Consider the following 55,178-nt stretch of genomic DNA (forward strand, 5'->3'; position numbering starts at 1 on the left):
GGCCACCGGCAAGGTCAGCGTTGTGGCGGAGGGGCCGCCCTCGGCCGGCTTCGAGGGCGAGTCGGCCAAGGTCATGGAACGGGACGGGGTCGTGGTGATCGTGCCCTGGAAGCACGTCGTGGCGGACCGGGCGATCACCGTACTGCGCTGAGGGAGGACGGCCCGGTGGGCCGCCCCTCCCGTCTCACCCGATCAGCCGATCGCAGCGATCAGTTGCGCGTCCCTGAGCGCCGCCGGTTCCGGCTGCTCGGCGACCTTCCGCCCCGTCGCGTCGACCAGCAGCAGCTGGACGCGACCGTCACCGTCCTCGACCCGGACCACCATCGAGCCGTCCGCCTGGAAGAACACCTGCTTGAGGTCACGACCGCCGAGCGGCAGGTCGACCACCTTGCCGGTCGCCGTCTCGAGTACCGCGTTGACCCGCAGGAGGCGGCCGACGTCACCGGCATCCATACCCTTCCTGATGCGGAAGAGAGCGATCCGGGTGGCGTCCGGTGCGAGGCTGGTGACCTGGTGGGACTGCCAGGCGCCGGCCGCGGACAGACCGGGCACGGCGCGCTGCTTCCTGCCGCTGGTGTCGTACAGGGCGACGCCGGCGTCCGTGTTCATCGCGATGGTCCGGCCGTCCGCCGACCAGATCGCGTGGCAGGCCTCCGGACGGCTGCTCCACCACTGCACGGTGTGCCGTTCGCTGAGGGTGTCGAGGACGCCGGCCCTGTCGTAGCCGCCGTTCGCCTGCATCGTCCCGAACAGCAGGTGCCGCGAGTCCGGCGACCAGGTGGGCGTGATGCAGTACTCGTCGACGTCGCTCGCCATCGACTTCTTGTTCGAGCCGTCGATGTCGGAGACGTAGAGCTTCCCGACGTCCTTTCCGTCGAAGCCCCGCTCCACCCAGGCGAGCCGCCGACCGTCCGGGGAGACGCTGGCGTTGCTCAGGGCCCAGATCTCCGGCAGCGCGGCCAGGCTGGTCGGCTGCCCGCCGCCGGGACGCCAGGACCGCAGCCGCACGGTCGGCGAATCGGAGACCTGCGCCGGGCCGTAGATGAGCCGGCCGAACGTCGGGCCACCCGCGGGCGTGCCGCTGTCCGTGCTCGGGCTGCCGCTCGGGGCCGTGGACGGCTCCCGGGAGGCCTGCGGGGTCGGGGTGACCTCGACCGGCGGCCAGGTGCTGGTGACGGACGGACCGGCCGGCGCGGGCGCGGGGCTGTCGCCGTTCGGCCGGATGGCGAACGCGGTCCCGGTCGCGGCGGCCAGCACCACCAGGGCGGCGGCCGAGGTGGCGACGGCCCGCTGGATGCCGAGCCGACGGGACGTACGCAGGGCCCGGTCCCGCAGGTCGACCGGGGTGACCTCCTCGGCCAGCTCGGCCAGGTCGAGGCGGAGTCGGTCCTGGTTCATCGGGCGCTTCCTTCCGTGACGTGGAGCTGGGCGAGTTCCGGGGCGACGGTGCGCAACTTGGCCAGGGCCTTGGAGGTCTGGCTCTTGACGGTGCCGACGGTGACGCCGAGCAGGTCGGCGGCCTCGGCCTCGGTGCGATCCTCGAAGAACCGCAGCACCAGCACGGCCCGCTGCTTGGCGGAGAGCTTCGCCAGCGCGGCCCGGAGGGTCAGCCGGAGCGTGGTCTGCTGGGCGTGGTCGGGAGCCGAGTCGCCTCCGCGGGGCTCGGGCAGGTCGCCCGGCATCGACTCGGGCACCCGGTGGCGCCGCCACCAGGAGACCTGCAGGTGATACATGATCTTGCGGGTGTAGGCCTCGGCGTTGCCGCTGTCGTGCAGCCGGCTCCACGAGCGGTGGGTCCGTGCCAGGGCGGACTGGACGAGGTCCTCGGCGAGGTGCTGGTCGCCGGTCAGCAGGTAGGCCGAGCGCAGCAGAGCGGGGGTACGGGTTCGCACGAACGAGTCGAACTCACTCAGGAGAGGGTCCACACGAGCCGATCCTTGGGGTCAGGTGGTGCGTCATCGTGACGCCTTCCCAGACGCCACCCTGCCGCGCCATGGTTGCCGCAGGGATCACCGATTCTGAACGTTCCCCTCCGGTACGGCCCCGGGCCACGAACCTCGACGCGGGTCAGAGGTACAGGCAGAACGGGTGGCCGGCCGGGTCGAGGTGCACCCGCACGTCGTCCTGGGGCTGGAAGTCCGCCACCGTGGCGCCCACCGACACCGCGTACGCCGACGCCGCGTCGAGGTCGTCGACCCTGATGTCGAGGTGCGCCATCATCTGCGGCTCGCCCGGGCCGGCCGGCCAGATCGGTCGCACGTACGCGGGCTCGGTCTGGAACGAGAGCCCTGCCCCGCCACCGGGCGCGACCAGGGTGACCCAGTCCGGCTCGTCCTCCCCGCGTGACCACCCGAGCAGTCGTTCGTAGAAACCGGCCAGTTCCCGCGCGTCGGGCGCGTCCAGCACGGTCGCCGTCATCGTCAGCCGAGGCCTCTCGTCCATCCCCCTCTCCTACCCACACGACGGCGAATACGATCGCCCGCCGGTGCCGCCCGCCGTACGCTGCCTCAATGCTGCTGCGCATGTCGACACTGCTGCTCCGGACCCTGCGCGAGGACCCGGCGGACGCGGAGGTGCCGAGCCACCGGCTGCTGCTCCGCGCCGGCTACATCCGCCGCGCCGCAGCGGGCGGCTACACCTGGCTGCCGCTGGGCAAGCTCGTGCTGGACCGGATCACCGAGGTCGTCCGGGCCGAGATGGCGGCGATCGGCGACCAGGAGGTGCACTTCCCGGCGCTCCTCCCGGCCGAGCCCTACCGGACCAGTGGGCGGTGGACGGAGTACGGCGACGACATCTTCACCCTGGAGGACCGGAAGGGTGCCGAGCACCTGCTCGCCCCGACCCACGAGGAGATGGCCGCGCTGCTGGTGAAGGATCTGTTCAGCTCGTACCGGGACTTTCCGGTGACGCTGTTCCAGATCCAGACCAAGTTCCGGGACGAGGCCCGGCCGCGGGCCGGCGTGCTGCGCGGGCGCGAGTTCCTCATGAAGGACGCCTACTCCTTCGACCTCGACGAGGCGGGTCTCCAGGCCGCCTACGACCGGCACCGCGACGCGTACCAGCGGATCTTCACCCGGCTCGGGCTGGACTTCACCGTGGTCCACGCGATGTCCGGGGCGATGGGCGGCTCGGCGTCGGAGGAGTTCCTGGCCGCCACGCCGGTCGGCGAGGACACCTACGTGGGCTGCACGACCTGCGACTACGCGGCCAACACCGAGGCCGTGGTGACGCGCGCGCCGGCGGCCGGCGACCCGCACGCGCACCCGGCCACGGAGGTGCACGACACCCCGGAGACGCCGACCATCGCGTCCCTGGTCGAGCTGGCCAACGCCCGCGCGCTGGCCGGACGGACCGACTGGACGGCCGCCGACACGTTGAAGAACGTGGTGCTGGCCGTGCGCCGGCCGGGCGCCGAGCGGGCGGAGCTGCTGGTGATCGGCCTGCCCGGGGACCGCGAGGTGGACCTGAAGCGGGTCGAGGCGGCGCTCGCCCCGGCCACCGTCGCGGTCTTCGACGACTGGTCGGCGCACCCGGAGCTGGTCCGGGGCTACATCGGGCCCCAGATCCTGGCCAAGCACGGCGTCCGCTACCTGGTCGACCCCCGGGTGGTCACCGGCACCACCTGGCTGACCGGGGCCAACGAGCCGGGCCGGCACGCCACCGACGTGGTGTGCGGGCGGGACTTCACGCCGGACGGCACCATCGAGGCCGCCGACGTTCGCCCGGGCGACCTCTGCCCGGCCTGCGGCGACGGCGAGCTGACCATGCGCCGGGGCATCGAGGTGGGGCACATCTTCCAGCTCGGCCGCCGGTACACCGACGCCTTCGCGGTCGACGTGCTCGGCCGGGAGGGCAAGCCCGTCCGGCCCACCATGGGCTGCTACGGCATCGGCGTCTCGCGGGCCGTCGCGTCGGTCGCCGAGCAGCACCACGACGACCGGGGACTGGTCTGGCCGGCCGAGGTCGCGCCGTGCGACGTACACCTGGTGGCGGCCGGCAAGGGGCCGCAGCTCGACGCCGCGCTGGAGCTCGGCGGGCGCCTCTCCGCCGCCGGCCTGCGGGTGCTGGTCGACGACCGCACCCACGTCTCGGCCGGGGTGAAGTTCACCGACGCCGAGCTGATCGGCATCCCGCGCGCCGTCGTGGTCGGCCGCCGGCTGACCGAGGGGTACGTCGAGCTGCGCGACCGGGCCTCCGGCGAGCGGATCGAGTTGCCGGTGGACGGCCTGGTCGAGCGCCTGCTCGACGAGGCGGGTGGGGCGCGCCGCGACGGGGTGTAGCGGACGCGCCACGGGGTACCGCACACGGATCGACCGAGGTGTTTCGGAGGCTCTCATGTACCGGGTCAGTGACGTGATGACCAAGCAGGTGGTCTACCTGCCCGCGGAGACTCCCCTGGACGAGGCGGCCAGGGTGATGAAGGAGTCGGACATCGGCGATGTGGTGGTCACCGACGGCGCCACCCTCGCCGGCATGCTGACCGACCGTGACATCGTGGTGCGCGCCGTGGCCGAGCGGGCCGACCCCTCGACCACCACGATCGGGGCGATCGTCACCCGCGAGGTGGTGATGATCGAGCAGCACTGCACGGCGAACGAGGCGGCCGCGCTGATGCGCGAACGCAACATCCGGCGGGTGCTGGTCTGCGACAACGACCGCAAGCTGGTCGGCATCGTCTCCCTCGGCGACCTGGCCATGCAGCTCGACCCGAACTCCGCGCTGAGCGACATCAGCGAGGCGGCCCCGAACGCGTGATCCGCCCGACCCGGTGCCCTACCGGCCGACCCCGGAGGGCGCCGGGTCACCGGCGGTAGCCTGGCGGTCATGTCCGAGATGCCGAGCAAGCTGGCCGAGATCGTCGACGAGTTCGCCGCCGCCCCCCGCGACGTGGTGCTGGAGATGCTGCTGGAGTTCTCCGACGTGATCCCGCCGCTGCCCGAGGGCGTGGACCGGGAGGACCTGGAGCAGGTCCCGGAGTGCCAGACCGCCTTCTTCCTGCGCGCCGAGGTCAACCCGGACAAGACGGTGACCACCATCTTCGACTGCCCGCCCGAGGCGCCGACCACCCGGGCGTTCGCCGGCATCCTCGCCGAAGGGCTGGCCGGGGCGAGCGCCGAGGACGTGCTGGCCGTTCCGGACGACCTCTACCAGCGGATGGGCCTCGCCCAGGCGATCAGCCCGCTGCGGATCCGCGGTGGCACCGCCATCCTGGCCCGGCTGAAGCGCCAGGTCCGGGAACAGATCTCCTGATCGACGGGTTGTCGCTGGTCATGGAGATCGAGATCTACGCCGACGTCGTCTGCCCCTGGTGCTGGATCGGCAAGCGCCGCCTGGAGCAGGCCCTGGAGCGGTACGACGGCGAGGTGACCGTCCGGTTCCGGCCGTTCCAGCTCGACCCGACGCCGGTGACCGAGCCGAAGCCGCTCATCGAGGCGCTGGGCGACAAGTTCGGCGGCCGGGACAAGGCCGAGGGCATGGCCGCCCACGTCACCCAGGTCGCCAAGGGCGCCGGGATCGACATGAACTTCGACCGCGCGGTGGCCGCGAACACCTTCGAAGCGCACCGGCTGGTCCGGTTCGCCACCGAGCGGGGCCGGGCCGCCGAGCTGGTCGAGCGGCTCTACCGGGCGCACTTCCAGGACGGCGTCGACGTCGGGTCCACCGACGCGCTGGTCAAGCTGGCCGCCGAGGTCGGGCTGGACGAGACCGAGGCCCGCGAGTATCTGGAGTCGAACCTCGGCCGCCGGGAGGTGGCCGCCGACCTGAGCGCCGCGCACCAGCTCGGCGTCTCCAGCGTGCCGACCTTCGTGCTCGCCGGGAAGTACGCCGTGACCGGCGCACAGGAGCCGGAGACCATGCTGGCCGCCCTCCACGAGGTGGCACAGCGCGAAGCATCCGCGTGATGTTTCACGTGGAACAAGATCGGGTCTGACGAAAGGTCCCGCCCCAACGCTCAGGCCGGCGATAAGACGACCTGCCAGGCCCCGGTGACGTATTCGGGCTCGACCTCGATGGTCACCGGGTCCCCGGGACGCAGGTCGAGGCCGAACTCACGCTTCCACCCGCTGCTCAGATCACCGAACCTGCCGACGGTGTTCACCTCGTAATCCCACCACTCGCCGGTCGTGATCTCCACGCCGTTGACGCGAACGTGGAGGAGCCCCGGGGTCTGGGCGAGCATCTCGACGGAGTCGGGCGTCTTCCAGGTCACGGTCCGCTTAGCCGGACGTTTCGGGTCGGACGGATCCGATCGGATGATGACGGCGTCCGGGCAGAGCGCCTCGGTGCAGCCGGCCATGAGCGTTCGGGGCAGCGGGGCGAGTGGTCCTGACGGCCGGGGTGGCAGCGGGTACTGGTCGAACGGGATCCGCACACCGATGGCGAGCCCGAAAGTGCCGCCGTCCGGGATCGCCGCCGGGACCATGTCCGTCCCGTCGTACCGCTTCGCCCCGGTGATCGTCATGACGAACGTGGCGGGCTTGCCGACCGCCATGTCGCGCCCCTCCCAGCTCATCTGCCGGCTGGCACCGCCACACCCGAGGCCGTAGAGGAAGTGGCCGTTGACGCTCACCCGCTCATCGGGCTTGACGTTGTCTCCGGTGCCGTCGCAGCGGGTGAAGATGACGAGATCGAGCGTGGTGGGCACGATGGTCAGTTCGATGCGGCGCGCCGGAAACGCGGCGGACTTCGCAGCCACGACACGCGTGCCCCTGGCGTACTCCGGAAACCCTTCGACCGTGCGGACCGGCGACGGACTGTCCGCCGGAGTGGGGGTGACGTTCGTGCGGAGCCCGGGCATGACGGCGGCCACGGCGATGCCGACCAGGGCGACCACAGCGCAGGTGGCCCAAGCCACGATCCGGCGCCGCCGCCGCGCCACCACCTTGGCCTGTACGCCCCGCAGCCGCAGGTGGTGCACGAGCTGGTCGGCCGGATCGCCGGAACGCTCGTCGAGTACCTCCTTGAGGTCGGTCAGGTTCATCCCAGCACCCCTTCCGGCGCCAGCGTCTCGTCGAGGCGGAGCTTGGCCACCGCCCGGCTGGCCTGGCTCTTGACCGTGCCGACCGAGCAGCCCAGGACCTCGGAGATCTCGGCCTCCGAGAGGTCCTCGAAATACCGCAACACGAGCACGGCGCGCTGCCGGCGGGGCAGTCGGCCCAGCGCCCGCCAGAGGCGGTCCCGGTCGTCGAGGCCGGCGTGCGGATCAGCCTCGGCGGTCGCCTCGGGAAGATCGGCTGTCGGCAGCTCGCCCCACCATCTCCGCCGCCACGACGAGGCGTACGCGTTGACGATGATCCGGCGCACGTACGGCTCGGGGTCACCGTCGATGCGCCGCCACGCCTCCCAGGCCCGGGCCAGCGCCGTCTGCAGCAGGTCCTCGGCCAACGCCCAATCCCGGGTGAGCAGGAACGCGGTACGCAGCAGCCGTGGTGAGCGGGTCACGACGAAGTCGTCGAAGCCCTCCGGTGTGATCACGTGCCCGCCCTCCCGCGCTGCCGGTCACGAGGTAGTACCGGCCGTGAGGCGAAAAGGTTGCACGACCACCGCCGCGCGGCTCAGCCGGGTCGGGCTGGGCGCAGTTCGAGGGCCCAACCGACCGGCGGCACCCATACGAACAAGCCCCGGGCGGCCATGGTTGGCGGGCCGACCCGGGTCTCGAGATGAGACTGACGGACTAGGCCGGGCGGGCCAGGTCCTCCACCACGGTTGCCCCGGGCAGTGCGCCGAGCGCCGGCCCGGGCAACGCGATCTTGCTGTGCCGGACGCCCGAGCCGATGATCACGTGCGGCGTGGCGATCACCCGCGAGTCGACCAGGATGGGCCAGCCCGCGGGGAGCCCGATCGGGGTGATCCCGCCGTACTCCATCCCGGTCAGCTCGACGGCGTCGTCCATCGGGGCGAAGCTCGCCTTGCGGGCGTCGAGCAGCCGGCGGACCACGCCGTTCACGTCGGCCCGGGTGGTGGCGAGCACGATGCAGGCCGCGTACCGGGTCTCGCCGCCCCGCTTGCCGGCGACCACCACGCAGTTGGCCGACTCCTCCAACCCCACCTCGTACGCCGCGCAGAACGCGGCCGTGTCGGCCAGCTCGGCGTCGATCGCGGCGACCAGCACCTCGTCCACGTCCACCGGAGCCTCGTCCGGCCACCGCTCGATCGCGGCGGCCACCGGCGGCGCCAGCAGGTCCAGTCGGGTACGGGCGGGCTCGGTCTTCAGCGTCCCCATCACGGATGCGATCCTCGCACCCGGCGGACGGCTCCGCTGACCGACGTGCCGCGCGGCCCGAATCCTGGACGCCCCGAGGGTCAGCTGCCGGTGAGGAAGGCGTTCTCGCGGGCGAACGTGCGGTCCTGGTGGGCCGCCAGCTCCTCGGCCCGCCGGGCCTGGACGCGGTGGGTCTCCACGTCCTCGATGCCGTGCCGGACCCCGAGCCGGATCACGCCGTAGAGGAAGACGAAGCCGAAGACGTAAAGAATCACGGTGGTGAGGAAGACCAGCATGCGGCCACGGTAGGGCGCCCCGGAACCGCAAGAGGTTTCATCTCCGGCCGGTTCCCCCGTACGTGTCGGCGAGGTGACCGGCTGTGCGGCAGTTCACCCTCGGCGGGTCGACTCCACCAGGTCGAGCACGGTCACCAGCGCGAAGAACGCGATCACCACCTCGCTGACCACCCAGCCGTGCCGGTCGGTCCAGGCTCGGAGCCGGGGCAGCGCCGTCGCGGCCCGCCCGCGGGCCAGCAGCAGGATGAGCAGTGGCACGGCGAGCAGCCCGACAGTCAGCAGGACGAACGGCAGCAGGTGCCACCACGCCAGGTTGTGCCGGGCGACGCTGGCGCCCACGGCCGCCATGGTGAGGTCGTCGGTCGGCGCGGTGGCGACGAGCACCGCCCCGAGCCGCAGGGCGTACCCCGGCTCGGCCCGCCGGAGCCGGCCCATCCAGCGGGGCAGGCCGGTCCGGTGCCGGCGCAGGTAGACGATCACCGCGAGGACGACCAGCAGCGCCAGCACCACCCAGTCGATCCGGCTCGCGGTCCGTTCGAACCGGACGACGTCGGTCTCCGCTCTCGCCTCCGGGCCCCGGAGCAGTCTGGTGAGCAGCCAGCTCAGCGTCACCCCGGCGACGACCACGGCTCCCGCCCCGGTCAGGTAGCCGAGCGAGGCGGCCCGGGGGCGGTCGGCGGAGGCGAGGAGCACCGCCGCGACCACCTGCGTCCCGGCCACCATCACCAGGGCCAGCGGCAGGATGGTCAGGAAGTTCATGGCCCGCCCATCCTCCCGGCCGGTCAGCCGGCCCGGGCCGCTTTGGCCGGGATCACCGGTCGGCGAGCACCACCCGGCCGGCGAGCAGCACGCCGAGCAGCCCGCAGCCGGCGGCCACGGCCAGCGTGGTCGCGTAGCTCGCCGGGCCCGGCGCCGAGCCGGCGGCCAGCACGGCCCCGGTCAGCGCCAGCACCGTGGCGGCGGAGAGCGAGTCGCCCAGTTGCAGCGCCGAGCTGTTCCGGCCCTGCTCGGCGGGGGCGGACAGCGCCAGGGTGAGCACCGACAGGGACGGGTAGAGCAGCCCCATGCCGAGGCCGGCGACCGCCCAGGCCAGCACGGCGAGTGCCACCGGAACGGCCGGCAGGAGGGCCAGGGCGACGCCGGCCGTGCCGACGGCGATGCAGGCCAGCCCGACCCGGGGCAGGGTGGCGGCGGACCGTGGCGCGGCGATCCGGCCCTGGATCCAGGAACCCACCGACCAGGAGAGCGCCCCGACGGTCAGCACCAGCCCGGCCGCGGTCGGCGAGAAGCCCCGCTCCCGGGACAGCATCAGCGGGATCACCACCTCGGCCCCGGCGAACGCCGCGGAGGCCAGACCCCGCAGACCTATCACGGTCGGCAGCCCTCGCGCCGCCCGCAGGAACCCGGCCGGCAGCAACCGGGGTACGCAGGCCAGCAGCCCGGCCAGTGCCACGCCGATCAGCCCGGCGGCGAGCACGCCGCGCTGCTGCCCCCCGTAGTGCAGCAGTGCGGCGCTCGCCCCCGCCCCGCAGGCCCAGCCGATCCGGGCCAGCGCACCGGCCGGCGGCCGGGCCGGCACGGCCGCGCCCAGGGCCCGCAGCCCCGGCTGGACCAGCAGGACGGCCGGCACCGCCACCGCCGGCACCGCGAGGAACACCCAACGCCAGCCCACGTGCTCGACGATCAGCCCCGCCACCGCCGGACCGACCAGCGAGGGGACGACCCAGGCCGCGGCGAACGCAGCGAAGATCCGCCGCCGCAGCTCCTCCGGGTACGCCTGACCGACGATCACGTAGAGCGCGACGGACAGCAGCCCCGAGCCGAAACCCTGCACGACCCGCCCGACGACAAGTACCTCCATGGTGGGCGCGGCGCCCGCCACCACGAGGCCCGCCACGAACCAGGCCACGCCGTGCCACATGGCCGGGCGCGGGCCCCGGGCGTCGCACCAGATGCCGGAGGCGACCATGGCCACCACGCCCGAGGCGAACGGGCCGCCGAAGGCGAGCGCGTAGAGGCCGAGCCCGTCCAGGGTGCGGGCCACCGTGGGCATGGCGGTGCCCACGGCGAGCGCCTCGAAGGCGAGCAGCGACACCAGGGCGACGCTGCCCACGGTCATCGCCCGCAGCCGCGGCGACCAGAGGTGTGCGGGCGGGGCCGCCGGTGCGGCGGTGACGGTCGACATGGGCTCAAGCCTCGTTCCTCAACCGGGATTGAGGTCAACCGTGAGCCCCGTCTCGTTACGCGGACTCCAGCGCCTCGCCGATGCCCTTGACCAGTCCCGAGTAGTGCTGGTCGGCCAGGAGGTGCCCGGCGGTGATGACGAGGGCCAGCGGCCACTCGATGACCTGGAGCGCGGCGAGCACGCCCAGCCCCGCGTAGTAGGTCAGCTTGTCGGGCGGTGGCACGGCCACCTCGCCCAGGATCGGGATCTCCACGCGCCGGCAGTACGTGTTGATCATTTCTCGCGACCCGCTGAGGTTTCGTGTCAGCGTGCTCATCCGCGCCTCCCCGGTTCCGACGACGACACCGATCTCCGGGCGGCATTCCACCGGCCTTCCCGTCCATGCCCCGGGCAGTGCGGAAACTTCCCCCGCCGGAGGGGCATAACGGACGCTACGCCGGGAAGTCGGGCCGCCGGGACCAGGCATGGGAGGCGAGATGGCGGACGGCTACGAACGCGGGAGCACCGGGGAGCGGGGCCGGCAGCCCGGCCGTACGCCTCGATGACCTCGCTGGGCCGCGTCGCCGGCCTCCTGCTGTCGCCGGCCACCGTGCCCGACGTGGTGGCCCGGGTGGCGCGTACGGTCGCCACCGCCGTGCCGGACACCGCTCGTACCGTCGGATCCGCCCTGCCGGAGACGGCCCGGAACGCCGTGCCGGACAGCGTCGCCGACGCGGCGGGAAGCGTGGGCGGGGCGGCGGTCCGGCTGGCCCGCTTCGCGGGGCTGACCCGGCGCCGGGTGTGGTCGCGGGACGGCCGGCACCACATCGAGGTGCACGGCGTCTGCCAGGACGGCGGGGACCGGCTGGCCCGGCAGGTCGAGGCGGCCCTGGAGGCCCTGCCCGGGGTGGCGTGGGCCCGGGTCAACGCGCCGTCGGGCCGGGTGGTCGTGGCGGTCGAGGAGCCGAAACCGAGGCTGCGTGACCTCATCGCCACCGTGGCGCGGACGGAGCGGGTGTGCCCGCACGAGCCGGACCCGGAGATCCCGCCGCCGCATCCGCCCGAGGAGGGGCCGCGCACACCCCGCACCATGGGCGCGCTCGTCTCGGACGCGCTCGGCCTGACCATCTCGGCGGCCACCCGGATCATGCCGTTCGCCCCGGTCCCCGGTGAGGTGGCCGGTTTCCTCGGCGCGGTCGACCTGCACCCGAAGCTGCACGCGTTCGCCGGCCGGGGCCTGCGCGCCGATCCGCGCGCCGACCTGCTCTTCCCGCTCGCCGAGGCGGTGGTCCAGGGGCTCACCGGCGGCTGGGCCGGCATCGTCCTCGACGGCGCGCAGCGGATCGTGCAGTGGGGCGAGGCGCGGGCCCAGCTCGCCGCGTGGGCGAAGGCCGAGCCGAGGCTGACCGGCGAGCCGGACCGCGCGGTCGCCCGGGTGCCGGACGGCGAGCGACCCTGCCCGGTCCCGGACGGCCCGGCCGAGCGCTACGTGAGCCGGTCGCTCGCGGCGGGAGCGGCGGCCGGGGCGGCGGCGCTGCCGGTGGCCGGCGGCAAGCGGGCCGCCGCGCTGGCCCTGTCGTCACTGCCGAAGGCCCCGGGCAGCGGCCGGGAGGGGTACGCCGCGCAGCTCGGCCGGATGCTCGCGCGGCGCGGCGTGATCGCCATGGACCGCAGCGTGCTCCGCGAGCTGGACCGGATCGACACGGTGCTGCTGGACGCCGCGGTGCTGGGCTCCGACCGGGGCGTGCTGGCCGACCTGGCGCCGCTGCCCGGCGCGGACACCGGTCAGGTGGCCGGGCGGGCGTTCGCCCTGTTCGACCCGGCCGCCCCGCAGGCCGTCCGGAACGCCGACGGGTGGCGGATCGGCCCGCTGGACCGGCTGAACGCCGACGACCCCGGCGACACCCCGGACAGCGCGCGGCTGCGCGCGGACGGCGGCCCGCTGCTGGGGCTCGCCGAGGACGGCCGGCTCGCCGCCGTGCTGCGGGTCGAGCCGGAGCCCGTACCGGGGGTGGACGCCCTGGCGACCGCCGCCCGGCACGCCGGCCTGCGGCTGGTGATCGCCGGGGACGACGACGGCCGGTTCGACTTCGCCGACGCCCTCGTGCCGGGCCGCGACCAGCTCGCCGACTCGGTCCGCGACCTGCAACGCGAGGGCGCCGTGGTGATGGTGGTCTCCGGCGACCGGGCCGCGCTGGGCGCCGCCGACTGCGGGCTTGGCGTCGCCGCCCCGGAGGACCTGCCGCCCTGGGGCGCGCACCTCCTGGTCGGCGACGACCTGCGGATCCCCGCCCTGCTCATCGACGCGACCGGGGTGGCCCGGCGGATGACCGGGCAGAACATCCGGATCGCGATGGCCGGCACCGGCCTGGGGGCGCTGGGCGCGTTCACCGCCGACCGCGAGCGGCTGCCCGGCCGGACCCTCGCCGCGGTGAACGGCGCCGCCGCCCTCGCCTTCGCCCACGGCGTCTGGCGGGCCCAGCGGCTGCCGGACCGGACCCGCACGCCGGTGCCCGCGCTCACCGCCTGGCACCTCATGCCGGTGGAGACCGTCCTCGACCAGCTCGGCACCCACGCCGAGGGGTTGACCGACGCGGAGGCGGCCCGCCGCCGGCGGGCGGCGACCGGGGACGGCCACGGGCCGGCCGGGCTGCTCCGCGCCTTCGTGGACGAGCTGTCGAACCCGCTCACCCCGGTGCTCGCCGCCGGGGCGGTGCTCTCCGCCACGTTCGGTTCGCTGGTCGACGCGGCCCTGGTCGGCGGCGTCGTGGGCGGCTCGGCGCTGATCGGCGCGGTGCACCAGCGCAACACCGAACGTTCCCTGGCCGAGCTGCTGTCCCGCTCGGCGGTGACGGCCCGGGTGCTGCGCGACGGCGCCGAACGGGTGGTGGCCGCCGAGGAGCTGGTCGCCGGGGACGTGGTCGTCGTGGAGTCCGGTGACGCCATCCCGGCCGACTGCCGGGTGCTGACCAGCGACGGGCTGGAGACCGACGAGTCGTCCCTGACCGGTGAGTCGCTGCCGGTCGGCAAGAGCGCTGAGCCGGTGGTGGCCGCCGCGGTCGCCGACCGGCACTCGATGCTCTACGAGGGCACCACGGTCGCGGCCGGCCACGGCACCGCCGTGGTGGTGGCCACCGGCGAGGAGACCGAGGCGGGGCGGAGCCTCGCCCTGGCCCGGCAGGCGCCCCCGGCCAGCGGGGTGGAGAGCCGGCTCGGGAAGTTGACCAGCGCGGCAGTGCCGCTGGCCGCCGGCTCGGCCGTCGCGGTGGCCGGGGCGGGGCTGCTCCGGGGCGTACCCCTGGTGGAGACGGCGGCGACCGCCGCGAACCTGGCCGTTGCCTCGGTGCCCGAGGGGCTGCCGTTCCTGGTCAGCGCCGCGCAGCTGGCGGCGGCGCGGCGGCTGGCCGAGCACGGCGCGCTGGTGCGCAACCCGCGGACCATCGAGGCGCTGGGCCGGGTCGACGTGCTCTGCTTCGACAAGACCGGCACCCTCACCGAGGGCAAGCTGCTGCTGGCCGGGGTGGGCGGCGGGGACGACCGGTACGCCCCGCCGGACCACCTGGACCCGCCGCTCCGGATGACGCTGGCCGCGGCGCTGCGGGCCACCCCCGCGGCCGCCGACCCGGACGAACTGCCCCAGCAGACCGACCGCGCGGTACGCCGCGGCGCGGGCACCGCCGGCGTGGTGGAGCAGACCGGCGCGCCGGACTGGACCGTGGTGGGTGGGCTGCCGTTCGAGCCGTCGCGGGGCTACCACGCCACCGTCGGCCGCACCGCCGACGGGCTGCTGCTCAGCGTGAAGGGCGCGCCCGAGTCGGTGCTGCCGCGCTGCGCCGCCCGCCGGACCGACGGGGGCGACACGCCGCTGGACCCGGCCGGCCGGGACGCGCTGCACGCGATGCTCGCCGAGCGGGCCGGTGCCGGGCACCGCATCCTGGCCGTGGCCGAGTGCGCCGTGGGGGCCGAGGCGGTGACCGACGAGCAGGTCACCGGGCTGGTCTTCGTCGGTTTCCTCGCCCTCGCCGACGGGGTCCGGGAGAGCGCCGCGCCCGCCGTGCAACGGATCCGGCAGGCCGGGGTGCACACCGTCATGATCACGGGGGACCATCCGGCCACCGCCGAGGCGATCGCCGACACCATCAGCCCCGACCACGGGGAGCAGCGGGTGGTCACCGCCACCGAGCTGGACCGGCTCGACGACGAGGCCCTCGCGGAGCGGCTCATGGCCACCGACGTGGTGGCCCGCTGCACCCCCGCCCACAAGGTACGGATCATCCAGGCGTTGCAGCACCGAGGCCGGACGGTGGCCATGACCGGTGACGGCGCCAACGACGCTCCGGCGATCCGCCTCGCCGACGTGGGCATCGCCCTCGGCCAGCGGGGCACCCCGGCGGCCCGCGCCGCCGCCGACCTGGTGGTCACCGACGACCGGCTGGAGACGATCATCGCCACCCTCGTGGAGGGACGGGCCATGTGGTCGTCGGTCCGCCACGCGCTGAGCATCCTGGTCGGCGGCAACCTCGGCGAGATCGCGTTCAGTGTGCTGACCGCCGCGGGCACCGGCCGGTCGGCGCTCACCGGCCGGCAACTGCTCCTCGTCAACCTGCTCACCGACCTGGTGCCGGCGCTGGCCATCGCGGTCCGGCCGCCCGCCGCCGACGGCGCCGACCATCTGCTGCGGGAGGGACCGGACACCTCGCTCGGCGAGACGCTGACCCGCGAGATCGCGCTCCGGGCCGCGGCCACCACGCTGGGCGCGACCGCCGGCTGGACGCTCGCCCGCTGGACCGGCCGGGAACGCCGGGCCGCCACGGTCGCGCTCGCCTCGCTGGTCGGCACCCAGCTCGGCCAGACCGTGCTGGCCGGCGGCACCAGCCCCGCCGTGCTGGCCTCCACCGTCGCCTCGGTCGGCGTCCTGATCGGCGTCGTGCAGACGCCCGGGGTCAGCCAGTTCTTCGGCTGCACCCCGCTCGGCCCGGTGGGCTGGAGCATCGCCGCCGGGTCCGCGCTCGGCGCCACCTTCGCCAACGGGGCGCTGACCCGCCTGGTCGACCGCCTGCCCCAACCCGGCACCCGCCCGCATGGCGCGGCCGATCAGGGGTACGGCGAGGAGCATGACGCCTGAGGTGACCTTCGTCGGTACGGCGACGACCCTGTTGCGGATCGGCGGATTCACCCTGCTCACCGACCCGAACTTCCTGCACCGCGGCCAGCGGGCCTACCTGGGCCGGGGGCTGTGGTCGAAGCGGAGCACCGACCCGGCGCTGACCATCCCCGAACTGCCCACGCTGGACGCCGTGGTCCTGTCCCACCTGCACGGCGACCACTTCGACCGGGTGGCCCGGCGCGGGCTGGACCGCGCCCTGCCGATCGTCACCACACCGCAGGCGGAACGGAAGCTGCGCCGCTGGGGGTTCCGGGCGGCGGAAGGGCTGCCCACCTGGCGCTCGTACGAGCTGCGCCGCGGTGACGAGACGCTGCGGCTGACCGCGCTGCCCGGCCAGCACGGGCCCGGCGTGCTGGACCGGCTGCTGCCCGACGTCATGGGCACCCTGGTCGACCTGGAGAGCACCGGCGAGCGGCGGTTCCGGCTCTACGTCACCGGGGACACGCTGCGCCGCCCCCAACTCGGGCAGATCCCCGAACGGTTCCCGGACATCGACGCCATGCTGATCCACCTCGGTGGCACCCGGGTCGCCGGCATCCTGCTCACCATGGACGCGCGGCAGGGCGCCGACGTGGTGGAGCTGATCCGGCCCCGGCTCACCGTGCCGATCCACTACGACGACTACCCGGTGTTCCGCTCGCCGCTGCGGCACTTCGTCGAGGAGGCCCGGCGGCGGGGGTTCGTCCAGCAGGTCCGCACCATCCAGCGGGGCGAGACGGTGCCGCTGACCCCCTGACGCGGCTCGCCGCCCGTTCCGGTGGGCCGGAGGGGCGGCGAGCGGTGTGCGGGTCGTGGTCAGGCGCGCTCGGAGATCGCCTCGATGAGGTCGCCCACCGGGCGTTCCGGCAGCGAGCGGGCCACGTCGGCGACGGCCACGATGCCGACGAGCTTCTGCCCGTCGATCACCGGCAGCCGGCGTACCTTGTGCTCGCCCATGGTTCGCAGGATCTCGGCAGCGTCGTCGTCCGCGCCGATGGTCACGGCCTCGCCCTGGGCCAGCTCACCGGCGGTCACGTCGGCCGGGTCCTTCCCCGTGGCCAGCACCTTCACCACGATGTCGCGGTCGGTCACCATGCCCTTGAGGCGGTCGTCGTCGCCGCAGATCGGCAGCGAGCCCACCCCGAGCTCGGCCATCCGTCGGGCGGCGGTCCGGAGGTCGTCCTGCTCCCGGACACAGCTCACGTCGCTGGTCATGATCTCGCGTGCGGTCGGCATTGGCATGACACCTCACTTTCGGGGGGTTGTTACCCGTACCTCCTACCCCCGCCGGCTGGAGCCATGCGGACGACATGGACGGCGGACCGGTGGGAACACCGCCCGTGGAGGTGAGGGAGATGCCCTTCGTGCAGGTCATCGAGTACGAGACCGACCGACCCGACGAAGTACGCCGACTCAGCGAGGAGTGGACGCGCGAGCACCCGTCTCCCGGGCCCGCCCGGGTGACGCTCGCCGAGGACCGGGACCGGCCGGGCCACTTCGTGATGGTCGCCGAGTTCGACAGCTACGAGCAGGCCATGGCGCACAGCGGCCGCCCGGAGACCGGCGCCTACGCCGAGCGGATGCGCCGGCTCGCCAGCGGCGAACCCCGCTACGTCAACCTTGATGTGGCTCAACAGATGGCGTAATGCAGTCGAGTGGGCACCGGCGCAGTGGCTAGGGTGCCGCCGTGCCGTCACCTCGCCTGGAGCAGATCACGCCGGACAACGTCCTGGCCGCCTGCGCGATCGCCATCCGTCCCGACCAGGAGGGGCTGGTCGCCCCCGTCGCCCGGTCGCTCGCCGAGGCGTACGCCCAGCCGGCGGTCGCCTGGCCCCGGCTCATCGTCGACGACGGCGGGCCGGTGGGCTTCCTGATGGCGTTCCTCGACGTCCAGTGGCGTCCGGACGACCCGGCCGACGTCCGCTCCGGCCTGTGGCGGCTGAACATCACCGCCGACCAGCAGGGCCGGGGCTACGGGCGGTTCGCCGTGGCGGCGGTCGCCGACGAGTTGCGCCGCCGGGGCACGGACCGGTTGTTCGTCACGTGGGCCCCCGGCCCGCACGGCCCGGAACGCTTCTACCACCGCCTCGGCTTCCGGCTCACCGGCGAGACGAGCGGTGACCAGGTGGTCGGCGTGCTGGCCCTCTGACGGCTCAGTGCCAGGTGGCGGCGGCCCGCCGCAGCCGGTCGTTGATCGCCCGGCCCACACCGACCTCAGGCACCGGCTCGGCCACGATCTCGGTGACCCCGGTGGCGTCGAGCCGGTGCAGGGCGTCGAACAGCCGCGCCGCCGCCACGGTGAGGTCACCCTCGGGCGACAACACCTCCACCGCCGCCCAGTCACCCCGCGCCGGCGGCTCCCGGAAGGCCAGGAACCCGCGCCGGCCGCCGTCCCCCTCGGCCGCCGGGCCCAACCGCAACGGGGTACGCGGGGCGTAGTGTGCGGCCAGCGTTCCGGGCGCCACGGGCTGACCCGAGCTGCCCTGGCGTACCTCGACCGGTCCGGCCGCCTCGATCAGCGCCTCCACCGGCAGCGCGCCGAGCCGGAGCACCACCGGCCGCTCGCCCCGGGCGTCCACGATGGTCGACTCGATCCCGCAGCGGGTGGGTCCGCCGTCGAGCACCACGTCCACGGCGGCGCCCAGCCCGGCCACCACGTGCTCGGCGCGGGTGGGACTGAGCTGCCCGAACCGGTTGGCGCTGGGCGCGGCCACCGGCACCCCGGCGGCGGCGATCAACGCCCGCGCCGACGGCTCGTCGGGCACCCGCACGGCCATGGTGTCCAGGCCCGACGTGACGATCGGTGGGATCGCCGCCGGGCGGTCCACGATGAGGGTGAGCGGGCCCGGCCAGAAGCGCTCCACGAGCGCGGCCACTGCGGGCGGCACCGCGCCGACCAGACCGGGCAGGTCGGCGGCGTCGGCCAGGTGGCTGATCAGCGGGTCGAAGCTGGGGCGGGCCTTCGCTTCGAAGATCCGGGCCGCCGCCCGGGCGTCCAGCGCGTTCGCGCCCAGCCCGTAGACCGTCTCCGTGGGGAAGGCGACCAGCCCGCCGGCCCGCAGGACGGCGGCGGCCTCGGCGATGCCGCTCTCGGCCGGCAGGACGCGCGGGGATCCGGTGCTCACGCACCGACGCTAGCCTGCCGGGACGGCCGGCCCGGCACTACCCTGCCCCCATGGGCAGGCGGGTGGCGCTGGCGGTGGCCGGCGTCCTCGTGCTGGTCGGCGGCCTCGGCCTGCTGACCGCCGCGCCGGCCGTCCAGCGGGCCATCTCGCCGGCCGCGGAGCCCACGCCCCTCCCCGTCCGGCTCGCCGGCCAGCGCTACGACGACCTCACCGTCGACCTCCACCCCGGCCGGTACGCCGTCTGGGCCACCCGGCCGACCAGCGCCCCGGACGCCGACCGCTGCCGGGTGACCGGCCCCAACGGGCGGCCGGTCCCGGCGACCGACCCCGGGCACGTGGTCGAGTGGACCGAGGTGGCCACCGACGACACGGTCTGGACCTGGACGTCCACCTTCGCCGCCCCGGCCGCGGGCGGCTACCACCTCACCTGCCGGCTCGACCCCGACGCCCCCGGCCAGCAGTACGCGGTCACCCGCGAACCGGACCGCCGGCTCGCCCTGCGCCTGCGGCTGGCGCTCTGGCGAGGGCTGCTGGTGGCGGCCCTGCCGGCCGGCCTCGTGATCCTCGGCATGACGCTGACCTGGCGCCGCCGCGCGGACTGAACTCGTTTGCGACCCGCGCCGGGCCGAACCAGGATGGTCGCCGTGACCCGGATGAAGATGCACGCCGACGAGGTGCTGACCGACGTCGACCTGGTCCGCCGGCTGCTGGCCGGGCAGTTCCCGCAGTGGGCGGACCGGCCGCTCCGTCTCGTTCCCTCGCACGGGACGGACCACGACGTCTACCGGCTCGGCGACGACCTCGCGGTGCGGATGCCCCGGGTCGGCTGGGCCACGAAGCAGGCCGCGCGCGAGGCCGAGTGGTTGCCCCGGCTCGCCCCGCACCTGCCGCTCGCCCTGCCCGTGCCGCTGGCCGTGGGCCGCCCCGCCGAGGGCTATCCCTTCGACTGGTCGGTCTACGAGTGGCTGCCGGGCGAGAGCGCCAGCACCGCCCGGTACGACCGGGACGCGGCGGCGGTCGACCTGGCCGCCTTCGTCGCCGCGCTGCGGCGGATCGACACCGCCGGCGCGTACCCCCGGCCGCCCCGGGCCCGGGGTGCGGACCTCGCGGAACTGGACGAGGGGGTCCGCGACGCGGTGCGCCGGCTCGGCGACCGGGTCGACGGCGCCGCGGTGCTGCGCGCCTGGCGGGAGTCGCTGGACGCGCCGGCCTGGGACGGGCCGGGCAGGTGGCTGCACGGCGATCTGCTGCCCGGCAACCTGCTGGTGGTCGACGGCCGGCTCGCCGCCGTCATCGACTTCGGCGGGCTCAACGTCGGCGATCCTGCCTGCGACCTGCAACCGGCATGGAACCTCTTCTCCGGCGCCAGCCGCGCCCGGTTCCGCGCCGAGTTGGCCGTGGACGACGCCTCCTGGCTGCGCGGCCGGGGGTGGGCGCTGCTCCAGGCGGTGATCGCCCTGCCCTACTACTGGGACACCAATCCGGGGATCGTCCGGCAGACCTCCCACGCGCTGCGCGAGGTGCTCACCGACGCCGGCAGGTAGAAACGGTGGGTGGTGCTCCGCCGGAACTCGACCAGTTCCTGGCGGCGTGTGCCACCCAGCTCCGCGACCGGGTACGCCTCCAGCGCCGGTCCGGGCGACCCGGACCGGCCCAGCCGTCCTGGCAGCTCGTCGCCGACGTGCTGTACGACGCGGCCCACGGCTACTGGCCGTCGGGCCGGTCGGCCGGGTCCGGCTCGGTGTCCGGCAGGGTGGGCGCGTCGGTGGGGTACAGGCCCGCGGCGAAGCCGTACACCTGGTCGCCGGACCGGGGGATCTGGGCGAAGCGGCGGGCGAGCGCCTGGACCTCCGCCCAGAACGTCCGCACCTCCTCGATCGGGATGCGCGCGTGGACCAGGGTGCACCGCAGCTCGTCGGCGGCATGGGCCGCGGCGGCCTCGGCGGCCGCCTCGGCGAGACCGTTGATGCCTGCCGCGACCTGCTTGTCCTCGGGCCGGTTGAGCACGCCGACGTAGAAGGTACGGGCGACCCGGCCGTAGAAGCGCTCCTCGATCGCGCGGACCCGTCGCGTGCGCACCACCCGGAGCAGGCCGGCGTCGACCAGCAGGTTCACGTGGTAGGCCACGCTGCTCTTCGGACGGTCGACCGCCCGGGCCAGCTCGTTGACGGTGGCGGCCCGCTCCAGCAGCAGCTCCAGCAGGGTGCTGCGCAGCGGGTCGGCCAGGGCGCGCAGCTGCTCGGGCGCGGTGACCACGAGCATCTCGTCGAGGTCGTAGTCCGGGATCTGCTGATTGACCGACATTTCTCGACCGTTCTAGAATTCTGGATCATTCGATCACTCTGGTTCGATGACAGGAGTCTAGAGATGGCCGAGATCGTTCTCTTCCACCACATCCAGGGGCTCACCGACGGCGTCCGCGCCTTCGCGGACGGCCTCCGCGCCGGCGGGCACACCGTGCACACCCCCGACCTGTTCGACGGCGAGCGGCCGGCGACCCTCGAGGAGGGCGCCGCCCTGACGAAGCGCATCGGCGGCGCGGTGCTCGACGAGCGCGCCGACCGGGTCGTGGCCGCCCTGCCGAAGGACCTCGTCTACGCCGGCATCTCCTTCGGGGCCGCCACCGCGCAGCGGCTCGCCCAGACCCGGCCCGGCGCCCGCGGCGCCCTGCTCTACGAGTCCTGCCTGCCGGTCACCGGCGAGTGGGCCGTCGGCCCGTGGCCGGACGGCGTCCCCGTGCAGATCCACGGCATGGACAAGGACCCCTTCTTCGCGCTGGAGGGCGACGTCGACTCCGCCCGCGAGCTGGTCGCGATCGTTGGGCCCGAACTCGGCGAGCTGTTCGTCTACCCCGGCGAGGCGCACCTGTTCACCGACGGCTCGCTGCCGTCCCACGACGCGGACGCGACGGCCCTGGTGCTGCGACGCTCGCGGGAGTTCCTCGACCGGCTGGGCTGACCGGTCAGTGGCACAGCACCACCACGTTGGCGAAGAGGCCGCACGAGGCGACCGTCGCCACCGTGATCGCGCCGGCCGCCCGCAGCGCGACATCGGCGCCACCACGTCCGCGCCGGGTGACCGACAGCGTCTGCTCGCACACGACCAGGAACACCCAGCCGAACAGCAGCAACGTCAGATAGAAGTCCCAGGCCGGGTTCGCGAACGCGCTCGCGTTGCCGTTCCCGCCGTAGTTCGGGCAGTCCTCGAAGCGGGTGATCGGCCGGAGGATCGCCAGCAGCGCCAGGAAGAAGGCGCCGCCGATGAGGCAGACCCGGAAGCCGCTGAGTCGGGACGGCCGCTTCCGGTCCTCGATCATCGGCTCAGCCTAGCGGCGGGCCGGTTCAGGCCACGTAGTCCGGGCGGGCGACGGTCTCGGCGATGCGGGTCAGCCAGTGCAGGTCGTTGGCGTGAGATTCCGGACTGGCGTCGGAGTTGAGGATGCTGCTGAGGAAGACCGCGGCGTCGTCGAGGTGGCGTTCGCTGCGGTAGTAACTCAGCAGGGTCGGGTCCGGTTCCACCGGCCCGTAGCCCCGGCGGAAGAGTTCGGCCCGGCGCGTGTTGACGGGGTGGTCGCCGAAGTCCTGACTGTGGACGAACATCAGGTCCCGCTCGCGCGGCGCGAGGATCGGCCCGTCCCAGTCCACGACGTGCAGGGGACCGTCGCCGTCGGCGATCAGGTTGCCAGGGTGGATGTCGGCGTGGCAGATGACGTGTCGACCGTGCGGCACGCGGGCGGCGAGGTCGTCCACCGTCTCCGACAACCGGTGCAGCGCCGCACCGTAGCGGACCCAGAAGGCGCCGAGCGTTCCGCTCGCCGCGGCCTGCTCACCGAGCAACCGTAGCCGCTCACCCGCGCTCGACCGGTAGGTCTCGACCGGCAGGACCGCCGCGATGTCGGCGCTGGGTCTGACGGCGTGCAGCCGGCCCAGGAACTCGCCGTACTCGATCCACTGGCGGTCGGTGAGGCCGCGACCCCACAGGCTGCCGCCGTCGTGGAACGGGTAGAGCAGCAGCCGGTAGGCCCCGAACGCGCGACCGGCTCCGCCGTCCGGCAGGTCGATCGGGGCCACGACGTGCCGGACGCCCTGCGCGCGGAGAAAGCCGGGCAGCAGGACGGCCGCCGGGGTGAACTCGCCGCGGCGCAGCTTCAGGAAGTAGCGCCCGCCGTCCGACGTGTCCACCCGGTACGCCCAGGCGTGCCCGTCGAGCCCGACCGGCAGGAACACGAGATCGGTGACGTCCACGGCCCAGGCGGCGGCCACCTCGGCCGCCAGCAACCGCTCGTCCACACCGGGCCTGTCGATCACGATCGGAGCGTCGCAGGCCGCCGTCCGCCAGAGCAAGGCGGTTTCGGTCGGCGCCCCTCTGACCCCGCGGATCGCGGGTCTGCCAGGATCGGCGGATGTTGGTGCGGGGACGGCCGGTGGTCGTTGCGGTCTGCGGGTGTCCGGGAGCCGGCAAGACCACTGTCGCCGCTGCGACGGCCGGCCACCTCGGAATTCCGTTCCTCACCCGCGACGAGATCAAGACGGGCCTCGGGCTGTCCACCGCCTCCGTCGCCGGGGATGGGCAGGTCCGGTTCGACCGGGACTTCCACGTTGCCGGTGGTCCCGTCAGCCTCCGGGCCGAGGCCGTGATGGTCGACGCGGCCCGGCTGTTCGCGGCCGCCGGCGTGAGCTTCGTCGTGGAGTCCTCGGTGTTGTCCCAGGAGACGCTCGGCGTGCTGCGGGCGTGTCGCGCCCGGGTCCTGGCCGTCCATGTCGTCGCCGCGGAGGAGGCTGTCGGCCGGCGACTCGGTGCCCGGGCGGCCGAGGGCAGGGCCGTGGACCAGCAACTCCTTGCCCTGTTCCGGCGAGGTGAGATGAAGCGGTCGATCTTCGAACCGCCGGAGGGCGTCGACGCCGTCGTCGAGATCGACACCTCGGCCGGGGGAGCTCCGGCCGTCGAGACGATCACGGCGGCGGTCGTCGCCCTCCTCGATCAGGGAACGGCCGAGCCGGCACCCGTGGGCGCCGGAAACCAGGACGACAGCCCGCGTACGTAGGAATTACGGTCGTCCGCATGTATGAGAAATCCAGCTCCCTCACATGGCGGCCGCTCACCAGTGAGGACGCGAGAGCGGGGGCCGACCTCCTCAACGCCATGGAGACTGTTGACAAGATAGGCGAGAAATACGACGAGGAGGACACCCTCCAGGAGCTGATCGACCCCTACGCGGAGCTGGAGCGCGGGAGCCTCGCCGCCTTCGACGGCGACGTGATGGTCGGCTACATGAAGACCAACTACAAGCCGGGCGCGGAAGAGGTCCACCGGATCTTCATGGACGGCGGGGTCCACCCGGACTACCGGCGCCAAGGCATCGGCACCGTCCTGCTGAAAGCCGGGGTGGCGGCGGCGAAGGAGCTGCACGCGCTGCATCACCCGACGCTGAAGCTGGTGATCGACGCCCGGAGAGGCGAGCACATCGCCGGCGTGGCGGAACTCTTCCGCTCCCAGGGCTTCGCGCCGGCCCGCTACTACCAGCACCTGGAGCACCCGCTCGGGCATGCGATCCCCGAAACGGCCATCCCGGCCGGGATGCGGATCGAACCGTGGTCGAAGAAGAACGACGAGGCATTCCGGATGATCCGGAATGAGGCGTTCGAAGATCACTGGGGTATGGCACCGCTCCCCGCGAACTCCTGGGCGAGCAAGATCACCAACCATACGTTCAAGCCGGAGGTCAGCTTCCTGCTCCGGGACATGACGAGCGGAGCTCCGGCGGGCATGCTGGTGACCAAGTACTGGGAGGCCGACACGGCTGCCACCGGCGTCCGCAACGCGCACTTCATGTTCATCGGAACTCTGCGGGACTACCGGAAACGGGGCGTCGCCAGCGCACTGATCGGACACGCGCTACGGGCCGCCGCCGACCAGGACTACGGCCGCGCGAGCGTGCACGTGGACTCGGCGAACCCCACCGGGGCGTTCAGGATCTACGAGAAGGCCGGGTTCACGTCGAAGAGGCGGTTCGTGTGCTGGGCTCTCGAGGTGTGACGCCCCATGCCGACGGAAAAGATGGTGGAGCCCAGGGGACTTGAACCCCTAACCCCTGCCTTGCAAAGGCAGTGCTCTGCCAGTTGAGCTAGGGCCCCGAGGGCGCGGTCAGCGCAGGTCGGGCGCGGTGGTCGCCTCGTGCCAGAGAGCGCGCTCGTCGTTCGAGGCCTTGATCTTCTTGGCCACGACGGCGGCCACGCCGACGACGCCGGCCAGGATCAGGAGCTTCTTGAACATGGGCTTGACCCCTCGCGCTCGACTATCGTCGGACGATGTGCGGTGGGGCTAGCTGGAATCGAACCAGCGACCTCAGAGTTATCAGCTCTGCGCTCTAACCGACTGAGCTATAGCCCCGCGTAGCGACGAGCAAGGTTAACCCATCGCCGCCGTGGCTCCCAAATCGGGGGGCCGTGGCGGCGCGCTCACCCGCGTCACCATGAAACTACCCGGACACGCGACGCCGGGGCGACCGCTTTACGCGGCGCCCCGGCGTCGTCGGGTCAGTCCCGCTCGGCGAGCGTCAGCTCGATCCCGCCGACGAGGTCGGCGCAGACGTTGTAGACGAACGCGCCCAGCGTGGCCAGCGCGGTGAAGAGCACGACGTTCACCAGGCCGATCAGCGCGGAGCTGAGGATCACGCCCTTGGCGGTGATCCGGAAGCCGCCGCCGCCCTGGCCGCCGCCGGCGTTCACCAGGTCGGTCAGGCTGTCGTTGACGCTCTTGAACACGCCCATGGCGTCGAGGGCCAGGTAGAGCACCGAGGTGGCGACGACCACCACGATGAAGAGCACCACGGAGACCGCGAACGCGAACTTCATCACGGACCACGGGTCGATCCGCTTGAGGTTCAGCCGCGCCCGGCGCGGCCCGCGCGACGCGGCCGAGCTGACCGAGGTACGCGCGGCGCGTACCGCCTCACCCACGCGGGCGGCCCCGACGGCGGCCGCACCGCTGATGCCCGGCGGCAGGCCGCCCCCGTTTGCGGGGCGGCCTGTGGCGGCGGGACGGGCGCCGTCGGGCGACGGCTTGGGCGCGGTGCCCAGGCCGGCGCCGACGCGCGGCTGGGTGCCGGTGGTGCCGGTGGACGGCCGGGCGGCCGCCGCGGGCGTGGCCGGCTGCGGTGTCGTGGCGGGCTTCGCCGCGGCCGGGGCGGCCAGGCCGTCGGCCGACGTCGGGGCGTCGACCTTCGTCTCGGCCTGGTCGGAGGACCGCGAGTCCTCGCCGGGCTTCTCCGGCGGCGGGGCCATGCCGGGGGCCCGGGTGAACTTCGGGGCAGGCGCGTCGGCGGGGACGGTGGCCCGGCCCACGGCCGCGCGGCCGGTCGCTGGTGTACCGCCCTGTGCGGCCTCCTCGTCGACCGGGTTGGCCGAGGTCCCCTTGTTCCCCGACTTCGCCTGTGTCTCCGTCATCAACTAGTCCTGTTCGTCAGGCTCGTCGGCATTGCGAGCAATCGCCACGATAGTCACGCCGTCCGGGAGGTCCATCAGCTTGACCCCCATTGTGTTCCGGTCACGCGTACGGCGTACAGGCTTCACCGGAGTCCGGATCACGCCACCGTTGCTGGTGATGGCGAACAGTTCGTCGTCCGGACTGATCACCACGGCACCGACCAGACCACCGCGTCGCTCGGTGATCTTCGCAGTCAGCACGCCCTTACCTCCCCGGCCCTGGACCGGGTATTCCTCGATCGGGGTACGTTTCGCGTATCCCCCGTTCGTCGCGACCAGCACGTCCATTTCCATGCCCTCGCGGACGACCTCCATCGCCAGCAGGACATCCTCCTCGCTGAACCGCATGCCGATCACGCCGGAGGTGGCCCGGCCCATCGGCCGCAGCGCCTCGTCGCTGGCGTTGAAGCGGATGGCCTGCGCGTTCTTGGAGACCAGCAGCAGGTCGTCGGTCGGGGCGACGAGGGCAGCACCGACCAGCTCGTCCTCATCGCGCAGGTTGATCGCGATGACTCCGCCGGAGCGGTTGGAGTCGAACTCCTCGAGCCGCGTCTTCTTCACCAGGCCGTTCTTCGTGGCCAGTACCAGGTAGGGCGCCACCTGGTAGTTCGGGATTTCGATGATCTGCGCGATCTGCTCGTCCGCTTGGAAGGCGAGCAGGTTGGCCACGTGCTGGCCCTTGGCCACCCTACTGGCTTCGGGAAGCTCGTAGGCCTTGGCCCGGTAGACCCGGCCCTTGTTCGTGAAGAACAGGATCCAGTCGTGGGTGGAGCATACGAAGAAATGGCTGACGATGTCGTCCTGCCGCAGCGTCGCCCCGCTGACGCCCTTGCCGCCCCGCCGCTGCGAGCGGTAGAGGTCGACCTTGGTGCGCTTGGCGTACCCGGTGCGGGTGATGGTGACGACCACGTCCTCGCGGGCGATGAGGTCCTCCATCGAGACCTCGCCGTCGAACGGCACGATCTTGGTGCGCCGGTCGTCGCCCCACTTGGCGACGATCTCGCCCAGCTCCTCGGAGACGATCCGCCGCTGCCGCTCGGGCTTGGCGAGGATGTCCTTGAGGTCGGCGATCTCCAGCTCGAGCTTGGCCAGGTCGTCCAGGATCCGCTGGCGCTCCAGGGCGGCCAGCCGGCGCAGCTGCATGTCGAGGATGGCGGTCGCCTGGACCTCGTCGATCTCGAGCAGCCGGATGAGGCCCTGGCGGGCGTCCTCCACGGTGGGCGAGCGCCGGATCAGGGCGATCACCTCGTCGAGCGCGTCCAGCGCCTTGGCCAGACCGCGCAGGATGTGCGCCCGCTCCTCGGCCTTGCGCAGCCGGAACGCGGTCCGCCGGCGGATGACCTCGATCTGGTGCTCGACGTAGTAGCGGATGAACTGGGCCAGGTTGAGCGTGCGCGGCACGCCGTCGACCAGCGCCAGCATGTTGGCGCCGAAGGTCTCCTGGAGCTGGGTGTGCTTGTAGAGGTTGTTCAGCACGACCTTGGCAACCGCGTCGCGCTTGAGCACGAGCACGATCCGCATGCCGGTACGCCCGGAGGACTCGTCGCGGATGTCGGCGATCCCGCCGAGCTTGCCCTCCTTGATCAGCTCGGCGATGCGCTCGGCCAGGTTGTCCGGGTTGACCTGGTAGGGCAGCTCGCTGACCACCAGCGCCGGCCGGCCGCGCTTGTCCTCCTCGACCTCGACCACCGCACGCATCCGGATCGAGCCGCGCCCGGTCCGGTACGCGTCCTGGATGCCGGCCTGGCCGACGATCAGGCCGTGGGTCGGGAAGTCCGGGCCCTTGACGATCTCCAGCAGCGCCTCGAGCGTGGTGGCCTCGTCGGCCTCCGGGTTCTCCAGGCACCACTGCACGGCCGCGCCGATCTCGCGCAGGTTGTGCGGCGGGATCTTGGTGGCCATGCCGACCGCGATGCCCTCGGAGCCGTTGATCAGCAGGTTCGGGATGCGGGACGGCAGGATCGTGGGCTCCTTGGCCCGGCCGTCGTAGTTGTCCTGGAGGTCGACGGTGTCCTCGTCGATGTCCCGGAGCATCTCCATGGCCAGCGGGTCGAGCTTGCACTCGGTGTACCGCATGGCGGCGGCCGGGTCGTTGCCCGGCGAGCCGAAGTTGCCGTTGCCGTCGACCAGCGGGTAGCGCAGCGACCAGGGCTGCGCCATCCGGACCAGCGCGTCGTAGATGGCCGAGTCGCCGTGCGGGTGGAACTGACCCATCACGTCACCGACGACACGGGAGCACTTCACGTAGCCGCGGTCCGGCCGGTAGCCGGAGTCGAACATGGCGTAGAGGATCTTGCGGTGGACCGGCTTGAGCCCGTCCCGGACATCCGGCAGGGCCCGCCCGACGATCACGCTCATCGCGTAGTCGAGGTACGAGCGCTGCATCTCGACCTCGAGCCCGACCGGCTCGATCCGGTCGTGCGCGACGACCGCGGCCAGTGTCTCCGGGGTCTCCGGCTCGTTCGGCGTGGACTCGGGAGTATCGGTCACTGTTAACCCTTATCAGACTCAGAGTCGTTTTCGTGCTGTGGATAACGGCTGTGGATACCGGCCAGACTGTGGATAACTCTGTGGACTGCCGGGCCGGCCAGTGGATCTCCGGCCGGCCCGATGCAGCCCGTCAGATGTCCAGGAACCGCACGTCCTTGGCGTTGCGCTGGATGAAGGACCGGCGCGCCTCGACGTCCTCACCCATGAGGACGCTGAACAGCTCGTCAGCGGTTGCGGCGTCGTCGAGGGTCACCTGGCGCAGGGTGCGGGTGGCCGGGTTCATGGTGGTCTCCCACAGCTCGGGGTAGTTCATCTCGCCGAGACCCTTGAACCGCTGGATGTCGTCCGGCCGGGCGTTGGGCTTCTTCTGCTGGCGCAGCGCGATGAGCCCGTCCCGCTCCCGGTCCGAGTACGCGTACTGCGCGTCGTCGCCCTTCTTGTTCCACTTGATCTTGTAGAGCGGCGGGGCGGCCAGGTAGACGTGCCCCAGCTCGACCAGCGGCCGCATGAAGCGGAAGAGCAGCGTGAGCAGCAGCGTCTGGATGTGCTGGCCGTCGACGTCGGCGTCGGCCATCAGCACGATCTTGTGGTAGCGCAGCTTCTCGATGTCGAAGTCGTCGTGGATGCCGGTGCCCAGCGCGGTGATGAGCGCCTGGACCTCGTTGTTCTTCAGCACCCGGTCGATCCGGGCCTTCTCCACGTTGAGGATCTTGCCGCGGATCGGCAGGATCGCCTGGGTACGCGGGTCACGCCCCTGCTTGGCCGAGCCGCCCGCCGAGTCACCCTCGACGATGAACACCTCGGACTCGCGCGGGTCGGTGGACTGGCAGTCGGCCAGCTTGCCCGGCATCGAGCCGGACTCCAGCAGCGACTTGCGCCGGGCCAGCTTGCGCGCCTGCTGGGCGGCGATCCGGGCCCGTGCCGCCTGCGACGCCTTCTGGATGATGGTCTTCGCCTCGGCCGGGTTCCGGTCGAACCAGTCGACCAGCCGGTCGTTGCAGACCCGCTGCACGAAGCTCTTCACCGGGGTGTTGCCCAGCTTGGTCTTGGTCTGGCCCTCGAACTGCGGGTTGGTCAGCTTGACCGAGATGATCGCGGCCAAGCCCTCGCGGATGTCCTCGCCGGAGAGCTTCTCGTCGCCCTTGAGCAGCTTCTTCTCCGCGCCGTAGCGGTTGACCACGCTGGTCAACGCGGCCCGGAAGCCCTCCTCGTGGGTGCCGCCCTCGTGGGTGTTGATGTTGTTGGCGAAGGTGTAGACCGACTCGCCGTACGACTCGTTCCACTGCATGGCGATCTCGACCGACATGCCCTCCTCCTCGGCGCCGAACTCGACCACCGTCTTGTGGATCGGGTTCTTGGAGGCGTTGAGGTGCCGGACGAAGTCGGCGATGCCGCCCTCGTAGTGGAAGGTCACCTCGCGGGGCTTGCCCTCCTCGGTCTCGGCGACCCGCTCGTCGAGCAGGTGGATGGTGAGGCCGCGGGTGAGGAAGGCCATCTCCTGGAGGCGCCGGTAGATGGTCTGGAAGTCGAAGTCGACGGTCTCGAAGACGTCGGCGTCGGGCCAGAAGGAGACCGCCGAGCCGGTCCGGTCGGTCGGCTCACCCTTCTCCAGCGGGGTCGGCTTGGAGTTGTGGTATTCCTGCCGCCAGACGAAGCCGTCCTTGTGGATTTCCACAGCCATCTTGGTGGAGAGGGCGTTCACCACCGAGACACCGACGCCGTGCAGGCCGCCGGAGACGGCGTACGCCTTGCCGTCGAACTTGCCGCCCGCGTGCAGCACCGTCAGCGCGACCTCGACACCCGGCTTCTTCAGCTTGGGGTGGAGGTCGACCGGGAAGCCACGACCGTTGTCGGTGACCCGGACGCCGCCGTCGGCCAGCAGCACCACGTCGATGGTGTCGCAGAAGCCGGCCAGCGCCTCGTCCACGGCGTTGTCGACGACCTCCCACACGAGGTGGTGAAGGCCGCGTTCACCGGTGGACCCGATGTACATACCGGGCCGCTTCCGGACCGCCTCCAGGCCCTCGAGAACGGTGATCGACTCGGCGCCGTACTTCTTGTTGTCCTCCGCTGCCACCCTCGGCCACTTTCTCGCACCCGCCGCGCCAGGGCGCGGGGCGCGGGTTCGGCGGACAGGACGCGACGTCGGCGCGCACGGACCGGTCCCCGGATCTCCAGGTCACGGATCGCGTACGCCGGTCGCCGCGGTTGCCCGCGGATCGCGATCGGCTCGACCCGATGCGGGACAATGATCAAGGGCCCTGGGGCCCCTGTCCGCCGCTCCGTGTCGGGTCTTTCGTCTCGCCGTCAATCTTACTCTGCGCAGCCGACCAAACCGCCACTCGGCACCCCCTGCGGGGCGGCTGAGATTGCCGTAGGGGGCCGAACCGTGCTGTCCGCGACTCCCCCTACACGCGAGGCCCTGATCGAGGGCGCGACCGCCACCGGATCGGTACCGGCGGGTGACCGACCGGGGGTCGCGGTGGGACCTGCCGTGCCGTACCTTTTGCGGCGCCGCCACCTGCGGTCTTGATCTTTCGCGGCCGGAACCGGGACGATCGACCCGATCGGTCGGACAACGTGCTTGCTGAGAGGTGACGCCAGATGGGGCTGGACAACGTCGCGGTGCACTGGCCGCGGACCGGCCGCTTCTACGATCCGGTCGCGCCGGCCGAGTTCGTCGACTTCGGCGAGATCGTGGACATGCCACGCATCTCGGCACCGACCGCCGCGCTCGCCGAGCTGATCGCGAAGACCGGCACGGTGCGCGCGACCGCCTACACGGAGCTGGTCGACCTCATCCTCGGCCTGGAGAATGTGCTCTACGCCACGGAGAACTCTGCCGAGGACGAGGACCCGGTGATCGACCCGGACGGCTGCTCCTGGATCGCCGAGGGTGTGGAGAAGTTCGTCGCCCGGCACCGCCCGTTCGGCGAGGCGGTCACGTTCGAGTCGGTCAGCGAGGTGCTGCGCTCGCTGCTCGGCGACGGGCGCCTCGCCGAGCAGCAGCTCCGCTGGCTGGACAGCCGGCTGGACAAGCTGCGCGACGAGAGCGGCGAGAGCGGCGAGCCGCCGCAGTGGAACTTCACCTGTGCCGAGCTGAGCGTGCTCGCCGCGTTCTACCGGCGCTGCGCCGAGCGCGGCTTCGCGGTCTATGCCGACGCCTGACCCGGCTGCCCGGCCTCGCCGGTCCCGGCCGCCGTCGCCCGGTTGGCCGCCGCGATCACCTCGGTGAGCACGGTGTGCAGGTGCCGCAGGTCCGCCAGCGGCAGGCCGAGCCGCTGCACGATGGCCGGCGGGATGCGCTCCGCCTGCGCCCGGAGGGCCTGCCCGCTGGCGGTGAGCGACACGGCCAGGCTGCGCTCGTCCGACGTGTCCCGCTCGCGCCGCACGTAGCCGGCGGCTTCGAGCCGCTTCAGCAGCGGTGACAGGGTGCCGGGGTCGAGCTGGAGCAGCCGGCTGAGCTCCCGGACCGACAGCGGCGCGTGCTGCCACAGCGCCAGCATGACCAGGTATTGCGGGTGCGTGAGCCCCATGGGCTCCAGCAGCGGGCGGTAGACCGCGACGACGCCGCGCGCGGCGACGGAGAGCGCGAAGCACACCTGCTGCTCCAGCGCCAGGGGATCACCCTCGAGCTGGTCGGCCACCCTCGTCCTCCTCGTCGTCGGTTGCGATCGTAGCAACGATTGGTGTACCAATTGTTGCTACGCCAATGATACGCGGCCGGGGAGAGGGCGGGCGGATGAGCGACGACGAGCAGGTGGGCGACGCCTCCGGCAAGGGCGGCCGCCTGATGGGCTGGGTGTTCCGCAACCTGGCCGGCCCCTCCCAGGTGCAGGGCGCCGTGCAGGGCGGCTCACGGCTGGCCCGCGAGGCCTGGAAGCAGGACCTGGAGCGCCGCAAGCAGTGGAGCCGCGAGCAGCGGGAGCTCAAGCGCGCCCGGCGCGAGGCACGCCGCGCCGACCGTCAGCCGTAGGTGTCGCGCGGGCCGCGGCCCCGCACCCGGCGCGGGCCGCGCGACCACGAGGGCGCGGCCGGACCGTGGATGTGCAGCTTGCGCACCACGTTGTGGCCCACCTCGCTGGCGATCTGCTTGAGCAGCGAGCCGGCGAGCAGCCGCAGCTGGGTGGCCCACGCCGTCGAGCGGGCCTCCACGGTCAGCTCGCCGTTCTCCAGCTTCACCGGGCGGCTGTGCTGCGCCACGTCCGGCCCGACCACCCGCTCCCATGCGCCGAAGACCGTCGCCTCGGCCGCCGGCTGCTGCCAGCCGCGCGCCTTCACCAGCTTGTCCAGCACCGCGCCGAGCGGCTGCGGGTCGCGCGGATCCGGCCCCGGGCCGGAGTAGCCGCGCAACCGCTTCTCCCCGTCGCCACGGATCGCGCTACGCCGACGGGTGCCGGCCGCCGCCTGCCGACGGGCCTTCGCCGCGTCCAGCACCGCCCGGGCCAGCTCCGGCCCGGACGCACCCTCCGGCAGGTCCGCGCCGGCCGCACCGCCCGCCTTCGCTTCCGGCCCCTCCGGGGTACGCCCACCGCGTCCCGGCCCCAGCCGTGCGGGCGGGAGCTGCACCTCATCCGACACGGCGTACCGTCCCCTCGCCCACCGCGTACCGGGTGCCCCGCAGGGTCGCCGGCACGTCGTCGTCCACCGCGCAGGTCACCAGGAGCTGGCTCGCGCCGCCCACCAGCTCGGCCAGCCGCTCCCGACGGCCGGCGTCCAGCTCGGCGAAGACGTCGTCCAGCACCAGCACCGGCTCGATCCCGTCGGCGCGCAGCAGGTCGTACCCGGCCAGCCGCAGCGCCAGCGCGTACGACCAGGACTCGCCGTGGCTGGCGTAGCCCTTGGCGGGCAGCGGGCCGAGGGTCAGCGCCAGGTCGTCCCGGTGCGGACCGACCAGCGTGGTGCCCCGCTCGACCTCCGCCGACCGGTTCGCGGTCAGCGCGGCGGCGAGCGCCTCGACCAGCGCCGCCCGGTCGGTGGTCGCCTCGGGCAGCTCCACCGACGGCCGGTACGCGATCCCCGCCGCCCCCCGGCCCGCCGCCACCGCGTCGTACGCCTTCGCCACGTGCGGGGTCAGCGCGGCGACCAGCTCCAGCCGGCCGGCGAGCAGCTCCGCCCCGTGGTGTGCCAGGTGGGTGTCCCAGACGGCGAGGGTGGACAGGTCCCCACCCCGCGAGCCGCCCGTCTTCCGGGCCAGGTACGCCGTCCGCAGCAGCGCGTTGCGCTGCTTGACCACCCGCTCGTAGTCGGCGCGCACCCCGGCGTACCGGGGCTGGCGGGTGACCAGCAGGTCGTCCAGGTAGCGGCGGCGCTCGGCCGGATCCCCGCGGACCAGTTCCAGGTCCTCCGGGGCGAAGAGCACCAGCCGCAGCGCGCCGAGCACGTCCCGGGCGCGGCGGGCCGGGGAGCGGCCCAGCCGGGCCCGGTTGGCCTTGCCCGGGACGATCTCCAGCTCGACCAGCAGCTCCCGGCCCTCGTGCACCACCGCGCAGCGGATCACCGCCGAGGTGGCGCCCATCCGGACCAGCGGGGCGTCCGTGGCGACGCGGTGCGAGTCCAGGGTCGCCACGTAGCCCAACGCCTCGACCAGGTTGGTCTTGCCGACGCCGTTGGCGCCGACCAGCACGTTCGGGCCCGGCTCCAGGTCGACGCCGACCCGCTCGTAGGAGCGGAAGTCGACAAGTTCGAGCCGGCGGACGTACACAGGCTGTGGATGCCGGTCAGCGCTTGCGGACGGCGTGCCCGCCGAACTGCTGGCGCAGCGCGGCGACGGCCTTCATGGCGGGCGAGTCGTCCTGCCGCGAGGCGAACCGGGCGAACAGCGAGGCGGTGATGACGTTCAGCGGGACGGCCAGCCGGACCGCCTCGTCGACCGTCCAGCGGCCCTCGCCGGTGTCCTCGGTGTAGCCGCTCAGCTCGGCCAGCTCCGGGTCCTCGTCGAGCGCCCGATCGAGCAGGTCGAGCAGCCAGGACCGGACCACGGTGCCCTCGCGCCAGGACTTGAAGACGCCCGGCACGTTGGTCACCAGCTCGGAGGCGGCCAGCAGCTCGTAGCCCTCGGCGTAGGCGTGCATCAGGCCGTACTCGATGCCGTTGTGCACCATCTTGGCGTAGTGGCCGGCGCCGACGGGACCGGCGTGCACGAAGCCGAACTCGCCCTCGGGCTTGAGCGCCTCGAAGATCGGCATCAGCCGCCCGACGTGCTCCTGTGCGCCACCGACCATCAGGGCGTAGCCGTTCTGCTTGCCCCAGACGCCGCCGGAGACGCCGACGTCGATGTAGCCGATGCCCTGCTCGTTGAGGCGCTCGGCGCGCGGGGCGTCGTCGCTGAACCGCGAGTTGCCGCCGTCGATGATGATGTCGCCCTCGCCGAGGACGCCGGCGAGCTCGTCGATGGTGGCGTCGGTGACGCCGGCCGGGACCATCACCCAGACCGCGCGGGGCGACTCCAGCTTGTCGGCCAGCTCCGCGAGGCTCGCGACGTCGCTCAGCTCCGCGTTGCGGTCGTAACCGACCACCTCGTGACCGGCGGCGCGCAACCGCTCGCGCATGTTGCCGCCCATCCGGCCGAGTCCTACCAGGCCGAGCTGCATCTGCTCCTACCTCCGTACGTCTGGGTGGTGCTGCCGTCGATCAGCGGGACACGCGGATCGGCATGATGAGGTACCGGTACCCCGGGATGACCTCGCCATCCTCGCCCGCGGGCGAAATCACCGCGGGCTTGAAGGCGTCGACGAACGCCAGCTGGGCGTGCTGGGCGCCCAGGTTGGTCAGGCCGTCGATGAGGTACTGCGGGTTGAAGCCGATGGTCAGCGGGTCACCCGTGAAGGTCGCCTCCATGGCCTCGCTGGCCCGGGCCTCCTCGGTGCCGCCGGCCTCGACCACCAGGCCGTCGGAGCTGAAGCTGAGCAGCACCGGGGTGGTCCGCTCGGCGACCAGTGCCACGCGCTTGACCACCTCGATGAGCGTGGCGACCGGGACCCGGGCCTCGGCGTTGTGGTTGGCCGGGAAGAGCGAGCGCACCGGCGGGTAGTTGGCCCCGTCGAGCAGCCGGCTGGTGGTCCGGCGGGTGCCGCCGGAGAAGCCGATCATGCCCTCGCCGGCACCACCCTGGGAGAGCGCCATGGTCACGTGACCGCCGAGCGGGCCGAGGGCCTTGGCGGTGTCGTGCAGCGTGCGGGCCGGCACCAGCGCGTTGAGGCTGATCTCCGGGTCGTCCGGGTTCCACGCCATCTCGCGCAGGGCGAGGCGGTAGCGGTCGGTGGCGAGCATCGCCAGCGTGCTGCCGGACAGCTCGATCCGGACACCGGTCATCATCGGCAGCGTCTCGTCGCGACCGGCGGCCACGGCCACCTGGGCCACCGCGGCGGCGAAGGCGGCCGCGTCGACCGTGCCGGCGCTCTCCGGCATCTCCGGAAGGGTCGGGTAGTCCTCGACCGGCATGGTCGGCAGGGTGAATCGCGCACTGCCGCAGACCAGTTCCAGGTGCGCGCCGACGGCGGCGATGTCCACCGGCTTGGCCGGGAGCGCCTTGGTGATCTCGGCGAGCAGCCGGCCGGAGACCAGGGCGGCGCCGTCGGCGTCACCCTGTACCTCGACGGTGACCTGGCTGGAGACCTCGTAGTCGAAGCCGGAGACCTGGAGGTTGCCGTCGGTGACGCGGAGCATCACCCCGGCCAGCACCGGAACGGAAGGTCGGTTGGGCAGGCTCTTGGCGGTCCACGCGACCGCCTCGGCGAGCGCGTCGCGCTCCACTCGGAACTTCATCAATGCCTCCGCGTCGACGTCAGCGACAACTCTCTCATGCCGACCGCTGCCACCCGTCCCGCCCGACCGTGCGGGTACCCATCGCACCTTAGGGCGCGTGGGCATCGGCTGTGCGCCCGACCCCGTGGATCCAGGTGCCCGGGCGACTGCCGGCGGCAGTGCTCCGGCCCGATCCACAGGAAGTCCAACGGTGATGATTGGTTTTTGTTGTTTAGAAGAGATAACTCATCGTCTTCATCGCACCTGTGCAAACTGTGGAGAACCGCCGTCCGCGCAGGTCAGACAGGTTATCCACCGGTGGTTTCGCTGTGGAGAACCAGGGGTACAACCCGTGTCCCGGTCCACAGCCGTCGCCGGCCGCCGGGTTTTCCACGGCTGTCCACCGGTTGTCCACCGCTAATCCACCGGGTTTCTCCCCAGTGTTGTGGACGGCGCCGACGGCGTCGACCGTCGTCATCCCCAGAACCTTCAACAGCTCGCCCACAGGCCGACCGTCGTCGGTGGACAACGAGACCGTTGTCCCCAGGCGTCCACAGCGTCGTCCCCAGAGGTTGTCCACAGTCTGTGGGTAACCGGACGGGGACCGAGCGTGGTTTTCCACCGTCTGTGGAACAGGGGATGTGGACAACCGGGTCGAGGTGTGGATGAACACGACTCTGATCCTGGGCCCTGCACCGGGTCGAGGGTCAAGCGCGGGGCGTACACCGGCACGAAAAAGCCCGGCCGGTGGTCCGGCCGGGCATCGCGGTTCGCGTACGGATCAGGTGGTCTGCTTGATCCGGTTGGTCAGCTCGGCGATCTGGTTGTAGAGCGAGCGCCGCTCCGCCATCTGCTGGCGGATCTTCCGGTCGGCGTGCATGACGGTGGTGTGGTCCCGGCCGCCGAACGCCTGCCCGATCCGGGGCAGCGACAGGTCGGTCAACTCCCGGCACAGGTACATGGCCACCTGGCGGGCGTTGACGAGCACCCGGGACCGCGAATGGCCGCGCAGGTCCTCCAGGCTCACCCCGAAGTAGTCCGCCGTGGAGACCATGATCTGGTCGGCGGTGATCTCCGGGCCGGCGCCGTCCGGGATGAAGTCCCGCAGCACCTCCTCGGCCAGCGACAGCTCCACCGACGAGCGGGTGAGGCTGGCGAACGCGGTGACCCGGATCAGCGCGCCCTCGAGTTCCCGGATGGAGTTCGACACCCGGGAGGCGATGAACTCCAGCACGTCCGGCGGGGCGAACAGCCGCTCCTGCGCCGCCTTCTTCTGCAGGATCGCGATCCGCGTCTCCAGGTCCGGCGGCTGGATGTCGGCGAGCAGACCCCACTCGAACCGCGTCCGCAGCCGGTCCTCCAGCGTCGCCAGCTGCTTCGGCGAGCGGTCGGACGTGATCACGATCTGCTTGTTGGCGTTGTGCAGGGTGTTGAAGGTGTGGAAGAACTCCTCCTGGGTCCGTTCCCGGTTCTCCAGGAACTGGATGTCGTCGATCAGGAGGATGTCGACGTCACGGTAGCGGCGCTGGAACGCGCTGGTCTTGTCGTCGCGCAGCGAGTTGATGAAGTCGTTCGTGAACTCCTCGGTCGAGACGTACCGGACCGAGCGGGCGTTGCCCAGCGTCGTGGCGTAGTGCCCGATGGCGTGCAGCAAATGGGTCTTGCCCAGCCCGGAACTGCCGTAGATGAAGAGCGGGTTGTACGCCTTCGCCGGCGACTCGGCCACCGCGACGCTCGCCGCGTGGGCGAAGCGGTTCGACGAGCCGATGACGAACGTCTCGAACATGTACTTCGGGTTGAGCCGGTTGCCGCCGCTCTCCGCGCCGCTGGGCATCCGCCGGTCGGGCTGGCCGCCCGGGCGGTGGTCCGGGCCGCCGCGGCCGGGACCGCTGTCGGTGGCGCCGTCCCGGGGCAGGCCTCGCAGCGGCGCAACGTCGGCCCGCCCGGGCGCCTCCCGGTAGCGGGGCTCGTAGCCGCCGGCGTTGGGGGCGGACGGTTCGACCCGGGGCGGCTCGTCGAAGGCCCGGCGCTCGGGGGCGGCGCGCAGCGGCTCGGCGAAGGCGGCGCTGAACAGCGTGTCCTGCCCGTCCCGACTGGCCGGGATGAGCTGCGGCCGGTTGCCGTCGGCGGTGCGCTGCCGGGGGGCCGGCTCCTCGACGGGCGGCTCCGGACGCGGATCCGCGTAGGCGGGGACCTCCGGCCGGGCCGGGGGGAAGCCCAGCCCCGGGAAGCCGGGCGCGGCGTCGGCCGGGCCGGGCTGGTCGAAGCCGGCGAGCAGGTCCGCGGGGCCGTCGGGCTCGGCGACGGGCTCCGGGGTGGCGCGGTAGACGGTGCCGGCCGGGCGGCCGCCCGGGTCCTCGGCGACGCGCACCGTGACGGCGACCTGGATGGGCCGGCCGAGCCGGCGGCTCAACGCCTCGGTGATGGCCGGGCGGAGGCGGGACTCGATCACGTCCCGGGTGAAGGCGTCCGGCACCGAGAGCAGCGCGGTGTCCTCGACGATCGCCCGGAGCCGGGTCAGCCGGAGGTACGCCCGCTGTTGCGCGGAGATGATCTCGTCGGCGAGCTCGTCGGTCGTCGCCGTCCACACCGCGGCAAGGTCGTTCGCTCCGGTCACCGTCGTGCCACCCCCTCGCCTCTCCTCACGCCCGCCCGGACGGCTGACCGGTCGTCATCCACAAGTTATCCACAGCCTGTGTACCGACCGATTGTGGCCGCCCACCGGACGCGGGTCGGACCTGCCCCCTGGTTCCCGGAGGCGCTGAAGCGGGTTCACCGTGCCGAACGATTCACTACCTTGTCCGGTCTTGCCGGTCGGCGACAAACCCAGGACCCCCGACGCCGACCGCAATCGGGCACGCTAACAGCGCGGACCCCGCGCCATCAACCGTCGACACCGGGGCAGCCTTGTCAACATCAGTGAAAACCGCCCCTTCGGTCGCGCTTCCGGCGCTGGTCACGGACCGGGTGTGAGGTTTGACGGTCATTGCCCCCTGCGTAGGCTGGAGGGGCTGCTCTGTCGCCCTCTGCTAGGGTGATGGGTGCTTGCTGTCCGCGGTCATCTCCCCGCACCGCCGGGGCCCCGCGCCGCCGGGCAGCACCGATCGGAGGCCACCGTAGCGGTGGCCTGGACCACCACACGACCCCGGGCGATCCCCCGCGCGGGGCGTACGACAACGGAGAGCCTGACGTGAGCAAGCGCACCTACCAGCCGAACAACCGCCGGCGCGCGAAGACCCACGGCTTCCGGCTGCGCATGCGCACCCGTGCCGGCCGCGCCATCATCTCGACCCGTCGCGCCAAGGGCCGCGCCCGCCTGTCGGCCTGAGGCCGACCGGTCCGGTCCGGGGACGTGGGCAGTCGTGCTGGCCGCCGCCGAGCGACTGCGGCGCAGTAGCGACTTCGCCGCAGCGGTCCGGGGTGGCCGACGCGTCGGCCGTGGCGCCGTCGTGGTGCACCTGACCCTTCCCCAGCAGACCGGATCCACCGCGACAACCTCGCCGGAGCCGGCGCGGAGCAGCGGTGCGGAGACCTCCGCACCCCGCCGCGCCGGCTTCGTCGTGTCCAAGGCCGTCGGCAACGCCGTGGTCCGGAACACCGTCCGCCGCCGGCTCCGCCACCTGGTCCGCGAGCGGCTGGCCGACCTGCCCGCCGGCAGCACCCTTGTCGTACGCGCGCTGCCGCCGGCCGCCCAGGCGTCGTACGCCCGGCTCGGGGCCGACCTGGACGCCGCCCTCGCCGCGGCGCGCTCCCCCCGGGGTCGGCGGTCCCGGTGACCGAACACACTGCCGCGCCGCGGCCCACCACCGGTGCCCGCATGCTGCTGGCGCCCATCATCGCGTACCGTCGGTGGATAAGTCCGGCACTGCCGGCCCGCTGCCGGTTCTACCCGTCGTGCAGTGCCTACGCCGTCGAGGCGGTGTCCCGGCACGGTGCGCTGCGGGGAGCCTGGCTGACGGTCCGGCGGCTGTCGCGCTGCCACCCCTTCCATCCAGGTGGACACGACCCGGTGCCGGAGCCGGGCGACCGCCGCCGTTCCGACGTGACTGGAGCCTGAGTGTTTAGTCTCGACTGGATCTACTACGCGATCTCGTGGATCCTGCTGACCTGGCACTCGGCCTGGGACGCCATCGGGGTCTCGGTCGACGCCGTGATCGGCACGAACTGGGCCTGGATCCTCTCCATCATCTTCCTGGTGGTCACGGTCCGGGTGATCCTGTTCCCGGTCTTCGTCAAGCAGATCAAGTCGCAGCGGGCCATGCAGGCGCTCCAGCCCAAGGTCAAGGAGCTGCAGGAGAAGCACAAGGGGGACCGGGAGACGCTCCAGAAGGAGATGATGGAGCTCTACCGGAAGGAAAAGGCCAACCCGCTCATGGGCTGCCTTCCGATGTTCCTCCAGATCCCGGTCTTCCTCGGCCTGTTCCACACGCTCAAGCGGCTCAACCCCGACAACCAGGGCAAGACCCTGTATGGCTGGACCGTCGAGCAGTTCAACAGCGCCTCGAACGCGAAGCTCTTCTCCGCCCCGATCTCCGGAAAGTTCGGCTCCACGGCCGCCGAGATGGCGTCGCTCGGCGCGAACCTCACCACCGTGAAGATCGTCGCCGGCGTGCTGGTCTGCATCATGATCGCCACCACCTACCTGACCAGCCGGCAGATGATCCTCAAGACCGGTTGGGCGGAGGACCCGCAGCAGCGCATGGTGCAGCGGCTGATGCTCTACGGCATCCCGTTCTCGCTGCTCATCTCGGGCGCAATCTTCCCGATCGGTGTGATCATCTACTGGGTCACCAACAACCTCTTCACTCTCGGCCAGCAGCAGTGGGTGCTGCGGAAGTTCCCGCCGCTGGTGCCGCCGAAGAGCAGCACCGCCGGGAAGGCCACCGGTGGCAAGACCGCCCAGCCGGTCAAGACCGGTGGCCTGCTCGGCCGCAAGACCGCCCAGCCGGCCGTCAAGGCCCCGGCCGCCGCCCCCAAGGTGGCCGGCCCGAAGCCCGGCGCCAAGCCGGTCAACCCGAAGAAGAGCGGCGGTCGCCCCGCCAAGCGACAGGGCTGAGCCCGCCGGGCCGCCGCCGGAGATCCGGTGGCGGCCCGTTCCGGCCCCGAGCTGCCACCGAGAAGGTCGGCGCCGGGCCGGAACCGCCGCGCGGAGCGCGGTCACGGGCGAAACTGGCCCGTACAGACGTGCCCGAGGGCACCGGCGAACCTCCCGCCGGCCCCGGGAAACCAGCGGACCCGACGGTCCGGCCGAGCGAGTACGGAGATGAGACCGTGACCGACACCAGCATCCCCAGCGCCGACCAGTCCCTGGACGAGGACACCGCGCCGGCCGCCACCACGGAGGAGGCCGAGGAGGCCCAGTCCGAGGCCCGGGAGAAGAAGGCACCCGCCGACAGCGACCTGTTCCGGCAGAGCGAGATCGCTGCCGACTACGTCGAGGGCCTGCTCGACATCCTCGACTACGACGGCGACATCGATGAGCTGGTCTCCGGCGGCCGCCCGGTCGTCGAGGTGGTCGGCGCTCGCCTGCAGAACCTGGTCGGCCAGCGCGGCGCCACCCTGGAGGCGCTGCAGGAGCTGGCCCGGCTGGCGGTGTTCCGGCAGACCGGTTCGCCGAGCCGCCTGCTGCTCGACGTGGGCGGCTACCGCGCCGCCCGCCGCAAGGAGCTGGCCGCCGTCGCCAAGAACGCGGTGGAGAAGGTCAAGGAGCACGGCGAGCCGGTGCGCCTGGAGCCGATGTCCGCGTTCGAGCGCAAGTGCGTGCACGACGTGGTCAACGCGATGAGCGGCGTGGAGAGCGAGTCCGAGGGCGTCGAGCCGAACCGCCGCATCGTCGTCCGGCCGGTGACGGACTGACGGAGGTGGCCTCCGACGAGACGACGGCGGGTGCCGTTGCCGGCCCGGGCGGTACGCCGCCCGGGCCGTCGCCTGTCCACGGCGACCCGACCGTCGACCCGGTCTTCTCCGAGGGCGACGGCCCGGTCGACCCCACCTTCTCCGGTGAGCCCGCGTTCTCCGGCGAGACTCCCTTCTCCGGTGAACCCGCGTTCTCGGGGGAGGCGGTGACCGCCGGCGAGCCGGTTCCGGTGACGGGCGAGCATGTCGTCGCGGCCCACCCGGCCGCCGAGGTGACGCCGGCCTTCTCCGGGGAGTCGGAGGGGCGGGCCGAGCCGTCGGCGCGGGAGGAGTCCGTTGCCCCGGTGGGCGCGGTCGACCCGGTGTTTGCCGAGCCCACCCCGGTGGTTGCGGTCGACCCGGTGGTTGCCGAGCCCGCCCCCGTGGGCCCTGAGCGATCCCCCGCGGACCACCAGCCTTCCTCCGAGGGCCGTGGGCCGTCCGCCGCGGGCCGTGGGCCGTCCGCCGCGGGCCGCGAGGTCGAGGCCGGCGGCCGCGAGGTGGACGACCTGCCGTCCGGTGGCCGAAGCAACGCCGATCCGACCCGCGCGCTTCCGTCTCCTGTGGACGGTGCGAGCGGATCATCCGGCGACCAGCCCTCCGCTGCGGGTGCGACGTTGCCACCCGAACTGGCGGAGGCTGCCCGTGCCCTCTTCGGCGACCGGCTCGACCTGGCCGCCGCGTACGCCGAACTGCTGGCCACGGACGGTGTGGTGCGCGGCCTGATCGGCCCCCGCGAGACGCCCCGGCTCTGGGACCGGCACCTGCTCAACTGCGCGGCGATGGCCGAGCGGATCCCGGAGGGCGCCAGCCTGATCGACGTCGGCTCCGGGGCCGGCCTGCCCGGCCTGGTGCTGGCGATCGCGCGGCCCGACCTCACGGTGACCCTGGTCGAGCCGCTCGCCCGGCGCACCGCCTTCCTCATCGAGGCGGTGCAGCAACTGGGGCTGACCAGATGCGTCCGGGTGTTCCGCGGGCGCGCCGAGGAGGCCGCCGCCGGCTCCCGGGACCGGGAGCCGCTGACTGCCGACATCGTCACCGCGCGCGCGGTGGCCCCGCTGGACCGGCTTGCCGCCTGGTGCCTTCCGCTGGCGGTGCCCGGTGGCCGGCTGGTGGCGCTCAAGGGTGCCTCCGCCGCCGAGGAGATCGCCGAGCACGCCGCCGCGGTGGCGCGGCTCGGCGGGGGCGAGCCGGAGCTGCACCGGTGCGGGGTCGACGTGATCGACCCACCCGCGACGGTGATCGAGGTGGTTCGCGAGCGGGTGGTCGGTCCGGCCAGAAAGAAGGGGCCGAAGCGCTCGCGGGGCGGCCGACGCCGGGGCGCGCAGGGCCGGGATCGCTGACGCCCCAAGGCTTTCCCGACGCCCGTCCGGTCGTTGGTCCGAATGGGCGTGAGCTGATCGATCAGAACCCGACGTGGACCCGCTGCGCCCGTCGGCCGTAGGCTGGCCGCGCGCCGATAGTGTGGAGCGGCGGTGCCGGGCGGCACCCGAACCGGACCGTTCCCACCGGGCCGGTGACGCCGCGCGGCGAGCGCGGGGGCCTGAGAGACGGGTGCGGACCGACCATCCGGAGCGGGCAGGGATGACAGGTGCATGACGACGGCAGGTACGACGATCCGCGGGTGACCGGGCCAGGCGAGCGACCCTCCGCCACCGGCCCCGTTTCACGTGAAACCAACTTCGAGGGCTGGCCGCCGAGCGGTGAGCCCCACGACCCGTCCACGCGTCCGCCGGACTGTGAGCCGGTGGTGCGCCGGGACGTACCCCAGGCCGGCGCCGTGCGTCCTACCTCGTCCGTGCCGGCGAACGTCCCGCCGGCCCGGGATCCGCACGACCCGAACGGCGGCCCGGCCAACGCACCCGCCTCCCGTCCGGCCCCGGTACGCGGAAACGCCGCGGTCCCCGCGCGCTACGAGCCGCAGCCGCCGGCGGTGGCCGTGCCGCAGCAGCCGACACCGGAGACCGCACCGGACGTGGCGGCTGGCGCGGTCGCACCGTCCGACACGCCACCGGCTGCCGGCTACGGCGCCGAAGCCCCGGCGAGCACGTACGTTTCACGTGAAACCCCGACGCGCGAAGAGGATGACCCACCGTTGGCTATGGAGGCTATGCGCGCCGTGCAGATCCTGAACCCCAGTGGTGAGGTCACCATGCCTCGCCCCGAACGGACCCGGGTGATGTGCGTCGCCAACCAGAAGGGTGGCGTCGGCAAGACCACGACCACGGTGAACCTGGCGGTGGCGCTCGCCCTGCACGGCAACCGGGTGCTCGTGGTCGACCTCGACCCGCAGGGCAACGCCTCCACCGGGCTCAACGTGCCGCACCATACCGGGGTGCCGGACGTCTACGACTGCCTGATCGACAGCGTGCCGCTGGAGGAGGTGGCCCAGGCCGTCGAGGGAATCCCGAACCTGTGGTGCGTGCCGGCCACCATCGACCTCGCGGGCGCCGAGATCGAGCTGGTCTCCGTGGTCGCCCGGGAGTCCCGGCTGGCGCGGGCCATTGCCGCCTACCCGGGGCACTTCGACTACGTCTTCATCGACTGCCCGCCCTCGCTCGGCCTGCTCACCGTCAACGCGTTGGTCGCCGCGCAGGAGGTGCTGATCCCCATCCAGTGCGAGTACTACGCGCTGGAGGGTCTCAACCAGCTGATCCAGAACATCAATCTGGTTCGGCAGCACCTCAACCCGAAGCTCGAGGTCTCCACGATCCTGCTCACCATGTACGACCGCCGTACCCGGCTGGCCGACGCGGTGGAGCAGGACGTCCGGAACCACTTCGGGGACAAGGTGCTCGAGGCCGTGATCCCCCGGAACGTGCGGGTCTCCGAGGCGCCCAGCTACGGGCAGTCCGTGATGACCTACGATCCCGGTTCGCGGGGGGCCACGAGTTACTTCGAGGCCGCTCAGGAAATTGCCGAGCGAGGCGTCAAGGAGCCGGTGAGCCGGAATGCGTAGTGCGGAGAAGTCGCTGGGAGGCGTCGCATGAAGAACCGTCCTCGCGGCGGTCTGGGCCGAGGGCTCGGCGCCCTCATCCCCACCGGGCCCGTGCCGGGCAGCACCCCGGCGACCGCCGAACCCGAGAACGGTACGGCGCCGGCCGTTCCGGCCGCCCCCGTCGCCGGCGCGGCGGCGGCAGTGACCGGGGCCGTGGGTCCCGGCGACACGCCCGCACCGGCGACCCCCGCCATCGAGCCGGAGCCGCAACTGAGCCCGGTCCCCGGAGCCCGCTTCGCCGAGATCCCGGTCGACAGCATCGTGCCGAACCCCAAGCAGCCCCGGCACGTCTTCGACGAGGAGGCGCTGGAGGAGTTGAAGACCTCCATCCAGGAGGTGGGCTTCCTCCAGCCGATCGTCGTCCGGCAGCTCGACAGCGAGAAGTACGAACTCGTCATGGGCGAGCGGCGCTGGCGCGCGGCCCAGGCGGTCGGCCGGGAGAGCATCCCCGCCATCGTCCGGGACACCAAGGACGACGCGATGCTCCGGGACGCGCTGCTCGAGAACATCCACCGGGCGAACCTCAACCCGCTCGAAGAGGCCGCCGCGTACCAGCAGCTGCTGGAGGAGTTCGGCGCGACCCACGAGGAACTGGCCCGCCGGATCGGCCGCAGCCGGCCGCAGATCTCCAACACCATCCGGCTCATGAACCTGCCGGCCCAGGTGCAGCGCCGGGTCGCCGCCGGGGTGCTCTCCGCCGGCCACGCCCGCGCCCTGCTCAGCCTCGACGACTCCGAGGCGCAGGAGCAGCTCGCCAAGCGCATCGTCGCCGAGGGCATCTCCGTACGCGCCACCGAGGAGCTGGTGGCCCTGGCGCTCGCCGACGGCCCCGCGAAGGCCCCGGCCGCGAAGCGCCGGCCGAAGCCGCACGCGCCCGCGCTGACGGACCTCGCCGACCGGCTCTCCGACCGCTTCGACACCCGGGTCAAGGTCGACATCGGCCGGAGCAAGGGCAAGATCACGATCGAGTTCGCGACGGTCGACGACCTGGAGCGGATCGTCGGGATCATCGGTGTGGGGCAGGAGGAGCAGCCCGAGGAGTAGTCAGCCCCCGTCGCTCTCGGCCGCGTCGTCCCTCCGGGGGCGACGCGGCCGAGTCGTTTCCGGGCCGACCGGCCGCGGTGTTCGGGAGCGGGCGGGTCTGGTTGGTGGCGCGAAGGCGTGCTGCCTGCTCGAGGAGGCTCGTAAACCTGGCGTCCGGGCCATGGCGTCCGTGGCCCCCGGCGTCCATCGTCCCGGCGTCGGGCGTCCTGGCGTCCTCGCCATGGTTGGGCGCCGTCTTCGGGGCGGGTGACCTTGGTGGGTGCCGTTGCGGAGCAGGCGTGCGGGATGTCGACGCGGTGGCGGTGCGGCAGATGACCGCGGCTGTTGTGCTTCTCGCCGGCGGCTTTCCCATGGTCGGAGCAGGACCGTGCTGGTGGGATGGGCGCGGCATACTGGTCCGCCATGGACCTGGACGCGTATCAGCGCGCTGCTCTCCGCACGGCCGCTCCCCGTGACAAGAGGAACGAGCTGCTTCACCTGGTGCTCGGACTGGTCGGCGAATCCGGCGAGATCGCCGAGAAGTTCAAGAAGTGGGTTCGCGACCTCGACAGCGACGAGTCACGGATCGACCGGGCCGACATCGCCAAGGAACTCGGTGACGTGCTCTGGTACGTGGCCGTGCTCGCCGACTACCTCGATCTGTCGCTGGACGAGATCGCGGCGGCCAACCTTGCCAAACTGGCCAGCCGTCAAAGCCGTGGCCTGCTGGGCGGCAGCGGCGACAACCGCTGAGCCAGAGGGCTCTCTGTCTGGCTGTCGAGCTGGCTCGAGGCGGGTGTGGGCGGTCGCCGGTCTACCGCCGCAGCGGCAATCCCCGCGCCTCCGTTTCACGTGAAACGAAACGGAGGAGAGTGCGTTGGGCCCGGGCAGCGCCGGGGCGTCGGAATGTCGGCCGGTTGCGGAGGCCCCGGGGTCGCCCGGCCCGATGTCGACCGGCGGACCGCTCACCCGGTGCGCTCGTGGGCCGCTCTCGTCAATCGGGTGCCGCTCACTCGGCTCCAGCCGGTGCGCCTCGTAGGTTCGGCCGTGTCTCCTCCTCACAGACAATCCGGCTGTCACTCGTGCAAGCCGCCGTGCGGCCGCCCGCGTCGCTGCCGATGTTCCTCGCGCCGGATGCCATCCGGCGCGTTTGGACGTCTCTCGACGGCGGGCTCCGCCGCAGAAGTGGTTCATCCGGAGCGCTGTGAGCGTCCTGGAACCGTCTTTCGTCCCTGCGCCCTCTGGGGTGCGGACTCGCGACCATCACCCGTCTCAGAGGCGCTGAGCGGGATCACCGGGTGGTGTTCCACCGCGGGCCAACCGCATCGCCGCTCCGCCGTGTGTCGGGCGTCGCGAAACCGAGCGAGCCGTCGTCCAGAGGTGCCGGGATCCTCAGGCGTTCCGCCGTCGGCGAGGTCGTGAGACGAAGCGGCGATTCGCGCTTGGCCGGTCCTGGGACCGCCGAGCGCCTAGCGCCGAGCGCCGACCCCGACCGCCAGCGCCGACCACTGAGTTGCGACCGCTGACCACCGGGCCGCCGACCGCCGAGCCGCCGACCACCCACCACCGACCGCCGAGCAGCGTGCGGCGAGCACTGAGCCGCCGACCGCCGGGCCGCGGAGCACCGAGCACCGAGCCGCTGACCGCCGTGCCGCCAACCCTCGTGCCGTCGAGCACCGACCGCCGAGCGCCGAACGCCAACCTGAGCGCCGAGCACCGAGCCGAGCGTCGAGCCGCCGAGCGTCGACCGCTGAGCGCTGTGGGCCGAGCCGTCAAGCCGCCGAGCGGGTGGCGCGGCAGAACATCTCTGGGCCGCGGGCACCTCCGCATTGTTCGCGATGCGCAACTCCTCGTTGGCCGCCCGGCGTTGCCGCCCAGGGCCCGGCAGCCCTGGCCCTTCGTTGCTGTCCGGCAGCGCCCTACCCGTGCCGCGGCTTAGAAGCCGACTTCTCTGGGCCGGGCCGGGATGCTCCTTGAGCGGGCCAGGACCCGCTGCCGTCCGGCCCGGGCCCTCTCTAGTCATGCCGGCCCACAGCCCGCCGTGTAACCGCACCGGCTCCCCAGTTCACCAACTGAGTGTCTGCCCGCAGACAGCCATCTCTCCCCGCCATCCGTTGTTTCACGTGAAACCCGTCAACCCGCTCACCGTCAGCCGAAGCACGATTGCGGCACCGCAGCGAACACGCCGGTCCATCCGCCCGGCGGATCTCACCGCCCACCGCACCGCCGAGTTGGAAGCGCCGACACGGCGTGCGGTTTCACGTGAAACACAACACCCTCCCGCCATCCACCGATCCGCCGCCGCGACCGCGCAGACGAATCTGCGGGAGCAACGGAACGACCCAGTGCCGATCGTCGACTCGCTCGTTGGGAAGGAAGGATCGAGCCCTCCAGGCACCGTCGAGACCGACCCCCGGTTATCCACAGTCGTTTTCCACAGGCGCTCCCCGTTTCACGTGAAACACCGCGCGGAAACCCTTGCTGAGCTGTGGATGACGCGCTGTGGTGGCTAGCTCAGCGGCCTGTGGACAACGCGGTGGACAACCGGTTGTGGATCGACGAGGAACGCTCAGCGCCTCGCCGCTCAAGTAGGGACAGGCGTCGCCAACTCGGTTAGGGTCAGCGTCGTGCAGGACACCCCTCCCTCAGTCCCGGACTTCACCCAGTGGCCCTCCTTTCCCTTCGAGGGCGATCTCCACGTCAAGCCACTCGACGAGCCGGTGCCGGTCGAGCCTCCCCGCCGCGGCGAGGGGAATCGGGAGTGCACCGCGTGCAACGCGCCGGACGAGGCGTACATCTGGGTGGGTGAGCGATGGCGGGTCCGGGCGATGGACCGGCCCACCGGCCTGCCGATGGTGCTGATCCTGGAGTCCCGGTCGCACCTCGATCTCGGCGACCTGCCGAACCTGCTCGCCGCCGAACTGGGCGTCATGACCGTGCGTCTGGAGCGGGCCATCCGGTCGCTGGACGGCGTGGCTCGCGTGCACGTCAACCGCTGGGGCGACGGCTCCGCGCACCTCCACATGTGGTTCCTGGCGCGGCCCTACGGGCAGCTGCAGTTGCGGGGCACGTTCCTGTCCCTGTGGGACTCGATCCTGCCGCCGATTTCGGAAGCGCAGTGGCGGGAGAACCTGGCGATGGTCGCGGCCTGGCTCGCCGAGTTCGGCGGCCGCCCACTGGCCGAGCCGCCCCGCATCCAGTGGCAGGCGCCGTCCAGCCTCAGCGCCCCGTCAACCACCGGGGTGGCCGAGGTACCCGAGGAGGAGACCGCCTCGGTGATCGAGGCCGCTGACGAGATCCCGGAGAACGAGGCGGCGGAGGGGAAGCTACCGGCCGAGGAGCCGGACCAGCCCGCCACGCCGAAGCCGACCGACGCCGGCGCACCGACCGGCACAGCGAACCAGACGGACGGGCCAGCCCAGGCCGCCACACCGAATCAGGCCGGCACGCCGAACCAGGCCGGCGAACCGGAGCAGGCCGGGACGCCGGAACAGGTTGCGGTACCAAGGCAGGCCGACGCCCCACAGCGGGCGCGCACATCGGAACAGGGCGAGACGCCGAAGCAGGCGACCGGGTCAGCCTGACGTCACGGCCGGCGGGTGGCGGCGCGGCTCACCAGCGTGCCGAGCACCCGCCCGAAGTCCAGCCCGGCCGCCTGGACAGCCAGCGGCAGCAGCGAGGTCTCGGTCATCCCCGGGGAGACGTTGACCTCCAGCACGTGCGGTTGCCCCTCCGCGTCGACGATCAGGTCGACGCGGGAGAGGTCGCGGAGGCCGAGGGCGGTGTGCGCGGCGAGCGCCACCTCGGCCACCCGCTCGGCCGCGTCCGGGTCGAGCCGGGCCGGCGCGTGCCAGGTCGTGCGGCCGGCGGTGTAGCGGGCCGCGTAGTCGTAGACGCCGTTGCGCGGCACGATCTCGACCGGGGGCAGGGCCTGCGGGCCCTCACCCAGGTCGAGCACGGAGACCGCCACATCCATCCCGGGCACGTAGCGCTCGACCAGGGCCGTCTGGTCGTACGCGAAACAGCCGACCATGGCGGCCGGCAGCGACCCGGCGTCGCGGACCACGGCGGCGCCCAGGCCGGAGCCGCCCTGCGCGGGCTTGACCATGAGCGGCAGGCCGAGCCGGTCGGCGATCCGGTCCAGGACGGCGACCGCGCCCAGCTCGGAGAACCGGTCGTGCGGCAGCGCCACCCAGTCGGGCGTCGGGATGCCCGCCTCGCGCAGCACCGCCTTGGCGGAGGGCTTGTCCCAGGCGAGCCGGGACGCGCGGGCGTCGCAGCCGACGTAGGGCACGTCGCAGAGGTCGAGCACTCCGCGCAGCGAGCCGTCCTCGCCGGTGGCGCCGTGCAGGGCGATCACCACGGCGTCCGGCGGGTCGGCGGCGAGGGCGGGCAGCAGCGCCACGTCGGCGTCCCGCAGCTCGGCCTCCACGCCGACCGCGCGCAGCGCGTCGAGCACCCGCCGGCCGGACCGGAGCGAGACGTCCCGCTCGTAGGAGAGCCCGCCGGCGAGCACCAGCACGTGCAGTTCGTCGGTGGCGGGTCCGGTCACGGACGTGGGTGCGGCAGGGCTGACGGACATGCGGGAATCATGCCAAGTCGGGACCGGGCGCGTCGGAGCCGCCCTGCCGGCGCCGCGGACCCGCCCCGCCGACCGCGCCGAAGACCTTGCGCATGGCGATCTCCTGCTCCATGACGCCGGCCAGCCGACGGACGCCCTCCCGGATCCGCTCCGGGGGCGGGAACGAGAAGTTGAGTCGCATGTTGCCGGCGCCGGTCCCGTCGGCGTAGAAGCCGGTGCCCGGCACGTAGGCGACCCGGGCGGCGACGGCCCGCGGCATCATCGCCTTGGAGTCGAGGCCGTCGGGCAGGGTCGCCCAGACGAAGAGGCCGCCGGCCGGGGTGGTCCAGGTGGTGCCCTCCGGCATCAGGTCCGCGAGCGCGTCGAGCAGGGCGTCCCGGCGCTCGCGGTAGACCTCCCGGTAGACCTTGAGCTGCTGCCGCCAGGGCATGGTGCCCAGGTACGTCGAGACGGCGGCCTGCGCGTAGCCGCTGGGGCAGAGGATCTGCGCCTCGCTGGCGATGACGAGCTTGTCCCGGACCGCGTGCGGGGCGAGGATCCAGCCCACCCGCAGGCCGGGCGCGAAGGTCTTGGAGAAGGTGCTCAGGTAGAACACCCCGTCGCGCCGCCGGGCCCGCAGCGGTGCGGGCGCCTCGCCCTCGAAACCGAGCTGACCGTACGGGTCGTCCTCCACCACCAGCAGCCCGGCGCGCTCGCAGATGTCGAGCACCCGCTCGCGCCGCTCCTCGCTCAGCGTCACGCCGGTCGGGTTCTGGTAGGTGGGGATGGTGTAGAGGAACTTCACCCGCCGGCCGGCCCGGGCCAGGTCGGCGATGGCCGCCTCCAGCGCTTCCGGGAGCAACCCGTCGGAGTCCATCGGCACGTGCACCACCTGGGCCTGGGCGGCCTGGAACACCCCGAGTGCGCCGACGTACGTCGGGCCCTCGGCGAGCACCACGTCTCCCGGGTCCAGGAAGAGCCGGGCCACCAGGTCGAGCGCCTGCTGACCGCCGACGGTGACCACCACGTCCTCGGGCGAGGCGCCGCACGACGCGTCGATCCCGGACAGCGCCATCACCTCGCAGATCCGCTCGCGCAGCTCCGGGGTGCCCTGGCCGATGCCGTACTGGAGGGTGGTGGCGCCGTGCTCGGCGCCGAGCCGGCCGAGCATCTCGCCGACCGCGTCGAGCGGCAGCGCCGCGATGTAGGGCGCACCACCGGCGAGCGAGACCACCTCCGGCCGGCTGGCCACCGCGAAGAGGGCCCGGATCTCGGAGGCCGTCATCCCCCGGACCCGCCGGGCGTACCGGTCGGTGTAGTCGTCGAGCGTCGTGCCGGTCATGACATCACCTCGATCGGGTGTCGGCGGGGCTGCCGCCCGGTGTGGTACCCGCGATGCCGGCAACCATGGCGGCGCGCGGGAGGCCGGTTGGTCGATCGTAGTCGCCTCCGTCCAGCACCGGACCCACCGTGTGGGTACGTCCACATCCCGGACCGGCCCGCTCCCCGGCTCGGGTGGGCGTTCGCGCGTCCTCTCCCGTAGCGTCGGGCGGGAGCGTACGATCGCTCGTCGGGGGCAGAAAGGCGGCGGGAGACCGCGGTGGTCTCCGCTCCGGGCCTATGGGTGGGGTGCTCATGTCGCGACGTCTGGTCAGTCTGACCCTGGACACGCTGGAGGACCTGCCCCGCTCCTGCCGTCAGTGCGTCTACTGGGAGCTGGACCCGGTCTCGGCCGAGCGCGCGTGCGCCGCCGGTGACCCTGGGCTGGAGAAGGAGGCCTGGGTCTCCCAGACGCTCCTGGAGTGGGGTTCCTGCGGCAAGCTCGCGTACGTCGACGGCATGCCCGCCGGTTTCGTCATGTACGCCCCGCCGGCGTACGTTCCGCGCTCGATGGCGTTTCCCACCTCGCCGGTCTCCGCGGACGCGGCGCTGCTCATGACCGCGCACGTGGTGCCGGCCTTCGCGGGCGGCGGATTGGGCCGGATGCTGGTCCAGGGGGTGGCCCGGGATCTCACGAAGCGCGGCATCAAGGCGATCGAGGCGTTCGGCGACGCGAAGTTCGGCGACGACGGCGACGACCCGACGCGGGCCTGCCTCGCGCCGGCCGACTTCTTCCTCTCGGTGGGCTTCAAGACGGTACGCCCGCACCCGCGCTACCCGCGCCTCCGCCTGGAACTGCGCACGGCGCTGAGCTGGAAGTCCGACGTCGAGTACGCGCTGGAGAAGCTGCTCGGCTCGATGAGCCCGGAGACGCTGCTGCGCCCGGTCCGCCCGGCTCCCGCCACCCGCTCGATGAGCTGAGGGCCCCCGACGAGCTGAGGCCGGTCGACGAGCGAGGCCGCGTGCTCAGTCGACCACCGTGCCGGCGGCCACCACCGCCCGCAGCTCGCTCACGTCGATCGAGCCGGTGGGCACGTCCCGCTCGATCGGGTAGTACATCCGCTGCACGGCCGCCACGATCGCCTCGACCAGCCGGTCCCGGAACCGCGGATCCACCAGCCGGGCGCGGTCGGCCGGCGAGGTCAGGTAGCCCACCTCGACCCGGACCGCCGGCATCCGGGTCAGCCGCAGCAGGTCCCAGGCCTTGGCATGGGTACGGCAGTCCCGCAGCCCCGTGCGGGCCACGATCTCCCGCTGCACCAGCCCGGCCAGCCGCTCTCCGGTGGCAGAGGTGACGCCGTTGTCGGTGCCGTAGTGGTAGGTGGCCACCCCGTCGGCCGCCGGGTTGGCGTGCCCGTCGGTGTGCAGCGAGATGAAGACGTCCGCGCCGAGGGAGTTGGCCAGCTGGGCGCGGTCCGCGTCCGGCAGGCAGGTCCGCGGGGACGGGCCCCGGGTGAGCTGCACGCGTACGCCGGCAGCGGCGAGCCGACCCTCCAGCCGGCTGGCCAGGTCGTGCGCGAGGTCCGCCTCGGTCCAGCGCAGCGGGCCGTCGGGCACGACCACGCCCGGGTCGGTGCCGCCGTGTCCCGGGTCGATGACCACGGTCCGCCCGACCAGGGTCGGCCCGGCCTGCCGGATGGCGTCGGCCTCCCGGAGCCACTGCGGGCGCCCGCCGACCACCTTGCGGCCGAGGCGGCGCAGTGCGTTGACGGTGTGCGGACCGCACGTACCGTCCGGTTTCAAACCCATCTCCCGCTGGAACTGGGCCACCGCGCGGGAGGTGCGGATGCCGTAGATGGCGTCGGCGCGGCCCACGTCGTATCCCATCTCCAGGAGCCGTTCCTGGAGCGACCGGACGTCCTCGCCGATCAGCGGCTCGGGGACCGCGTGGTAGAGGGCGCGGGCGCCGAACCGCCAGCGGGCCGCGTCCAGCGCCCGCCAGGTCTCCGCGCCCACCCGCCCGTCGACGCTGAGGCCGCGGGACTGCTGGAACGCCCGCACCGCGCGTTCGGTCTCGGCGTCGAACTCCTCGCCTCCGCGGCCGGCCGGGAGCAGTTCCAGGCCGGTGAGCACGGTGTGGATCTCGGCCACCGCGGGGCCCCGGTCACCGGGTCGGATGGGACGCACGACGACCCCCTCTGCACGGACGCTGGCTGGCCGGAGACTCCGACGGAGGTGCTTCCCCGCTGGGGACGCCTTACGGAGCGTACCGTGGCCGATCACCGACGATCACGAATTCGCCGCAGGTCGGAAACGCGGAACCCCCGTCACCCGGGATCGGGCGGACGGGGGTTCCGGCGGTGTCGGGCGTCGGCTCAGAGCGCCGACTCGATGAGCTTGACCAGCTCACCCTTCGGCTTGGCGCCGGCGATGGACTGCACCGGCTCGCCGTTCTTGAAGATGGTCAGGGTCGGCACGGACATCACCCGGTAGGTGCGCGCCGTCTCGGGGTTCTCGTCGATGTTGAGCTTGACGATGGTGACCTGGTCACCCATCTCGCCCGCGATCTCCTCCAGCAGCGGCGAGACCTTGCGGCACGGACCGCACCACTCCGCCCAGAAGTCGACCAGAACCGGCTTGTCGGACTTCAGCACGTCGCTCGCGAAGCTCGCGTCCGTGACCGCCTTGGTTGCTCCCACTATGAACCCCTCCTCCGGGACCTTTTGT

The 55,178-nt window shown here is 72.7% G+C and carries 57 protein-coding genes and 2 tRNA genes (1 of these 59 running past the window's edge); 27 read left to right on the plus strand and 32 right to left on the minus strand.

The annotated features are described in order from the left end of the window. Window positions 1-151 carry the end of an outer membrane protein assembly factor BamB family protein gene (locus GA0070214_RS18235; RefSeq protein WP_091264798.1) on the plus strand. It extends 1,511 nt beyond the left edge of the window, so 151 of the gene's 1,662 nt are visible here — the last part of the coding sequence; the start codon falls outside the window, past its left edge; its stop codon occupies window positions 149-151. 41 nt (window positions 152-192) lie between these two features. On the opposite strand, the gene GA0070214_RS18240 is transcribed toward GA0070214_RS18235, so the two are convergent. The 3 genes from GA0070214_RS18240 to GA0070214_RS18250 form a co-directional block, all read right to left on the minus strand. Further along, a complete protein-coding gene (locus GA0070214_RS18240) occupies window positions 193-1,398 on the minus strand; it encodes a TolB-like translocation protein (protein ID WP_091264802.1) in 1,206 nt (401 codons plus the stop codon). Further along, a complete protein-coding gene (locus tag GA0070214_RS18245; RefSeq protein WP_091264807.1) occupies window positions 1,395-1,925 on the minus strand; it encodes a SigE family RNA polymerase sigma factor in 531 nt (176 codons plus the stop codon). Before GA0070214_RS18245 ends, GA0070214_RS18240 begins: the two co-directional genes overlap by 4 nt. A gap of 142 nt (window positions 1,926-2,067) precedes the next feature. Then, window positions 2,068-2,442 (minus strand): VOC family protein, encoded by a 375-nt coding sequence (locus GA0070214_RS18250; RefSeq protein ID WP_091264810.1) that lies wholly within the window; start codon window positions 2,440-2,442, stop codon window positions 2,068-2,070. Between the two features lie 68 nt (window positions 2,443-2,510). Here GA0070214_RS18250 and GA0070214_RS18255 point away from each other — a divergent pair, with 68 nt between their 5' ends. The 4 genes from GA0070214_RS18255 to GA0070214_RS18270 all read left to right on the plus strand — a co-directional run bounded on the left by GA0070214_RS18255 (window position 2,511) and on the right by GA0070214_RS18270 (window position 5,903). Further along, window positions 2,511-4,280 carry a proline--tRNA ligase gene (locus GA0070214_RS18255; protein WP_091264813.1) on the plus strand — a complete coding sequence of 590 codons (1,770 nt, stop codon included), beginning with the start codon at window positions 2,511-2,513 and terminating at the stop codon, window positions 4,278-4,280. Window positions 4,281-4,335: 55 nt separating this feature from the next. Then, on the plus strand, window positions 4,336-4,755 hold the full coding sequence (locus tag GA0070214_RS18260) for a CBS domain-containing protein (protein ID WP_091264816.1): 420 nt from the start codon (window positions 4,336-4,338) through the stop codon (window positions 4,753-4,755). Between the two features lie 69 nt (window positions 4,756-4,824). Then, the gene (locus GA0070214_RS18265) at window positions 4,825-5,250 is read left to right on the plus strand and encodes a SufE family protein (protein WP_091264820.1); all 426 of its coding nucleotides are present in this window, start codon (window positions 4,825-4,827) and stop codon (window positions 5,248-5,250) included. 20 nt (window positions 5,251-5,270) lie between these two features. Then, window positions 5,271-5,903, plus strand: coding sequence for a DsbA family oxidoreductase (locus GA0070214_RS18270; RefSeq protein ID WP_091265552.1), 633 nt, complete (start codon window positions 5,271-5,273; stop codon window positions 5,901-5,903). 50 nt (window positions 5,904-5,953) lie between these two features. Here GA0070214_RS18270 and GA0070214_RS18275 read toward each other — a convergent pair whose 3' ends face one another. The 7 genes from GA0070214_RS18275 to GA0070214_RS18305 all read right to left on the minus strand — a co-directional run bounded on the left by GA0070214_RS18275 (window position 5,954) and on the right by GA0070214_RS18305 (window position 11,000). After that, window positions 5,954-6,982, minus strand: coding sequence for a hypothetical protein (locus GA0070214_RS18275; RefSeq protein ID WP_091264823.1), 1,029 nt, complete (start codon window positions 6,980-6,982; stop codon window positions 5,954-5,956). Beyond that, a complete protein-coding gene (locus GA0070214_RS18280) occupies window positions 6,979-7,476 on the minus strand; it encodes a SigE family RNA polymerase sigma factor (protein WP_091264825.1) in 498 nt (165 codons plus the stop codon). The genes GA0070214_RS18275 and GA0070214_RS18280 overlap by 4 nt, the downstream gene beginning before the upstream one ends. Before the next feature lie 199 nt (window positions 7,477-7,675). Next, the gene (locus GA0070214_RS18285) at window positions 7,676-8,224 is read right to left on the minus strand and encodes a YbaK/EbsC family protein (RefSeq protein ID WP_091264830.1); all 549 of its coding nucleotides are present in this window, start codon (window positions 8,222-8,224) and stop codon (window positions 7,676-7,678) included. A gap of 80 nt (window positions 8,225-8,304) precedes the next feature. Beyond that, window positions 8,305-8,499 (minus strand): hypothetical protein, encoded by a 195-nt coding sequence (locus GA0070214_RS18290; protein WP_091264835.1) that lies wholly within the window; start codon window positions 8,497-8,499, stop codon window positions 8,305-8,307. Window positions 8,500-8,592: 93 nt separating this feature from the next. After that, complete coding sequence (locus GA0070214_RS18295) at window positions 8,593-9,258, minus strand: GAP family protein (RefSeq protein WP_091264839.1); 666 nt, start codon at window positions 9,256-9,258, stop codon at window positions 8,593-8,595. Between the two features lie 52 nt (window positions 9,259-9,310). After that, window positions 9,311-10,684 carry an MFS transporter gene (locus GA0070214_RS18300; protein ID WP_091264842.1) on the minus strand — a complete coding sequence of 458 codons (1,374 nt, stop codon included), beginning with the start codon at window positions 10,682-10,684 and terminating at the stop codon, window positions 9,311-9,313. A gap of 55 nt (window positions 10,685-10,739) precedes the next feature. Next, window positions 10,740-11,000: a hypothetical protein gene (locus tag GA0070214_RS18305; RefSeq protein WP_091265555.1), complete on the minus strand. Its 261-nt coding sequence runs from the start codon at window positions 10,998-11,000 to the stop codon at window positions 10,740-10,742. Between the two features lie 225 nt (window positions 11,001-11,225). Between GA0070214_RS18305 and GA0070214_RS18310 the strand changes: the two genes are divergently transcribed. Next, a complete protein-coding gene (locus GA0070214_RS18310) occupies window positions 11,226-15,788 on the plus strand; it encodes a cation-translocating P-type ATPase (RefSeq protein ID WP_091264846.1) in 4,563 nt (1,520 codons plus the stop codon). Continuing rightward, entirely contained in the window at window positions 15,778-16,566 is a 789-nt protein-coding gene (locus GA0070214_RS18315; protein WP_091264851.1) for an MBL fold metallo-hydrolase, read from the plus strand. Before GA0070214_RS18310 ends, GA0070214_RS18315 begins: the two co-directional genes overlap by 11 nt. Window positions 16,567-16,625: 59 nt before the next feature. Here the strand turns inward: GA0070214_RS18315 and GA0070214_RS18320 are convergent, their stop codons facing one another. After that, window positions 16,626-17,045: a CBS domain-containing protein gene (locus GA0070214_RS18320; RefSeq protein WP_091264855.1), complete on the minus strand. Its 420-nt coding sequence runs from the start codon at window positions 17,043-17,045 to the stop codon at window positions 16,626-16,628. 119 nt (window positions 17,046-17,164) lie between these two features. On the opposite strand from GA0070214_RS18320, the gene GA0070214_RS18325 reads away from it, so the two are divergent. Together GA0070214_RS18325 and GA0070214_RS18330 are read left to right on the plus strand one after the other, a co-directional pair. After that, the gene (locus GA0070214_RS18325) at window positions 17,165-17,455 is read left to right on the plus strand and encodes an antibiotic biosynthesis monooxygenase (RefSeq protein WP_139141872.1); all 291 of its coding nucleotides are present in this window, start codon (window positions 17,165-17,167) and stop codon (window positions 17,453-17,455) included. A gap of 41 nt (window positions 17,456-17,496) precedes the next feature. Continuing rightward, on the plus strand, window positions 17,497-17,958 hold the full coding sequence (locus GA0070214_RS18330; RefSeq protein WP_091264864.1) for a GNAT family N-acetyltransferase: 462 nt from the start codon (window positions 17,497-17,499) through the stop codon (window positions 17,956-17,958). Window positions 17,959-17,962: 4 nt separating this feature from the next. On the opposite strand, the gene GA0070214_RS18335 is transcribed toward GA0070214_RS18330, so the two are convergent. After that, on the minus strand, window positions 17,963-18,910 hold the full coding sequence (locus GA0070214_RS18335; protein ID WP_091265558.1) for an L-threonylcarbamoyladenylate synthase: 948 nt from the start codon (window positions 18,908-18,910) through the stop codon (window positions 17,963-17,965). A gap of 74 nt (window positions 18,911-18,984) precedes the next feature. Here GA0070214_RS18335 and GA0070214_RS18340 point away from each other — a divergent pair, with 74 nt between their 5' ends. Together GA0070214_RS18340 and GA0070214_RS18345 are read left to right on the plus strand one after the other, a co-directional pair. Further along, a complete protein-coding gene (locus tag GA0070214_RS18340) occupies window positions 18,985-19,536 on the plus strand; it encodes a hypothetical protein (protein WP_091264867.1) in 552 nt (183 codons plus the stop codon). 51 nt (window positions 19,537-19,587) lie between these two features. Further along, window positions 19,588-20,478 (plus strand): aminoglycoside phosphotransferase family protein, encoded by an 891-nt coding sequence (locus tag GA0070214_RS18345; RefSeq protein WP_244167765.1) that lies wholly within the window; start codon window positions 19,588-19,590, stop codon window positions 20,476-20,478. 160 nt (window positions 20,479-20,638) lie between these two features. On the opposite strand, the gene GA0070214_RS18350 is transcribed toward GA0070214_RS18345, so the two are convergent. Next, window positions 20,639-21,238 carry a winged helix-turn-helix domain-containing protein gene (locus GA0070214_RS18350; RefSeq protein WP_091264871.1) on the minus strand — a complete coding sequence of 200 codons (600 nt, stop codon included), beginning with the start codon at window positions 21,236-21,238 and terminating at the stop codon, window positions 20,639-20,641. Window positions 21,239-21,301: 63 nt separating this feature from the next. Between GA0070214_RS18350 and GA0070214_RS18355 the strand changes: the two genes are divergently transcribed. Beyond that, window positions 21,302-21,892, plus strand: a complete 591-nt coding sequence (locus GA0070214_RS18355; RefSeq protein WP_091264874.1) for a dienelactone hydrolase family protein — start codon at window positions 21,302-21,304, stop codon at window positions 21,890-21,892. Window positions 21,893-21,896: 4 nt separating this feature from the next. Here the strand turns inward: GA0070214_RS18355 and GA0070214_RS18360 are convergent, their stop codons facing one another. After that, window positions 21,897-22,250: a hypothetical protein gene (locus tag GA0070214_RS18360; protein ID WP_091264878.1), complete on the minus strand. Its 354-nt coding sequence runs from the start codon at window positions 22,248-22,250 to the stop codon at window positions 21,897-21,899. A gap of 25 nt (window positions 22,251-22,275) precedes the next feature. Further along, window positions 22,276-23,241, minus strand: coding sequence for a phosphotransferase enzyme family protein (locus GA0070214_RS18365; RefSeq protein ID WP_091265565.1), 966 nt, complete (start codon window positions 23,239-23,241; stop codon window positions 22,276-22,278). 95 nt (window positions 23,242-23,336) lie between these two features. Between GA0070214_RS18365 and GA0070214_RS18370 the strand changes: the two genes are divergently transcribed. Next, entirely contained in the window at window positions 23,337-23,978 is a 642-nt protein-coding gene (locus tag GA0070214_RS18370; protein ID WP_091264881.1) for a P-loop nucleotide/nucleoside kinase family protein, read from the plus strand. A gap of 17 nt (window positions 23,979-23,995) precedes the next feature. Further along, window positions 23,996-24,970: a GNAT family N-acetyltransferase gene (locus GA0070214_RS18375; protein WP_091264885.1), complete on the plus strand. Its 975-nt coding sequence runs from the start codon at window positions 23,996-23,998 to the stop codon at window positions 24,968-24,970. Between the two features lie 22 nt (window positions 24,971-24,992). On the opposite strand, the gene GA0070214_RS18380 is transcribed toward GA0070214_RS18375, so the two are convergent. From GA0070214_RS18380 to gyrB, 6 genes are all read right to left on the minus strand, one after another. Then, window positions 24,993-25,068, minus strand: a tRNA-Ala gene (locus GA0070214_RS18380). Between the two features lie 10 nt (window positions 25,069-25,078). Then, a complete protein-coding gene (locus GA0070214_RS32505) occupies window positions 25,079-25,207 on the minus strand; it encodes a DLW-39 family protein (protein ID WP_208818042.1) in 129 nt (42 codons plus the stop codon). Window positions 25,208-25,250: 43 nt separating this feature from the next. Next, window positions 25,251-25,324, minus strand: a tRNA-Ile gene (locus GA0070214_RS18385). A gap of 146 nt (window positions 25,325-25,470) precedes the next feature. Next, complete coding sequence (locus GA0070214_RS18390) at window positions 25,471-26,379, minus strand: DUF3566 domain-containing protein (protein WP_091264889.1); 909 nt, start codon at window positions 26,377-26,379, stop codon at window positions 25,471-25,473. A gap of 3 nt (window positions 26,380-26,382) precedes the next feature. After that, window positions 26,383-28,908, minus strand: coding sequence for a DNA gyrase subunit A (gene gyrA / locus GA0070214_RS18395; protein ID WP_091264894.1), 2,526 nt, complete (start codon window positions 28,906-28,908; stop codon window positions 26,383-26,385). Window positions 28,909-29,038: 130 nt separating this feature from the next. Next, window positions 29,039-30,985: a DNA topoisomerase (ATP-hydrolyzing) subunit B gene (gyrB, locus tag GA0070214_RS18400; RefSeq protein ID WP_091264897.1), complete on the minus strand. Its 1,947-nt coding sequence runs from the start codon at window positions 30,983-30,985 to the stop codon at window positions 29,039-29,041. 527 nt (window positions 30,986-31,512) lie between these two features. Between gyrB and GA0070214_RS18405 the strand changes: the two genes are divergently transcribed. Further along, window positions 31,513-32,076, plus strand: coding sequence for a hypothetical protein (locus GA0070214_RS18405; RefSeq protein ID WP_091264900.1), 564 nt, complete (start codon window positions 31,513-31,515; stop codon window positions 32,074-32,076). Here GA0070214_RS18405 and GA0070214_RS18410 read toward each other — a convergent pair. After that, complete coding sequence (locus tag GA0070214_RS18410; RefSeq protein WP_091264904.1) at window positions 32,061-32,555, minus strand: MarR family winged helix-turn-helix transcriptional regulator; 495 nt, start codon at window positions 32,553-32,555, stop codon at window positions 32,061-32,063. The genes GA0070214_RS18405 and GA0070214_RS18410 overlap by 16 nt on opposite strands. A 95-nt stretch (window positions 32,556-32,650) precedes the next feature. On the opposite strand from GA0070214_RS18410, the gene GA0070214_RS18415 reads away from it, so the two are divergent. After that, window positions 32,651-32,884 carry a hypothetical protein gene (locus GA0070214_RS18415; RefSeq protein ID WP_091264907.1) on the plus strand — a complete coding sequence of 78 codons (234 nt, stop codon included), beginning with the start codon at window positions 32,651-32,653 and terminating at the stop codon, window positions 32,882-32,884. On the opposite strand, the gene GA0070214_RS18420 is transcribed toward GA0070214_RS18415, so the two are convergent. The 6 genes from GA0070214_RS18420 to dnaA all read right to left on the minus strand — a co-directional run bounded on the left by GA0070214_RS18420 (window position 32,875) and on the right by dnaA (window position 39,271). Further along, window positions 32,875-33,489 carry a DciA family protein gene (locus GA0070214_RS18420; RefSeq protein ID WP_091264911.1) on the minus strand — a complete coding sequence of 205 codons (615 nt, stop codon included), beginning with the start codon at window positions 33,487-33,489 and terminating at the stop codon, window positions 32,875-32,877. The two genes, GA0070214_RS18415 and GA0070214_RS18420, sit on opposite strands and share 10 nt — an antisense overlap. After that, the gene (gene recF, locus GA0070214_RS18425) at window positions 33,479-34,612 is read right to left on the minus strand and encodes a DNA replication/repair protein RecF (RefSeq protein WP_091264915.1); all 1,134 of its coding nucleotides are present in this window, start codon (window positions 34,610-34,612) and stop codon (window positions 33,479-33,481) included. The genes GA0070214_RS18420 and recF overlap by 11 nt, the downstream gene beginning before the upstream one ends. 16 nt (window positions 34,613-34,628) lie before the next feature. Beyond that, window positions 34,629-35,501, minus strand: a complete 873-nt coding sequence (gene gnd / locus GA0070214_RS18430) for a phosphogluconate dehydrogenase (NAD(+)-dependent, decarboxylating) (protein WP_091264918.1) — start codon at window positions 35,499-35,501, stop codon at window positions 34,629-34,631. A gap of 40 nt (window positions 35,502-35,541) precedes the next feature. Then, the gene (dnaN, locus tag GA0070214_RS18435; protein ID WP_091264922.1) at window positions 35,542-36,675 is read right to left on the minus strand and encodes a DNA polymerase III subunit beta; all 1,134 of its coding nucleotides are present in this window, start codon (window positions 36,673-36,675) and stop codon (window positions 35,542-35,544) included. Between the two features lie 211 nt (window positions 36,676-36,886). Further along, complete coding sequence (locus tag GA0070214_RS31530; RefSeq protein ID WP_139141873.1) at window positions 36,887-37,159, minus strand: hypothetical protein; 273 nt, start codon at window positions 37,157-37,159, stop codon at window positions 36,887-36,889. A gap of 276 nt (window positions 37,160-37,435) precedes the next feature. After that, the gene (dnaA, locus tag GA0070214_RS18440; RefSeq protein ID WP_091264925.1) at window positions 37,436-39,271 is read right to left on the minus strand and encodes a chromosomal replication initiator protein DnaA; all 1,836 of its coding nucleotides are present in this window, start codon (window positions 39,269-39,271) and stop codon (window positions 37,436-37,438) included. Between the two features lie 573 nt (window positions 39,272-39,844). Between dnaA and rpmH the strand changes: the two genes are divergently transcribed. The 10 genes from rpmH to GA0070214_RS32510 all read left to right on the plus strand — a co-directional run bounded on the left by rpmH (window position 39,845) and on the right by GA0070214_RS32510 (window position 50,154). Continuing rightward, entirely contained in the window at window positions 39,845-39,982 is a 138-nt protein-coding gene (gene rpmH, locus GA0070214_RS18445; protein WP_013736606.1) for a 50S ribosomal protein L34, read from the plus strand. Between the two features lie 34 nt (window positions 39,983-40,016). After that, window positions 40,017-40,430, plus strand: coding sequence for a ribonuclease P protein component (gene rnpA / locus GA0070214_RS18450; RefSeq protein WP_091264929.1), 414 nt, complete (start codon window positions 40,017-40,019; stop codon window positions 40,428-40,430). Between the two features lie 41 nt (window positions 40,431-40,471). Beyond that, window positions 40,472-40,711, plus strand: a complete 240-nt coding sequence (gene yidD, locus GA0070214_RS18455; RefSeq protein WP_013477538.1) for a membrane protein insertion efficiency factor YidD — start codon at window positions 40,472-40,474, stop codon at window positions 40,709-40,711. Further along, window positions 40,712-41,710, plus strand: coding sequence for a membrane protein insertase YidC (gene yidC, locus GA0070214_RS18460; protein WP_091264937.1), 999 nt, complete (start codon window positions 40,712-40,714; stop codon window positions 41,708-41,710). 215 nt (window positions 41,711-41,925) lie between these two features. Then, the gene (locus tag GA0070214_RS18465) at window positions 41,926-42,510 is read left to right on the plus strand and encodes a Jag family protein (protein ID WP_091264940.1); all 585 of its coding nucleotides are present in this window, start codon (window positions 41,926-41,928) and stop codon (window positions 42,508-42,510) included. A gap of 602 nt (window positions 42,511-43,112) precedes the next feature. Beyond that, complete coding sequence (gene rsmG, locus GA0070214_RS18470; protein ID WP_244167768.1) at window positions 43,113-43,892, plus strand: 16S rRNA (guanine(527)-N(7))-methyltransferase RsmG; 780 nt, start codon at window positions 43,113-43,115, stop codon at window positions 43,890-43,892. A 590-nt stretch (window positions 43,893-44,482) separates the two neighbouring features. Next, window positions 44,483-45,508, plus strand: a complete 1,026-nt coding sequence (locus GA0070214_RS32835) for a ParA family protein (RefSeq protein WP_377463000.1) — start codon at window positions 44,483-44,485, stop codon at window positions 45,506-45,508. A gap of 27 nt (window positions 45,509-45,535) precedes the next feature. Then, complete coding sequence (locus GA0070214_RS18480) at window positions 45,536-46,591, plus strand: ParB/RepB/Spo0J family partition protein (RefSeq protein ID WP_091264947.1); 1,056 nt, start codon at window positions 45,536-45,538, stop codon at window positions 46,589-46,591. A 402-nt stretch (window positions 46,592-46,993) separates the two neighbouring features. Then, window positions 46,994-47,323, plus strand: coding sequence for a nucleoside triphosphate pyrophosphohydrolase family protein (locus tag GA0070214_RS18485; RefSeq protein ID WP_091265571.1), 330 nt, complete (start codon window positions 46,994-46,996; stop codon window positions 47,321-47,323). Window positions 47,324-49,197: 1,874 nt separating this feature from the next. After that, window positions 49,198-50,154 carry a hypothetical protein gene (locus GA0070214_RS32510; RefSeq protein WP_244167757.1) on the plus strand — a complete coding sequence of 319 codons (957 nt, stop codon included), beginning with the start codon at window positions 49,198-49,200 and terminating at the stop codon, window positions 50,152-50,154. Between the two features lie 2 nt (window positions 50,155-50,156). Here GA0070214_RS32510 and GA0070214_RS18495 read toward each other — a convergent pair whose 3' ends face one another. Both GA0070214_RS18495 and GA0070214_RS18500 read right to left on the minus strand, forming a co-directional pair. Then, window positions 50,157-51,152, minus strand: coding sequence for a D-alanine--D-alanine ligase family protein (locus GA0070214_RS18495; RefSeq protein ID WP_091264950.1), 996 nt, complete (start codon window positions 51,150-51,152; stop codon window positions 50,157-50,159). A gap of 7 nt (window positions 51,153-51,159) precedes the next feature. After that, the gene (locus GA0070214_RS18500) at window positions 51,160-52,473 is read right to left on the minus strand and encodes an aminotransferase-like domain-containing protein (protein ID WP_091264952.1); all 1,314 of its coding nucleotides are present in this window, start codon (window positions 52,471-52,473) and stop codon (window positions 51,160-51,162) included. Between the two features lie 293 nt (window positions 52,474-52,766). Between GA0070214_RS18500 and GA0070214_RS18505 the strand changes: the two genes are divergently transcribed. After that, window positions 52,767-53,432, plus strand: a complete 666-nt coding sequence (locus GA0070214_RS18505) for a GNAT family N-acetyltransferase (protein WP_091265574.1) — start codon at window positions 52,767-52,769, stop codon at window positions 53,430-53,432. A gap of 45 nt (window positions 53,433-53,477) precedes the next feature. Here GA0070214_RS18505 and GA0070214_RS18510 read toward each other — a convergent pair whose 3' ends face one another. Together GA0070214_RS18510 and trxA are read right to left on the minus strand one after the other, a co-directional pair. Then, window positions 53,478-54,638, minus strand: a complete 1,161-nt coding sequence (locus GA0070214_RS18510) for an N-acetylmuramoyl-L-alanine amidase (protein ID WP_091264955.1) — start codon at window positions 54,636-54,638, stop codon at window positions 53,478-53,480. Window positions 54,639-54,826: 188 nt separating this feature from the next. Further along, window positions 54,827-55,150, minus strand: a complete 324-nt coding sequence (trxA, locus tag GA0070214_RS18515; RefSeq protein ID WP_073836974.1) for a thioredoxin — start codon at window positions 55,148-55,150, stop codon at window positions 54,827-54,829. Window positions 55,151-55,178: the final 28 nt, after the last annotated feature.

The organism is Micromonospora chaiyaphumensis (assembly GCF_900091435.1).
GTDB classification, from domain to species: domain Bacteria; phylum Actinomycetota; class Actinomycetes; order Mycobacteriales; family Micromonosporaceae; genus Micromonospora; species Micromonospora chaiyaphumensis.

Excerpts from the sequence above, each read along its gene's own strand:
- GA0070214_RS18345 (WP_244167765.1), top strand. The coding sequence starts at position 19,588 with ATGAAGATGCACGCCGACGAGGTGCTGACCGACGTCGACCTGGTCCGC.
- gnd (WP_091264918.1), bottom strand. The coding sequence starts at position 35,501 with ATGCAGCTCGGCCTGGTAGGACTCGGCCGGATGGGCGGCAACATGCGC.
- GA0070214_RS18305 (WP_091265555.1), bottom strand. The coding sequence starts at position 11,000 with ATGAGCACGCTGACACGAAACCTCAGCGGGTCGCGAGAAATGATCAAC.
- GA0070214_RS18495 (WP_091264950.1), bottom strand. The coding sequence starts at position 51,152 with ATGTCCGTCAGCCCTGCCGCACCCACGTCCGTGACCGGACCCGCCACC.
- GA0070214_RS18375 (WP_091264885.1), top strand. The coding sequence starts at position 23,996 with ATGTATGAGAAATCCAGCTCCCTCACATGGCGGCCGCTCACCAGTGAG.
- GA0070214_RS18265 (WP_091264820.1), top strand. The coding sequence starts at position 4,825 with ATGTCCGAGATGCCGAGCAAGCTGGCCGAGATCGTCGACGAGTTCGCC.
- GA0070214_RS18260 (WP_091264816.1), top strand. The coding sequence starts at position 4,336 with ATGTACCGGGTCAGTGACGTGATGACCAAGCAGGTGGTCTACCTGCCC.
- GA0070214_RS18290 (WP_091264835.1), bottom strand. The coding sequence starts at position 8,499 with ATGCTGGTCTTCCTCACCACCGTGATTCTTTACGTCTTCGGCTTCGTC.
- GA0070214_RS18500 (WP_091264952.1), bottom strand. The coding sequence starts at position 52,473 with ATGACCGGCACGACGCTCGACGACTACACCGACCGGTACGCCCGGCGG.
- GA0070214_RS18390 (WP_091264889.1), bottom strand. The coding sequence starts at position 26,379 with ATGACGGAGACACAGGCGAAGTCGGGGAACAAGGGGACCTCGGCCAAC.
- GA0070214_RS18325 (WP_139141872.1), top strand. The coding sequence starts at position 17,165 with ATGCCCTTCGTGCAGGTCATCGAGTACGAGACCGACCGACCCGACGAA.
- GA0070214_RS18315 (WP_091264851.1), top strand. The coding sequence starts at position 15,778 with ATGACGCCTGAGGTGACCTTCGTCGGTACGGCGACGACCCTGTTGCGG.
- GA0070214_RS18340 (WP_091264867.1), top strand. The coding sequence starts at position 18,985 with ATGGGCAGGCGGGTGGCGCTGGCGGTGGCCGGCGTCCTCGTGCTGGTC.
- GA0070214_RS18275 (WP_091264823.1), bottom strand. The coding sequence starts at position 6,982 with ATGAACCTGACCGACCTCAAGGAGGTACTCGACGAGCGTTCCGGCGAT.
- GA0070214_RS18415 (WP_091264907.1), top strand. The coding sequence starts at position 32,651 with ATGAGCGACGACGAGCAGGTGGGCGACGCCTCCGGCAAGGGCGGCCGC.
- GA0070214_RS18250 (WP_091264810.1), bottom strand. The coding sequence starts at position 2,442 with ATGGACGAGAGGCCTCGGCTGACGATGACGGCGACCGTGCTGGACGCG.
- GA0070214_RS18300 (WP_091264842.1), bottom strand. The coding sequence starts at position 10,684 with ATGTCGACCGTCACCGCCGCACCGGCGGCCCCGCCCGCACACCTCTGG.
- GA0070214_RS18405 (WP_091264900.1), top strand. The coding sequence starts at position 31,513 with ATGGGGCTGGACAACGTCGCGGTGCACTGGCCGCGGACCGGCCGCTTC.
- GA0070214_RS18285 (WP_091264830.1), bottom strand. The coding sequence starts at position 8,224 with ATGGGGACGCTGAAGACCGAGCCCGCCCGTACCCGACTGGACCTGCTG.
- GA0070214_RS18370 (WP_091264881.1), top strand. The coding sequence starts at position 23,337 with ATGTTGGTGCGGGGACGGCCGGTGGTCGTTGCGGTCTGCGGGTGTCCG.
- dnaN (WP_091264922.1), bottom strand. The coding sequence starts at position 36,675 with ATGAAGTTCCGAGTGGAGCGCGACGCGCTCGCCGAGGCGGTCGCGTGG.
- GA0070214_RS18270 (WP_091265552.1), top strand. The coding sequence starts at position 5,271 with ATGGAGATCGAGATCTACGCCGACGTCGTCTGCCCCTGGTGCTGGATC.
- GA0070214_RS18485 (WP_091265571.1), top strand. The coding sequence starts at position 46,994 with ATGGACCTGGACGCGTATCAGCGCGCTGCTCTCCGCACGGCCGCTCCC.
- GA0070214_RS18255 (WP_091264813.1), top strand. The coding sequence starts at position 2,511 with ATGCTGCTGCGCATGTCGACACTGCTGCTCCGGACCCTGCGCGAGGAC.
- GA0070214_RS18480 (WP_091264947.1), top strand. The coding sequence starts at position 45,536 with ATGAAGAACCGTCCTCGCGGCGGTCTGGGCCGAGGGCTCGGCGCCCTC.
- GA0070214_RS18310 (WP_091264846.1), top strand. The coding sequence starts at position 11,226 with ATGACCTCGCTGGGCCGCGTCGCCGGCCTCCTGCTGTCGCCGGCCACC.
- GA0070214_RS18355 (WP_091264874.1), top strand. The coding sequence starts at position 21,302 with ATGGCCGAGATCGTTCTCTTCCACCACATCCAGGGGCTCACCGACGGC.
- GA0070214_RS18320 (WP_091264855.1), bottom strand. The coding sequence starts at position 17,045 with ATGCCGACCGCACGCGAGATCATGACCAGCGACGTGAGCTGTGTCCGG.
- GA0070214_RS18360 (WP_091264878.1), bottom strand. The coding sequence starts at position 22,250 with ATGATCGAGGACCGGAAGCGGCCGTCCCGACTCAGCGGCTTCCGGGTC.
- GA0070214_RS32505 (WP_208818042.1), bottom strand. The coding sequence starts at position 25,207 with ATGTTCAAGAAGCTCCTGATCCTGGCCGGCGTCGTCGGCGTGGCCGCC.
- GA0070214_RS18240 (WP_091264802.1), bottom strand. The coding sequence starts at position 1,398 with ATGAACCAGGACCGACTCCGCCTCGACCTGGCCGAGCTGGCCGAGGAG.
- GA0070214_RS18350 (WP_091264871.1), bottom strand. The coding sequence starts at position 21,238 with ATGTCGGTCAATCAGCAGATCCCGGACTACGACCTCGACGAGATGCTC.
- GA0070214_RS18295 (WP_091264839.1), bottom strand. The coding sequence starts at position 9,258 with ATGAACTTCCTGACCATCCTGCCGCTGGCCCTGGTGATGGTGGCCGGG.
- GA0070214_RS18505 (WP_091265574.1), top strand. The coding sequence starts at position 52,767 with ATGTCGCGACGTCTGGTCAGTCTGACCCTGGACACGCTGGAGGACCTG.
- yidD (WP_013477538.1), top strand. The coding sequence starts at position 40,472 with ATGCTGCTGGCGCCCATCATCGCGTACCGTCGGTGGATAAGTCCGGCA.